Below are 56,982 nucleotides of genomic sequence, written 5' to 3'. Positions count from 1 at the left end.
GGGACACACCCTCACCCAGGGAGTGGTACATGGCGATGCGGCCCTGCATTGCCGCAACGGAAGCCAGCGGGAACAGATCGGAGCAATCACCGGCGGCATAGATGCCGGCGACGTTGGTGCGGGAGACACGGTCAACCTCAATGTGGCCGGACGGCGTGGTGGCCACACCAACGTGCTCCAAGCCGAGGTTTTTGGTGTTCGGGATGGAACCAATGGACATGATGACGTGGGAACCGTGGATCTCGCGGCCATCCTGAGTCTTGACCACGACGTTGCCGTCTTCTGTGCGGGAGACGGTCTCCACGCGGCAGTTCTTTTCCAGCTCCACGCCGCGCTCAGCCAGGACGGTCTCGAGGACGTCGGCAGCGTCGGCGTCGTCGTGCGGCAGAATGCGGTCGCGGGACGCCACCATGGTCACGCGCACGCCCATCTCCGCGAAGGCGGACACGAACTCCGCACCAGTCACACCGGAGCCGACCACGATGAGGTGCTCCGGCTCCTCCTTGAGGTCATAGACCTGCTGCCAGGTGAGGATGCGCTCGCCGTCCGGCTGCGCGCCCGGCAGAATGCGCGGGGTGGCACCGGTAGCAACGAGGACGAGGTCCGCGTCGAGGGTCTCAGTGGTGCCATCAGTGTGGGTGACATCGATCTTGTGCGCTGCCCCCTTCACACCGTGCTGATCCTCGGAGAAGGCAGCGCGCCCATCGATGACCTTGACGCCGATCTTCTCTAGGCCCGCACGGACGTCACGGGACTGGTTAGCAGCCAGCGCCTGCACACGGCCGTTGAGGGCCTCCAGGCTCAGCTGCAGCGAGCCGAGCTGGTGGTTCAGGCCCATATCATCCGCGCGGCGGAAGTCGGTGCGAATGTTGGCGCCAGCGATGAAAGACTTCGAGGGCACGCAGTCCAAGAGAACGGAGGAGCCACCCGGGCCCTGTTCCTCAACCAACGTAATGTGCGCGCCGTACTTGGCGCCGGCGGTCGCAGCCTCGTAGCCTGCGGGGCCACCGCCGATAATTACGATGCGGGGGGCTTCCTGTGACACTGTCGCTCCTTTTTAAAATTCTGCCTATAAGAACTCTGGGAAATCCTTGTCACAGTGTAGTGCTTAGGCGCTTAATCCTCCACGTTGGCGAACTGTTCTGCTACGGAACCAAAGAGTTTGACACCCACGCCGATGGCCCGCTCATCAGGCGCCAAATCCCCCATGTGGAGATCATGCTGCTCTCCTTCACCAGACCAGCAGCCCAAACGGGCCATGGAGCCGGGAACCTTCTCTAGGTACCAGGAGAAATCCTCGCCGCCCGAGGACTGCGGCGCCTGGACCACGGCTTGCGGGTCGATTGCCTGGGCAGCGCTGGCGAGGAGGGCGGTAGAGACGTCGTCGTTAAGCACGGGCGGAACCCCACGGTGATAGACCAACTCATGTTCCACGCCCAAGGGCGCTAGCACCTGCTCGACGAGCTCGGAGAAGAGCTGCTGCATGTCGCGCCAAATGCCAATGTCCGCCGTGCGCATCGTGCCGGATACAGAACCGGTCTCGGGTATCGCGTTCGGGGCATAACCCGAATTCACCTGGCCAAACACCAAAACGGTGCCGGTGCGCGGATCGACGCGGCGCGAGAGCAAGCCCGGCAGGTCCGTCAGCAGCTTGCCCAGGGCATAGACGACGTCTGCCGACAAGTGCGGGCGCGAGGTGTGCCCGCCCGGGCCGGAGACGTTGATTTCCACGACATCGGTGGCCGAGGTGATCGCCCCGGCGCGGACGCCGATGCGCCCGACGCGCAGCTTCGGTTCCACGTGGACGGCGAAGATGGAGTTCACACCTTCGAGCGCGCCCCACTCGATAACGTCGGTGGCACCGCCCACCCACACCTCTTCAGCGGGCTGGAAGATAACGCGAACACCGAAATCCAGCGGATGCTCGCGGTTGAGGTCCGCCAAGGCGCAGGCCGTAGCAAGGGCGATGGTGGTGTGCATGTCGTGCCCACACGCATGCATGACGCCGGGCACCTCGGAGGTGTATTCGAGGCCGGTGACCTCAGTGACGGGAAGCGCGTCGATGTCGGCGCGGAAGGCCAGGCGCCCGAGTTCCGTATCGGGACCAATGTCCACCATGAGGCCGGTTTCGGGGAAAAGCTGCGGCTCCAAGCCGTACTCGCGCAGGGTGCGGGACAAGAAGCGGGTGGTTTCCACCTCGTTATTGGAGGTCTCCGGGTGGCGGTGGATATGGCGGCGCCACGCGATGACCTCCGCGCGGTGGTTGCTGAACCACTCACTGACGTAGTCCGAGATCACTGCTTCCTCCTCCGTGGTTTCCTATTGGGAAGAGTCTACAACTAGACCATGCGGTTCAGTTAGTCGGGCAGGTCACACGCCAGATATACTGAGCGGTCTGCCCCGACCGATGGTTTCGCTACAGGTCGATATTGCGGGGACCGTAGAGGCGATCGCCGGCATCGCCAAGGCCCGGGACGATGTAGGCGTCCTCGTTGAGGGAGGGATCAATCGCTGCGGTGACCAAGCGAACTGGCAGCCCCGAGTTGGCCAGTGCATCAACGCCCGGCTGCGCGGAGACCATGCAGATTGCCGTGATGTCGGTAGCGCCGCGATCTGCCAGGAGCTTCAGGGAGTGCAGGAGGGAACCACCCGTGGCGAGCATCGGATCAACCACGAAGACACTCCGACCGCTGAGATCCTCCGGCAGAGCTTCCAGGTAAGGCACCGGCTCGTGGGTTTCTTCATCGCGTGCCATGCCAATGAAGCCCACTTGGGCATCCGGGATCATGGACAGTGCCGGATCAATCATGCCCAGGCCAGCGCGGATAATGGGCACGATGATCGGAGGGTCCTGCAGGCGAGTACCGTCGGCCGTGGCGACGGGTGTGACGCACTCAAAGTGCTCAACGGGCAGGTCGCGCGCCGCCTCATAAACAAGCATCGTGCCCAGATCTCGCAAGGCAGCGCGGAAGGCGGCATTGTCGCTGCGGGCATCGCGCATGAGGGTCAGCCGGGATGTGGCGAGGGGGTGGTCTACTACGTGGATATCCATGTCCTTCACTGTATAAGAATTGGTCGGGAACCGATCAGCGGGCGGTGAAGTCTAATAAGGCATGACTAGCTTCGATACTTTCACCATTGATACTGAACACACTCGCCGCTTAGCCCACGAACTTGCCGCTGTCTCTCAGGCCTCTCCCGCTCCTTCTCCCGAGCTACCGATAGAGCCGGTCGTGGACGGCTTTAGCAGTGCGTTCAACGCCGCCATGGAGAATCTCACAGCACGCCTTGCCCAGGTCAGGGCCGATGCCGGGGCGGTGGCAGAGTCCAGCTTCCGCATGGCGCGGGAAGCCGAGGAGACCGATAGTGCCCTCGCGAGCGCGTGTGGAGGTCTGTGATGTTGGAATCAGCGATAGCTCAGATTGCGCGGATGCAGCCGGCGCAGCTTCCCGACGTCTCCCTGCCCACTGTGCCCGATCTCACTGCCGCGGGACCCCTCGCGGAGATAGCGCACGGTGATCCGCGAACGCTGTTGGACACCGCCCGCCAAGCCACGGAGGATCTTTCCACGGCCCGCTCCGCTCTGAATTCCGCGCGCGGGCTGATTTCAGCGGCCGTCAGGGAACTCATCGGACTGGGCTTCGAGCTAATCCAGCGCGGGTTACCTATAGCTCTGGGGCTGCTCATTCCGAACCCGGCGGCACAGGCCGCCGCGCGCTCAGCTTTGCAGGCTCTCGCTATGGAGTACGTCGGCAAGGCACTGCAGCGCTTGAAGCACTTAGCCGGCGAGCTCCTGCAGGCGGCGGCTCCCCTCGTTCCCATCGGTCAGCGCGCGGTCCAACCTTCGGTGCGCGGCCCCCAAGAAGAAAACACGGCGCGCCACGCGCTCGTCGCCCCGGCGGCGGAGAACGGGGCAACCACGCAGGGACAGGCCGCAGCACAAGCAGCACTATCCCAAGTGGGGACTCCTTATGGCTGGGGCGGAACCGGCAACGGTAGTTTCGACTGCTCAGGACTCACCCAATGGGCCTGGAGACAGGCCGGCGTGGAACTGCCACGCACCGCTGAAAGCCAGACCGTGGGCCGACAGGTCAGCGCGGAGGAGCTGCAACCCGGTGACCTCATCGTGTGGGATGGGCACGTGGCTATGTACTCCGGCGACGGGCAGATGGTGGAGGCCGGAAGCCCCGTACAAACCAATCCATTGCGCACCAACAACATGGGGATGGCTTTCAAAGGCTTCTGGAGGCCCACAGGGTAGACTGTTTCCCCATGAACACCCGCGCTATTGTCCCTATCCAACTCTCCCTTTCCGAGGGCGATTTTTATACCCTATGGGCGCCAAAGTGGCGCCAGAACGGCTCCGAGTGGCAGGCCTTTCTTGGTGATGACGAGTCTGTCCTGCTCTTTAAAACGGAAGCCGAGATGCTGTGCTTCCTCGAGTCGAGGACGAAGCATGACTTGCTCGATCACCCCAAGTGGGAAGTGTTCAACTCCCAAGCGGCGGACCGCGTGGTTCCTGAAAAGAAGCACGTGTACGACCTCGTCGGCATGCCGAAGTACCTCGCCGGCCGCCCGAGCCACGAGAACGTCTCCACGGTCGCGCGTTGCTTGGAGATTGCGCACTCGCTGGCAGAGGTCAGCGGCGCCGAGCACACCGTCATCTTCTTCGCTTCGCACTCCATCCTGCGCAACCCTGCCCGCGGTGCCGATCACTACGCCGGCGACCAGGGCATGAGCGAGTGGTCCGGCGTGGGCCGCGTTATCCACAGCAACTGGCGCGCAGTGATCGAAGACCTCGACAAGGTGGTCAAGGTCGTTCCTTCTTCTGATTTCACCCAGGATGCAACCACGAGCGCCGCCACCCGCATTTCCTCCGCCACCGAAGCGGCGGAGGAAGCACGCAAAAAGGCCGAAGAAGAGCGCAAGGCCGCCGCACAATCGGCAGATCCTTATGACAGCTCCCCGTGGGCAGCCGCAGGCATCGACCCGGTAAAGATCACCGCCGACCAAAGGACTGTCTACACCCTGCGCACCTACCTCGACGGCAAGCCGGTGTTCCTGGGCAAGTGGGGCGAGATTTTTACCTTCCCCAGCTCCAAGGTGCTCGTGCGCTGGATCATGGAAAATGACGACCACGACTTGGCCAAGGTCTCCACTTGGGAGGAGGTCGTTGCCGCGGCGAACGCTGGTGAGCTGGAAGTCACGGTCCACCCGGATAACCAGTACAACTTCAACGGCATCGTGCGTGACATTGAAAAGGGCCCGGAGGCGGTCGATACGGATCAGATGGGTCGCTGCTACGAGGTCTGCGCTGATGCCGCCGACTGGTCCGGGGATGACTCCATCAACTCCTACATGCTGCAGAACCCGCGATTCCAGGACTACCTGGGCTACATGCTCGGCTCCACCGAGCACGCAGGCTACGTTCCCTCCAAGCCCTACACCGAGCACGCGGAGTCCTGGAAGGGCCTAGAGGAGATGCTGACGAAGCGCTTCTCCCGCTTTTAGTTTCTAGTCGGAGGACTCAGTCTCTTCTTCCGTTTCTTCTTCTGTCTCGGAAGCGTCCTCCGCGAATTCCGGATCCGCCAGTTCCTCATAGGCGGGCAGAATCTCCTGCTCGATGAGGCGCTGGCGGTCCTCTTCGCTGGCAAAAGAGTTCTCAATCGCCTTGATGGTGAGGTCGAAGAACTCCTCCAGCCCGTAGCCAAAGGTCTCGCTCAGGGCCAAGAAGACGTCGCTGAGCTTCTCCCCCGCCACCGTGCAGGTAAAGCCGAGCTGCTGCAGCAGCGGCAGAGGGTGATCCGCCAACTCCTCTGCGGGCAGCTCCTCCAGCGGCGCGAAGGTCAGCGCGATGCGGCGATCCCGCACCCACGCAGAGGCCTTGCCTGGGCGAACGCCGTCGAGATCCGCGCTGAAGTCATCGACGAGATCGGTGGCATGCACCAAGCGCGTCACACCCGCCTGCACTGCGGCCACGGCATCCTCATAAGAATCGACATCCCGCTCCCACGGAATGAAATCCGCGCGGAGTTTCTCAGCCGCAGACAGCTCGGTCAGCGCCACGCCTACCGCGGCCTCGCTGGCATCGCCCTCGACGATGATCCGGGCATCGATTCCAGGAACGTCCAGTCCTTCCTGCGCGGCGGCGAGCGCCTCGGCGGCACCAAAGGAGAAGGCGCTGGGGCGCAGGCGGAGCTCGGCGTAGACCACGTGGTCGTCGGCAAGCGCTTGTACAACAGCGTGCGTGGCCGCGCGGAGCTCGTCCGGGGTCGAAGCATCCGTGGGCAGCGGCGCGAAGAGCGTCACCTTGGGCAGGCCGGCGAAAATCTCGGCGCCGGAGTCTTTGTTTTCGGGACTAATCAGAGGTGCGTCATGCATGAGGTTCATCCTAGGACGGGGTCTAGGATTAAGCACGCTATGAAACATGTCCCCGCGATCCTGACTGCCCTCGCCTTAGCCGCGACGCCGCCGGCATTTGCAGAGGAGGAAGAGTCAACGTCGCCCACGCGCACCACCGCGCCGGATACCGACTCTTGCCCGCACTCCCTCGTTCCTGAGGAGCCAACGACCACGTCCGAGCGTCTCTCCCCCGGCCAAGTCGCGCCCACTCCCCTGCCCGCTGTTGAGGGTGCTGCCTGCGGCGTGACCGCTCCGCGCGGTTTTCGGGTCAATAAGGACGTGGTGGCGTCGGCGTGGATGGTCAGTGACCTGGACACCGGCGAAATCATCGCCATGAAGGACCCCAATGGGCGCTACCGCCCCGCCTCCATCATCAAGGCGCTGCTGGCGCTCGTGGTCATCGAGGAACTCCCCCTCGACCAGCGCATCACCGCCACGCTTGACGACGCCTCCATCGAGGGCTCCGCCGTCGGCCTCGGCCCCGATGGTATCTACACCGTGGAGCAGCTTCTGCAGGGCCTTCTCATGGCCTCCGGCAACGACGCCGCACACGCCCTCGCGCAGGCTGTTGGCGGGGACGATGAAGCATTGGCAAAGGTCAATGCGAAGGCACAGGAGATTGGCACGCGCTCGACAGTGGCGGCGAGCTACTCCGGGCTGGACGCGGCGGGTATGTCGACCTCCGCGGCGGATATCTCGCTGATTTACCGCGCGGCTTTTGCCAACGACACCTTTGCGCGCATCGTCGACACCGAGCACGTGGAGTTTCCCGGCTGGGGTGACATGCCTGGCTATGAGCTGTGGAACGACAATGGGCTGTTCCTCAACGACCCGGATGGCATCGGCGGCAAGACGGGCTATACCGAGGACGCACACCATACCTTCGTCGGCGCGATCAACCGCGATGGGCGCCGCCTCCAGGCGGTTCTCCTCGATACGACCGTCGAGCATGGGTTCCGCGCCTGGGAGCAGGCGCAGATGCTTCTCGACGAAGCCTCCGACGTCCGCTCTGGCGATGGCGTCGGGCACTTAGATGACTTCGCAGCCGGAAAGGAAGAGCCTGCGGAGTCTGCGGTTACGAGCCCGGCTCCCACCACCCCGGCTGCGCCCGCCAGCGCGGAGGCGGCTGCGGAGTCTTCGTCCTTCGAAGGCTCGCAGGGCTGGATTGGCTGGATGGTGGCGGGGCTCGTCGCGCTCCTCGTGGTAGTAGTTGCTACTTTTTCACTACTTCGGCGTTAGCCATGATGTCGTGCTGGCCGCGTAGATTGTTCTTGGCCCCAATCGTGGTCACCACGTAGAGGGCACCAAAAAAGGCGATCAGCGGCCCAATGAGCGGCACGAGGGAGGCCACGCGCCACCAATTGCGCCTGATGCTCTGCTGCCAGGTGAGCTTCTCGTGGGTCGTCATATCGCGCACGGTATACCCGGCAATCATCTTCGCAGGTGTTGCCCCGGCGAGGACCTCGAAACAGATGTAGTAAGCCACCGTGAAGATGCTGGAGATGCTGACGATCCACACCGAATTATCATCCGGGTTGGTAAAGCCAAAGCCGACGATGAAGGACACCACGAGGGCCGCGAGGAAGTAGTCAATGACGGCCATGAGCACGCGGTTGCCGGGAGAGGCGCGCCGCGCATCATCGCGGGGCGGAGTTGACGTTGGGGCGTGCGTGCTCTCATCCCACCGGCCGGTATTCGCGTACTCCTCCAGCTGCGCCCACGTGAGCTGGGCGCCGGACTCGACCTTTTGGTCATAGCTTGCGCGGGAAGCGGGCTCGCACAGAATGCGGGAGGCAACGGCAAGCTCCTCGCGCTCTGGGGCTTCGGGGAGGTAGCCGAGGCCTTCGAGGTGAGCGTCGGCAGCCGCCAACTGCACGCCCAGTTCTCGTGAGGTCGCGCGTGAATCGAGGCTGAAGTGCTCGTAAAGGTTCGGGGCAAAAGACGCTGGTAGCATCCCCACCCTACTTTCGGCGCAGCAGGGCCCAGGCACCAGCTGCGGCTGCGCCCAGGGCGGCACCGGCGCCCAGGGTTACGCCCGGGTTCGGGCCCTGGCGGATCTCGTTGCGGACGCGGATGACAGCCTGGTCTGGGACGGGCGGTACCAGCAGCTCGAGGGACTCTTCAGTGGTGGCCGTCCATGCGGAGACATACAGGACGACGCGCCAGACCAAGTACATGACCACCATGAGGACAATGACGGGACCGAACACGGCGCCTGCCGGGTTGCCCGCCGCGGAGGACATGATGACGGTGGACAGCTGCTTGATTACCTCAAAGAGCACCGCACCAATGGCCGCGCCCATCAGTCCCGACTTGGTGGGCACCTTGGTGCGCGGCAGGAAGGCCACCATCCACCAGAAGACGAGGAAGTTGGCGATAAGACCGATCACGATGCCGGCAACAACCAGCACTGCGCCCATGCCGGGGAAGGACTCGATGCCAACCCACTCGAAGATCTTCTGGGTCAGGCCCGAGGAACCCGCCGCCGTCACACCGAAGGCGATAACCATGGCCACGAGCAGGCCAATGAGGCCCAGCAGGTCGCTGAGCTTCTTGGTCACAAAGTTGCCCGGGGCGTCAGTCGGATCCTGCATCCACATCGCCGAAATGCCGATGCGCAGGTTGTTCATCCAGCCCAGCCCGGACCACAGGGTGGTCAGGCCACCGATGCCGTACATCGCGCCGCGCTGTTCAATCGCGGTATGCAGAATCTGCGTAATCGAATCCCCCAGATCGCCAGACACGGAGTTCGCGATCTGCTCCTCCAGTTGCTGCATGAGATCGGGGCGATTGGCCAACACGGTGGCGATGGCTGCCACCGTGAGCATGAAGATGGGGAAGATAGCCAGAACCGAGAAATACGTAATTCCGGCCGCGAACTGGTTTCCGCCCTGGCTGCCGTAGCGGTCCAGCATCTTCATAATGTGGTTGATAAAACCGGACTTCTCGCGGACTTTATCTACCGCGCCCGGCTCATCGGCATTAGCACGCTCGATGCCGTAGTCATCGGTCTTCTTCTCATCGGGTTGAGTCGTTGGCGCCACAGGCTTTCCCCTTTTTATGAATTACAGAAATAAGTTACAGAGTCCTCTACACAGTCTTCATCATGCTAACCAACTCAGCCGCGGCGCGCGGGGAGGAAGCCCACCGCCTCGTAAACCTTGTCCACGAGCGGGGAGGCGATCTCCGTGGCGCGCTCGGCACCCTGGGCCAAGATGCGCTCGAGCTCGCCGCGGTCTTCCATGAGCTCGTCGTAGCGTGCCTTCAGCGGAGTGGTGAAGGCCTCAAGCGCTTCTGCTGTGTCCACCTTCAGGTGGCCATAGCCCTGGCCCGCGTACTTGTCCACGAGGTTCGGGATGCTCTCACCGGTCAGCGCAGACTGGATAGCCAGCAGGTTGGACACGCCGGGCTGCTTCTCGCGGTCGAAGGCCACCACGCCGAGGTCATCGGTCACCGCGGACTTAATGCGCTTAGCGGAGGTCTTAGGAGCATCGAGCAGGTTCACGATGCCCTTCGGGTTTGCGCCCGACTTCGACATCTTGGACGTCGGCTCCTGCAGGTCATAAATCTTGGCTGAGCCCTCCGGAATGAAGGCCTCTGGCACGCGGAAGACCTCGCCGTATTTGTTGTTGAAGCGCTCCGCCAGGTTGCGAGTGAGCTCGAGGTGCTGGCGCTGGTCCTCCCCCACCGGCACATAGTGCGGGGAATACAGGAGGATATCCGCGGCCATCAGGACGGGGTAGGTAAACAGTCCCACGGACGTGCGGTCCTGGCCTTGCTTGAGGGACTTGTCCTTGAACTGGGTCATGCGGGAGGCCTCACCGAAGCCGGTCAGGCACTGCAAAACCCACGTCAGCTCCGCGTGCGCGGGGACGTGGGATTGTACGAAGAGGGTCGATTTCGCCGGATCGATGCCCAATGCGATGAGCTGCGCGGCGCCCGCCACGGTGCGGTGGCGCAGCTCCTCCGGGTTCTGCTCCACCGTGATGGCGTGCAGGTCCGGGATGAAGTAAAAGGCCTCGTGCGAGTCTTGCAGGTCAATCCACTGCTTGAGCGCACCGAGGTAGTTACCGAGGTGGTAGGAGTCCGCCGTGGGCTGAATACCAGAGAGGACTCGAGAAGCGGAGGTCGATGCAGAAGTGGAGTCAGTCATGGTTGACTACTCTACTCTGCCGCCTCCGCTGGGGCGGCGCTGCGTCGGTTAAATCTTGCGGGAGGTCGGGCTAATAACGTCCATCATGACGGCGAAACCGGCCACCATGAACGCGCCGCCAACACCCTGGAGGACGATCGGGCCAAGGAAGGCAAAGGACGGTCCGACGATGGTCCACCACCAGATACCCAGGGCAAGCAGAATAGCGCCGAGGACAAAGTAGATGATTGCGCGGGTCATGAGCATCTCCTGCGAAATAGAAAAGGACGTTAAGACGGGATTATCGTACCACTACTTGGATTCGGCTACTTGTACTCCACCAGAAGAGGAGAGTGATCGGACCAGCGCTCCTCCACCGTCGGCGCCTTCTCCACCCACGTGCGCTGCGCGCGCTCCAGCATAGACTTCGTGGCCGCTTGATAATCGATGCGCCACCCAGCGTCGTTATTGAAAGCCTGGCCGCGGTAGGTCCACCAGGTATAGGGCCCCTCAGCCTCCGGGTGCAGGCGCCTGGCGACGTCAAACCACTGCGGGTCCGCGGCCGCCTCCCAGGCGGTCTTGGTCTCATAATCCACCACGCCGAGCCAATCCCCGAGCCCCTTCTTCTCCTGCGGCTGCGCATCCGGGAAGGAGCCAAAGACGCGATCCATGAAAGCGCGCTCCTCCGGCAGGTGGCCGGACTTCTTCTCGTTGGGCTTGTTGTTCTTCAAGTCCTGGGCGCGGTGGCAAATATTCCAGTCGCCGCCAATGACGGCCTCCGGGTAGGCCGCAGCCATCTCATCCAAGACTGAAGAAAACTCGTCCAGGAAGAGGTACTTCTCATCCTGCTTCGGCGAATCCACGTCACCGGAGGGCAGATATAAAGAGGCCACGCGCACGCCTTCCACGGTGGCGGCGATGAAGCGGCCGGATTCGACGAAGGAGCCGAAGCCCACGGAGACGTCGCCAAGCGCATGCTTCGATAAGATGCCCACGCCCGCGCGGCCTTTGGCGGCAGATTCGGCCTGCACCAGGTTCCATCCGGCTTCCAATGCCGGGGCCAGGGCCTTCTGGGTCTGCTCGGGGTTGGCGCGCACCTCCTGCATGAGGACGACGTCGGCCGGCGTGGTCTCCAACCACGCGTTCATGCCCGGGTTGTTCTCATTGCGCTGTTTGCAGGCCGCGCGGATGCCGTTGACGTTGACGGAGGCGATGGTGAAACTCATGCCGGTCAGTCTAACTCTGTTCAATAATCTTCACGGAAGGGCCCCGGCGGCGCTTGTCCCACATAGTGACGACCCAGGTGATGCAGCCGGCCACCGCCAGGCCTGCACCTGCCAGCGCGGTGGAATTATAGGAATACCCAGCGCCCACGACCGCACCGCCGATGGCCGCGCCCGCCGCATTGGCGATATTAAGGGCCGACTGGTTCAAGGCCGCCGCGAGGCTCTGCGCATCCCCCGCAACGTTGACCAGGCGAAGCTGCAGGGAGGGCACGAGAATCGAGCCGAAGAAGGCCAAGACACCAAAGGCAATCGTGCCCGCCCATGCGTTGTGCGCCAGGAAGTAGAAGGCCACGGACACACCGACCATGCAGACGAGAGCAAAGATGATGCCGAATTCCAGGTTTCGGTCCGCCAGCGCACCGCCGGCGACGTTGCCGACAGTCATACCGATGCCATAGGCCATGAGCACAATCCACGTGTGGCTCGGGTCCATGCCGGCGACCTCCGTCATGGTCCACGTGATGTAGGTATAAACGGCGAACATGCCGCCGAAGCCAACGGTGCCGAGGAATACGGTGAGCAGGACCTGGCTGTTTTTCAGCGCTCCGAGCTCGGTGAACATATCCGTTTCCGGCATGCGCGTCATGTGCGGGAAGAGGAAAAAGAGCAGGACCATCGTGAGCCCCGCAATGGCCACGACCAAAAAGTACGCCGCATGCCAGCCCAATCCTTGGCCTAGGGCCTGGGCCGCGGGCACGCCGATCACGGTGGCGATGGACAGGCCCATGCCCACCATCGACATGGCAAAACCTTGGCGGCCAGGCGGCGCCATCGAGGCCGCCGCCAAATTAGCTACGGAGAAATATGCGCCATGCGGCAGACCGGCGATGAAGCGCGCCACCAGCAGGACGCCGTAATTCGGGGCCAGGGCTGTCAGCAGGTTACCCACGAGCAAGAAGGCGATGAGCAGGATGATGAGGCGGCGGCGTGGGAGCTTGCCTGTAAGTGCGGCGATGACTGGGGCGCCCACGACGACACCGAGCGCGTAGACGGAGATGACTACCGACGCCGTGTCTTCCGTAATGCCGAAATCATCCGCGATGAGCGGCAGCAGGCCCATGGAGGTGAACTCCGTGGTACCGATGGCGAAAGCACCCAGCGCCATGGCGATCATGACGATGATGCGGCGCGTCGCGGAGATTTCCGTCTGGCGTGGGACGGGGCGGCGTTGGATACGGGTATTCATCGGTTTCACGTGGGCAGACCTTAGTACTTCCCCTCCCGAGCTCGTAAGTCCAGCCGGAAAGGTTGTGCCAAGTACACAGACTTCCCCCGCTGGTGGTGCGAGTCACAGGGGGACCGGCACCGCGAGAAAATAAGACAGGTATCCTGTGAGGTTGAACAGTTTTCAACTTCTTTAGGAGAACCATGGCAAAGATTATCTGGACCCGTACCGACGAGGCGCCGTTGCTGGCGACCTACTCCTTCAAGCCCGTCGTGGAGGCCTTCGCGTCCACCGCTGGCATCGAGGTGGAAACCCGCGACATTTCCCTGGCCGGCCGCATCCTGGCCCAGTTCCCGGAGCGCCTTGGTGACAAGAAGGTCTCCGATGCCCTGGCTGAGCTCGGCGAGCTGGCCAAGACCCCGGAAGCTAACATCATTAAGCTGCCGAACATCTCCGCTTCCCTGGTGCAGCTGAAGAAGGCTATTGCTGAGCTGCAGGCAGACGGCTACGACCTTCCGGAGTACGAAGAGGCTCAGGAGAAGTACGACGCCGTCAAGGGCTCCGCTGTGAACCCGGTTCTGCGTGAGGGCAACTCCGACCGCCGTGCTCCGATTGCGGTCAAGAACTTCGCTAAGAAGAACCCGCACAAGATGGGTGCGTGGTCCGCTGATTCCAAGACCAACGTGGCCACCATGGACGCTAACGACTTCCGCCACAACGAGAAGTCCGTCATCATGCCGGAGGAGGACACCCTCTCCATCGTCCTGAAGACCGCCGAGGGCGAGCAGACCCTGCTGGAGAAGCTGCCGGTCCTCAAGGGCGAGGTCATCGACGGCACCTTCATGTCTGCCAAGGCACTCGACGAGTTCCTCGAGGCGCAGGTTGCCCGCGCTAAGGAAGAGGGCGTTCTCTTCTCCGCTCACCTCAAGGCCACCATGATGAAGGTTTCTGACCCCATCATCTTCGGCCACGTCGTGCGCGCTTTCTTCGCTGATGTCTTTGAGAAGTACGGCGAGGAGCTCGAGGCCGCTGGCCTCAATGGCGAGAACGGCCTGGGCGCTATCTACGAGGGCCTGGACAAGCTGGAGAATGGCGCTGAGATCAAGGCCGCTTTCGACGCCGCGCTGGCCGCGGGTCCGGACCTCGCCATGGTCAACTCCCACAAGGGCATTACCAACCTGCACGTTCCGTCCGACGTCATTATCGACGCCTCCATGCCGGCCATGATCCGCACCTCCGGCCACATGTGGAACAAGAACGACGAGGAGCAGGACACCCTCGCCGTCATCCCGGATTCCTCCTACGCCGGTGTCTACCAGGCCGTGATCGAGGACTGCAAGGCTAACGGCGCTTACGACCCGACCACCATGGGTACCGTCCCGAACGTCGGCCTCATGGCACAGAAGGCTGAGGAGTACGGCTCCCACAACAAGACCTTCAAGGTCCCGGCTGCGGGCACCGTCGAGGTCCGCAACTCCAAGGGCGAGGCTCTCATCTCCCACGACGTCGAGGCCGGCGACATCTGGCGCGCCTGCCAGACCAAGGACGCCCCGATCCAGGACTGGGTCAAGCTGGCTGTCAACCGTGCTCGCCTGTCCGGCATGAAGGCTATCTTCTGGCTCGACCCGGAGCGCGGCCACGACGCCAACCTCATCGAGCTGGTCAAGAAGTACCTGCAGGATCACGACACCGAGGGCCTCGACATCTCCATCGAGGACCCGGTCACCGCGACCAAGATCTCCGTCGAGCGCATCCGCAAGGGCGAGGACACCATCTCCGTCACCGGTAACGTGCTGCGTGACTACAACACCGACCTCTTCCCCATCCTCGAGCTGGGCACCTCCGCCAAGATGCTGTCCGTGGTTCCGCTCATGGCTGGCGGCGGCCTGTTCGAGACTGGTGCCGGCGGCTCCGCCCCGAAGCACGTCCAGCAGGTTCAAGAGGAGAACCACCTGCGTTGGGATTCCCTCGGTGAGTTCCTGGCTCTGGCTGAGTCCTTCCGCCACGAGCACAACACCAACGGCAACGCCAAGGCTGGCGTGCTGGCTGCTGCTCTGGACAAGGCCACCGAGACCCTGCTGGATGAGGGCAAGTCCCCGTCCCGCAAGGTCGGCGAGAACGACAACCGCGGCTCCCACTTCTTCCTGACCCTTAACTGGGCCAAGGAGCTGGCTGCACAGTCTGACGACGCCGAGCTGGCCGAGGCCTTCAAGCCGGTTGCTGAGGCCCTCGAGGCCAAGGCAGGCGAGATTGAGCAGGCGCTTCTCGACGTCCAGGGCTCCCCCGTCGACCTCGGCGGCTACTACGCCCCGAACGAGGAGAAGCTCAACGAGACCATGCGCCCGGTTGCTGCCTTCAACGACATCATTGATGGCCTGAAGAAGTAACTCTTTCTCCCGTCATGTTTCCGACCGCCGCGCGTATCCCCTCCGTAGTGGAGCGCGCGGCGCCGTCGTTTTCCTACGAAGACGTCCTTAACCACCAAGTCACCTTCGACGCCGCTGCGTGACGCGAGACATGGTCCCACCTCACGCTCTACCGGCGGTGTAACACCCCCTCCTCCTCCGATGCCATTGGGCAATTTCTCCGCTGCCTAAAATCAGGTGACTAGCGTCCCGTACAACCATGGGAGCATCAGCTACGGTCGATGCCATCCACTTTTTGAATCTGGCGCTTCTTAGAAATGAAATAGGCTGATACCCAGAGAATCGTCGTAAGTAGGGCCGTCCGGACTACCCACATCAAGTCAGCAGAGGAATACCCCACCATAAGTACCGCGCCTATCGACAAAATCCAACCAGCCAAAAATGATTTCATGCTCTCAACACCTCTACTTAGCGAGAATTGCATCCCAGTCGCAACTGGCGTAACCGTTTAGGCCACCCGCTACAACTCCGGTCGCAATTGCCTTAAGCATTCCTTGCACCGCCCGGCCCGCAGGAACACCAGCAACGGTCATCGCCACTAAGCATCTGTTCCATGCCTCCTGCTTCTCGGGAGATGCACCAGTTGCCACTCCTTCTGGCAATTTGCACGTAGCCGGATTGTTCGCACAGTCTTGGATGTAAGAGTCGGAGGGTTCAGTGGGAAACGGATTGTTGTAGTTTTGCGCATGCGCAGTTGGAATCTTCACAAAGCCTGCCAGCATTACGCCAGCAATGACTACCGCGGTAGTCTTATGTTGTCGTGCAGGGGGGGCAGATCTTCATAATGCTCATGTGCTCAGGCTATCAATATGAGATTAGCCTCGCTATCCCTATTGGCAGATCTCTGTAGCCGACCATCAATTGAAGTCCGACAACGGCTTATGCAAACCCCTAACCTCATCAAAGGTTGTAAAAGCTACACCGCACAGCAAAAGAGAGAGTTTTTCAATCCACGGGAACCAAGCAACCACCGCCTCCGACTAGTAGTGCAGTTGATATCAGCGCCTGTCCATCGCCCGTCTTGAGTGCCCGAAAGCATTCACCCTCAGGCACCCACTACGGGCCCTACCTGTACACACTGAAAAGAGCACTACATATGAGTCGGACGGCTCTGCGATCTTTCATTCAGCGCATTCACTTTTACGGCGGCATGTTCGTCGGCCCCTTCATCCTCGTTGCGGCCCTGACTGGCTGCCTCTATGCCATGGCGCCCTCCCTGGAGAAGGTGGTGTACCGCGACGTCATGTCCGTTCCGGCGGTCGAGCACCCCGTGAGCTTGGAGGAACAAATCCAGGCCGCGCAGCACAAACACCCTGACATGCCGGTCACGCAGGTCTGGCCAGCCACAACACCGACGGATTCCACGCGCGTGCTGGTTTCCGATGACAGCATCGACGAAAGCCTCCAGCGCACCGTCTTCATCAATCCTGCCAACGCCGAGGTCATCGGGGACTACCCCACCTACTCGGGCCTGGGTGAGATGCCGCTGCGCCGCTGGATTTCCTCCCTGCACGAAAGCTTCCGCTTGGGCAAGGTCGGTGAGCTCTACTCGGAGCTGGCCGCTTCCTGGTTGTGGGTCATGGCCTGCGGCGGACTTTATATGTGGTGGATTCGCCGCCGTCCGAAGAACAAGGCAACCTCGAACGCAGCGCAGCAGCAGCCCAAGCGCTCTGCCCGCTGGAAGGCCACCCGCCTGCATTCCACTGTTGGCGCCTGGATCTTCATCGGTCTGCTTGGCCTCTCTGCCACCGGCATCACCTGGTCCGGTCTGGCCGGCGACAACGTCGATTCCCTCGTCGAGCGCATGAACTGGAAGGCCACCCCCATCGAGACTGCCCTCCCCGGCACCACCGCTGAAACGCATGAGCACACCGGCCATGAAGGACATGAAGGTCATGGGGTTGGAGGGGCGTCGTCAAGCGCGAACGTGGCTGCCGAGGCCGAACGTGTCCTTGCCACCGGCCGCGCCGAGGGGCTGACCGGACCGCTGCGCCTGTACCCACCGGAGGACGCCAACTCCGCCTGGCAGGTCAGCGAACGCTGGGTGGAATGGCGCACCACCTCCGATGCAATTTCGGTAGATGGCACTACCGGCGACGTCATCGACCGCCAGCCTTTCTCCAGCCTGCCGCTGTTTAGCAAGCTCAGCAGCTGGGGCATATACCTGCACATGGGCATCATGTTCGGCCTTCCACTGCAGATTGCACTGCTCGCACTGGGTCTCGCCACCGCCGCTCTCGTAGTACTGGGGTACTACATGTGGTGGAAACGTCGCCCACGCTTCCTCCCGACTGCCCACTTCTCCTGGGCCACCACAGGGTTGGGCGCGCTTTTCGCCGCCACCGTGGGCGTCTTCCTGCCGCTCTTAGGAATCACTTTGGCAGCGTTCCTGATTCTCGATGTCATCCTTGTGAACCGTGCCACCGCCCCGCGCAGGGAACGCACGCCAATCCCGGTCGGATAATTTAGTGAAAGCCATCACATAGGGCGGAGCTTATTAGGTACGGTAGTTTCTTATGACTAACCCACTACTGACACCTTCCACGCTGCCCTACCAGCTCCCGCCGTTTGCGGAGATCAAGGTCGAGCACTACCGCCCCGCCTTCGACGAAGCACTCGCGCTTCACGACGCCGAAATCGCCTCCATCACCGACAACCCCACCACGCCTACGTGGGAAAACACCGTGGAGGCGCTCGAGCGCTCCGGCCAGGACCTCGACCGCGTCATGGCCGTCTTCGGCAACCTCTCCGGCACGGATGTCACCGATGAAATGGAGGAGATCGCCGCCGACATCTACCCGCGCCTGTCCGCGCACTATGACGCGATCTACCAGAACGAGGTGCTCTACGCGCGCATCAAGGAGGCCACGCCGCCTGCCGACGACGCGGAAGGCCAGCGCCTCCACGACCACCTCCTGCGCACCTTTGCCCGCAAGGGCGCGGACCTCGACGCTGCCGGCAAGGCCCGCCTGTCCGAGATCAACCAGCGCCTCTCCGCGCTCTCTGAAGAATTTGGCCGCAACCTCATGGCGTCTACCCGCGAGCGCGCGGTCTCCTTCACCGAGGAAGAACTCGAGGGCCTGCCCGCCGAGCGCATCGCCTCCGCCAAGGCCGATGCCGAAGCACTAGGCCGCGAGGGCTTCGTCATCCCGCTGGAGCTGCCGACCGTGCAGTCGGAGCTGAGCCGTCTGGCGCGGGAGGATGCGAGGGGGAGGCTGTATGCGGCGTCGGCAAGCAGGGGCTCCGAGAACAACATCCCGGGGCTCATCGAGGCCGTGCAGCTGCGCGCCGAGCGAGCCGAGCTGCTGGGCTTTGCCACGCATGCCGACTACGTCATCGCCGAGGAAACCGCCGCGACTGCCGACGCCGCCCGCACCATGCTCTTCGACCTCGCCCCCCGCCGCCGCGGCCAACGCCGAAGGCGAGCAGAAGCTCCTCACGGAGGAAGCAACGCTCAACGGCCAGGGTTTCAGCTCCGCGGACTGGCCTTATTGGGAATCCAAGGTCCGCGCCCGCGACTTCTCCCTCGATGAGGAGGAGCTGCGCAAGTACTTCCCACTCGACCAGGTCCTGGAGAAGGGCGTCTTTGCCGCCGCCGAGCGCCTCTACGGCATTTCCGTCATTCCGCGCGATGACCTCGAGGGTTACGCGGAGGGCGTTCGCGTGTGGGAGGTGATTGACGGAGACGTCAATCACGGAGATAAAGGAATCGGTCTTCTTCTTACCGACTACTTCGGGCGTCCCACCAAGCGCGGCGGCGCATGGATGAGCGAGTTCGTGGGCCAGTCCCGTCTGCTGGAGCGCAAGCCGGTCATCGTCAACGTCATGGGCATCACCAAGCCCGCCGACGGCTCCCAGCCGCTGCTGAGCATGGACGAGGTCCGCACCGTCTTCCACGAATTCGGCCACGCCCTGCACGGCCTGCTTTCCGACGTCCGCTACCCCACCTTCGCCGGCACCAACGTCCCGCGCGACTGGGTGGAGTTCCCCTCGCAGATCAACGAGAACTGGGCGCTCGATAAGAACTTGGTCAAGGAGTACGCCCGCCACGTCGAGACGGGCGAACCTATTCCGGACGAGCTTCTCGACGCTATCTCCGCCGCCTCCGAGTTCGGCCAGGGTTTCGCTACCTCGGAGTATCTGGGAGCGTCGATCATCGACCTCGCGTGGCATTCCCTAAGTGCTGCCGAGGCCGCCAAGTTGGAGGCTACCCCGGAGGCCGTCGCCGAATTTGAGGCCGAAGCCCTGCGCGCGGCCGGGCTGGATAACGAGCTCATCGCGCCTCGCTACCGCTCGACCTACTTCAACCACATCTTCGCCGGCGGCTACTCGGCGGGCTACTACTCCTACCTGTGGGCCGAAGCGCTCGACGCCGATGGTTTCGAGTGGTTCAAAGAGCAAACCGACCTGCGCGAGGCCGGTCAGAAGTTCCGCGATGTCATCCTGTCGAAGGGCGCGTCTCGCGACTTCACGGAGGCCTACCGCGAGTTCCGCGGCCGCGACAAGGACGTCACGCCGCTGCTTAAGCGCCGCGGCCTCGCCGGCGCCTAAAGCCGAGTGCCGACTAGCTATCCACAGATTTCATCGGATGGCTAGTTCGGGGCTTGGGGGTGGGGTGGAGTGCTTTTAGGCTGCGGGGTATGAGATTACAGACGTTCTTCGCCGCCCTCGGCCGCGCCATTGACCTGGTGGCCGAGTGCGCGGGCCTGTCTGAATCTGACTTGGTGGCCCTCGGCGCCACGCCTGCCGACGCCACCGTGTTCCTCTCCCTCCACCACACCTACTTCGGGTACACATCCTCGACGAAGAAGGCGCAGCGAAAAGCGCGCCGGCGCGGACGAGGCTGTCTGCGTCATCGAGCCTGTCCAGTCGGGACCACCACAGCGTGGGATTGCGTGTGGAGATGCCAGACCAGCGCGGAGCTGGTGAAAGGTAGCGCGCAAAGCGCCAGATCGCGCCTATGCCGAGCGCAACCACAGCGGCGGCTGTACGCTCACGATCACCGACTCGTGCGCACGCGTCTTCAGGCATCGACCAGGAACGCCCCGGCGAGAGTTTCTTGGAGAATCTGGACGGCGGTGGCGTCAAGACTGAGGTTGCCACCATGGCGGTCCTGCAGCTTGATGACTACGCCGAGCTGCTCAAGGGCAATACCGACAAGGACGGCGAAGAGTTCATCGTCCGCACCACCAGTGGCGCGACGATGACCGGATCGCAGCTGGTGGAGCGCGCTTTGCTGGACAAGGGGATCATCGTGGCGGTCAGCCGCGAGCATGGCCCGCTCGATGTGTTCCGCTTCCAGCGCTTCGCCACCGCCAAGCAGCGCCTCGCCTTGGCAGCAGAGAATCCTTGCTGCGCCTGGGAAGGCTGCAAGGTTCCCTTTGAGAAGTGCCAGATCCACCACATCAAGGCCTGGGCCCGCGGCGGGCCCACCAACATCCTCAACCTGGTGCCACTGTGCCCCTACCATAATGGCGTCAACGACGATGACCCCGATGCCCCGCCCTCACGCGGCCACATGGATCGCATCGGCGGGCGGGTGGCATGGATCCCGCCATACGACGCCGCGCCGGTCTTCACCAGCGCCTTCAACTAACGCTTCAACAAACCTCAAGGTCATCTTGCGCACCAGTGTGCCCCGCTCCGCCAGGGCACTCTTCCAGCACTGTTTGGTCGTACCCCGCAGGAAATCACTTCCTCGCGGGGCATTCGGCGTGCCGGCTTAACTCAGGGAACTGGTCATGCGCTCAAGCCTGTCCCGCAGGAATGTGGGCCGTGCGGGTTGAACGGACGTGGGGGTTGACGGGCCGAGCGGTTGGGCCGGATGTGCGGTGTGGCGGGCGGGCGGATTAGCCGGCGTTGCGCAGCGCGGTGGCCAACCCGTTCATCGTGACCTGGATGGTCTTGGACACCAGGAATTGGTCGTCGCCCTTACGGTAGCGACGCAGCAACTCTAACTGGATGGCGTTAAGCGGAAGCAGGTACGGGTAGCGACGCTTGAGCGACCGCGCCTGGCGTTGGTTCTCACTAACCAACTCCGCGTTGCCGGTGACCTTAAGGTAGACCTCGCGGGTGCGCTCAAACTCCTCGGAAATCAGGCCGTAGATACGGTCCGCGATTTCTTTGTCGTCGACCAAGTTGGCATACAGGCGCGCCAGCTGCATCTCCGCCTTAGCCATGACCTGCGCCATGTTCGCGAACACAGAACGGAAGAAGGGCCACGTGCGGTACAGCTCGCGCAGCTCCTCCCAGCGCTTCTCCTCGCTCCCCGAAACCTCCCCTCCGGAGGCTTGCTGCACCCACGCCGTCACCGCACTGCCCACGCCGAACCAGCCCGGGATGTTGGTGCGGGATTGTGACCACGACAGCACCCAAGGAATCGCACGCAAATCCGTAATCGCGGTGGTCTGCTTGCGCGAGGTCGGGCGCGAGCCCAAGTTGAGATCACCAATCTCGTGCAGCGGGGTGGACTGGGTGAAGTAGGTGATGAACCCGGGGTCGTCGACAAGCTGGCGGTAGGCCACGCCACTCAACGCCGCCAGCTCGCGCATGATCTCGTAGGCGCGCTCCGGATCCGTAATGGGCTCGGTATCCAACAACGATGCCTCCAGCGCTCCGGAAACAAACGCCTCCAAGTGGCGGCGCGCGGTCTCCGGAGCTCCATACTTCGCAGAAATCACCTCACCCTGCTCGGTAATGCGCACCGAACCCGACACCGCACCCTTCGGCTGCGCCAAAATCGCGTCATAGGTCGGACCACCGCCGCGGCCCACCGCGCCACCGCGGCCATGTGCCAAGCGCAGCTCTACGCCATGACGCGAACACAACTCAACCAGGGCCAGTTCGGCGTCGTACAGCGCCCAGTTTGCCTGCAGGTAGCCGCCATCCTTGTTGGAATCCGAGTACCCCAACATGACTTCTTGGATATCCCCGCGCGAGCGCAGATGCGCGCGATAAACGGGCACCTGCCACAGCTTCTCCAGGATGCCGGCGCCCGCCTTCAGATCCTCGATGGTCTCAAATAGCGGCACCACATCGACCTCGCTCAGTCCCACCTCCTTGAGTAGCACCATCGGCTCCAGAATGTCGGAGACGGTTCCCGTCATAGAAATAATGCAGTGCGACACCGACTCCGGCCCAAAGTCCCGCACAGCGCGCGCCGCCGCACGGAAGATGCCCAGCTCCTTCGCGGTATCCTCGGTGAATTCCTTCTCAGCACCGGGGAAAAGCAGCGGCCGATTGGTCTGCAGCTCGCGCACGAGCAGCGCGACCTTCTCCTCCTCCCCCAGCGCGCGGTAGTCCGGGGTGATGGTGGCCGCGGCGAAAATCTCGGTGAGAACGTTCTCAAAGGACTCCGAATTCTGGCGCATATCCAGCGTCGAAAGGTGGAAGCCAAACGTCGTCACCGCCGAGCGCAATCGGGCAAGGCGGTCATCGGCGATGATGTCATCGTTGAACTGGCGCAGCGAACGGTCGATCACGTCCAGGTCCCGCTTGAGTTCCTCCGGCGACGCATACGCGCTTGGCGACGCCTCCCCCTCCAACCTCGCCAGCACCTTCTTCCGGATGCCGAAGATGGCCCGGCGATAGGGCTCGTCGACGCGGGATTTTTCGTCGTTGTGGGCGGCGTCGGCAAGCGCGCCCAGTTCCTTGGAACTGGAGGAATATCGATCCGACAGGGAGAGCTCGCGCTCCAACTCGCCGAGCTCGTCGGCGTAGTACTGCAGCACCGTCGCCGCGGCCTTGCGGGTGGCGTAGGTCAAGGTGTGCTCGTTAACAAAGGGGTTGCCGTCATGGTCGCCACCAATCCAGGAGCCGGGGCGGACGACGGGGGAATCGGGAAGCTGCTGGCCAAAGGTCTCACGCATGGCGTGGCGAATGGCGCGGTTGAGGGCGGGAACCTGGTCGAGCAGTGAAAGCTTGTAGTAGCGCAAGCCGACGTCAATCTCGTCTTCGAGGGTAGGGCGGGCAATACGAATCAGCGCGGTCTGCCACAACAGAGTCATGCGCAGGTACATTTCCTTCTCGATCGCCGCCATGTCGCCGCCGCGGTGAGCTTCCTTGAGGAGATTCTTGATGCGGGTCTGGGTATCGAAGACGGTGCGGCGGCGGGTTTCGGTGGGGTGCGCGGTGAGAACGGGGGCGACGTGAGCGCCTCGGATGACGGAGGCGGCATCGGCGGGCGCGACGCCTTCTTCTTTGAGCTTGGCGAATGTCTTGCGCAGGGAAACCGGCGCCTCGACGGACTCGTCATCCAAGTCCTCCGCTAGATTCGCGATGAGCGCGAAATAGCTGAACGCTCGCGCCACGAGGTTGACTTTGGTGATGTCGAGGTCGCGGAAGATAGCGACGAGGTCTTCCGGCTTGGCATCGCCGTGGGCGATGTCGAAGGCCATGCGGCGGGTGGATTCGACGAGCTCAAAAACGTCCTCGCCTTCCTGCTGCGCGATGACCCGGCCGAGCACCCGGCCGAGGAAACGGATGTCTTCGCGGACTTGTTCTGGGGCGGGTGTGCTCACGGCGAGGAGCCTTTCTGAGAGTGATGTGTTCAGCTAGCACATCTCAATGTAGCCCAGAGCACTATCGGGCGATAGTTATTTAGCAAAAGAAGCGAGCCACGTGGCGTGGAGGCGCGAGTCACCGTTTTCTTCCGGATGGAAGCTCAGCGCTGTGACGCGTCCCTGCTGCACACCGACGATCACTTCGGCCCCATCATGTCTGGCGCAATCTGCGTGTGTCATACCACCTTTGCCGCCCACTCCCGCACTGATGGCCCCGCTGCTACTTATCGCGCCACCAGCCCTTGTCGCTCCACCAGCCACAGAACCAAGCGCAGGGGCAGGCAGGGTGGCGATGACCTCGACACCGTCGCCCACGCGGGTAACGATGGGCGCGCGGATGAAGCTCGCCTCAATATCGAGCGTGATGCTTCGGGGTCCTATGCCATGAGCCTCGGCGTCCCGGCGCCGTGCCCCGACCTCTGAGGCCTCTAGATCGGGCCGCTGACCTTGCAGCGCGACGGGAACGATGCGCTCCTCGGAGAAGCGTTGGTTGCCGAAGGCGTTGCGGCGCACGGTGACGTCGATAAGCCCCAGCGTCTGCTGGCCCGGCGCGGGGTTTTCCAGCTCGCGAGCGCTGTAGATGAGCCCCGCGCAGGTGGCCAGGACCGGCAGCCCTCCCTCGACAGCACGGCGCAGCGGCTCGGCGACGCCAAAAGAGCGCGCCAGCTTATCGATGGTGCTCGACTCTCCGCCGGGCAGAATGATTCCGTCCAGCCCGTCGAGATCCTGCGGCAGGCGCACCCGGCGCGTTTCAGCGCCGAGGCTTTCCAACACGGCGAGGTGTTCCTCCACGCCGCCCTGCAACGCGAGGACACCAACGTGTGGTCGCACCGCGGTTACCAACCGCGCTCTGCCAGGCGGTGCGGGGCGGGGATGTCGTTGACGTTGATGCCCACCATGGCCTCGCCTAGGCCGCGGCTGATCTTGGCCAGCTCGGCCGGCTGGTCGTAGAGGGTCGCCGCCTTCACGATGGCCTCCGCGCGCTTCGCAGGCTCGCCGGACTTGAAAATGCCGGAGCCGACGAAGACGCCTTCGGCGCCCATTTGGCGGACGAGGGCGGCGTCGGCAGGCGTAGCCACACCACCAGCGACGAACAGTACGACCGGCAGCTTGCCGGTCTCCGCGACCTCAGCAACCAGGTCATACGGTGCCTGCAACTCCTTGGCTGCGACGTAGAGCTCGTCGCGGTCGAGGTTCTGGAGGCGCGCGATTTCACCCTTGATGGTGCGCAGGTGCTTGACGGCCTCGGAGACGTCGCCAGTGCCGGCCTCACCCTTGGAGCGGATCATGGCCGCACCCTCGGTGATGCGGCGCAAGGCCTCGCCCAAGTTGGTTGCGCCACAGACGAAAGGCACGTCGAAATCCCACTTGTTGATGTGGTTGACGTAGTCGGCCGGGCTGAGCACCTCGGACTCGTCGATGAAATCTACGCCCAGCTCGCCGAGAATCTGCGCCTCCACGAAGTGGCCGATGCGGGCCTTCGCCATCACCGGAATGTCCACAGCGTTGACGATGCCCTCGATGAGGTCCGGGTCAGACATGCGGGCCACGCCGCCCTGGGCGCGGATATCGGCCGGCACGCGCTCGAGCGCCATGACGGCGGACGCACCTGCGTCCTCAGCAATTCGGGCCTGCTCCGGGGTGACTACATCCATGATGACGCCGCCCTTGAGCATGTCAGCCAGTCCACGCTTGACGCGCGTGGTGGCGCGTCCCTGTTCAATCTTCTGTTCAGTCATGGCTCACATAGTGGCCCAGAAAATTGGTCCAAGACAAGAGCCATTTTTAGAGTGTTGAATTAGACCACTTATGATGGGGTCGTGTCTTTCCGCCTCGATCCATCTGATACGCGCGCGCTGCCGGTGCAGATTGCCGAAGCCCTCCGCACCCAAGTCGCGGCGGGCATTTTGCTGCCCGGCGAGCAGGTGCCGTCGACGCGTTCACTGGCGCGCGATCTGGGCATTTCCCGAGGCAGCGTGGTTACCGCCTACGAGCAGCTCACCGCCGAGGGCTACCTCACCGCGTCGGTTGGCTCGGGCACAGTCATCAACCCGCACCTGCCCCATGGGCGCACCCCACAGCCTCACCCCGCGCCGCGGCCCAGCTCTGCCCCACCGCGCGTGGAGTTGACCCCCGGCTTGCCCGATACGGCCGGAATCATCACCCCCGAATGGAGGGCGGCGTGGCGCAAGGCCGCGGTGAATCCTTCCGGCGATCTTCCCCGCGAGGTGGCCGCGCACCTGCGCCACATGCGCGGGCTCACCGTCGACCCGGCTTACGTCGTCATCACCGCCGGCGCCCGCGACGGGCTCTCGGTGCTGCTGCGCGCGCTGGGCGGCCACTTGCGCGTGGGCGTGGAGTCCCCCGGCTCCCCCAGCCTGCGCCGCGTCCCCCAGGCTTTGGGCCACACGCTTGTCGACGTCCCCACCGACGCCCACGGCGTCACCGTCCCCACCGTTGACCTCGACGTTCTCATCGTCACCCCCTCCCACCAGCACCCCTATGGCGGTTCGCTGCCGGCGGCCCGGCGCGCGGAACTCGTCGAGTGGGCACGCAGCAACGACGTGCTCATCATCGAGGATGACTTCGATTCCGAGCTGCGCTACGTCGGCCAGCCTTTGCCCGCGCTGACCGCACTCGCCCCGGAGCACACGGTGTTGTTGGGCACGTTTTCCTCGGTGATTTCGCCATCGATTGCCTGCGGCTATCTGGTCGTGCCGCCGAACCTGCGCGCGGGCGTGGACCGCGTGCGGGAGGTCTTCGGCCAGCCTGTCGGCGCTATCCCCCAGGCGGCGTTGGCGAACTATCTGGCCAGCGGTGCGCTGCGGCGGCATACCGGGCGGATGCGCCGCGCCTACAAGCGCCGCCGCGACCTCGTCCAAGCCGCGCTGGAAGACGCCCCCGCTACCCTTCTGCCCATCCACGGCGGGCTCCATGCGGTGTTGCTGTGCGATAACGCCGTGGTCGACCGCGCGGCTTCCCTAGGGCTAACGCTCACCCCGCTGCGCGATTATTGGGGCGGCGCACCTGCCGAAGAAGGCGTGGTCTTGGGCTTTGGGCATTTGAGCGACGTCGAACTCGCCGCCGCGCTGGAGCTGGTCAAGCAGGCTTTAGCGGACTGAGCCCTAGCCGGCGCTGGCCAAAGTAACGGTGGCGAGGGTACGGCCCGTCGGTTGCATGCTGCCGCCTGCAGGTTCCTCGGTGACCATGACTTTGACCGCGGCACCGTCGAAGGGCATCCACACCCCATCGTGTGGGTCCTGACCGATAACCCCGGCTGAGGCCATCTCACCATCTGCACTGACTGCCCACACCTGGGCGCCCATGCCGTCGGCCAGTTGCGGCTGGCCATCGACCATCGCGCCGGATTTCGCCATCGAGGCGGAGGAAACGATATCCAGTTGCGCTCCCGAGGCATCCGCATTGCCCTGCATAAGGTCCTCTGCGCCCATGATGTCGTGCATGGATTTTTCGCCCGGCGATTCAGCCTCTACTTGCGCGCTATCCGGTGCATCTTGCTGCCCCAACTGCAAGAGCTGCGGCGCGGCTACCACGCCTGCGACGAGCACTGCGGCGGCAGCCGGCACCGCTACGAAGGCCCGCCAGCGGCGGCGTGGAAGCTCGATGACCTCAGCAGCTTCGCCACCGTCAATTTCCGCAACGACAGCATCTTTCATTCGCGCTGGCGGATGCACGTCTGGGAGGGAATCGAGGAAGTCGTCGAAAGTCTCATCAGAAAACTCATGCGTATTGCTCATCTTCCCTCCTTTCCGAGAATCGCTTTTAGCTTCTTAACGCCGTCGCGCACGCGCGTCTTCGCCGTACCCAGCGGTACTCCCGTTGATTCTGCCAGTTCAGCATGCGTCAAGCCATTGAAAAATGCGAGGGCTACCGCGGTGGAATGCGGCTCCCCAATCTCGTCGATGGCCCAGCGCAGGCGCTGCGCTTCGACATGTCCTAGGGCCTCATCTTCAAGAGGCTCGGTGTAGGTAGCCTGGTCCAACAGCGCGTCGCGGTCATCACGTTGCACTGCAGCAACGTGGCTACGCAGCTTATCGACGGCCCTCCCATGCGCCAACCTGCCCACCCACGACCGCGCGTTTCCCCGCTGCGGGTCAAATTTCGCAGCGGAAGTCCACACCTCAACGAAGACATCTTGGGCAACCTCTTCGGCTAAGGCAGGATTGCGCAGAACGCTCAGGCACACGCTGTACACGGTGGGCGCGAGGGCGTCGTATAGCGCGCTGAAGGCATGCTTGTCTGCCGCAGCGGTCTGAACGAGCAGGTCGTTCAGCCGCGCATGTTCATCAGGTGACATCGCAGACACGGGTGTAGAGCTTACCTCCAGCAGCGGGGCGGACATGGCACTTTTACTTAGTCATTTCTTCACTCGGCGCCATCATCTCATCGCTCTTCATTTCCTCAGTCATCATGGAATCCGACTCCATCGCATCAGAACTCGGGGCCATCATCTCAGAGCTGGGCTTCATGTCCACCTCTTCCTTCTTGTCGTTGCAGGCAACCAGCCCACTGGCGGCTACGGCAAGTGCAGCGGCGGCGGTAACAAGCTTCTTCATTTCGGTACTCCTTCTTCAGGTCTTCGGGTCCGGCCTTTCCGGACCCTGTATCTGACCATTCGGAGCCACCCTGCGATGCGGATTGGACGGATTTAAAAGCAATCCGCTTTTCACTCGTGTTCCGAACTAGTTGCATACGCACACCGCATCACAAGCGAAGGAGCACAGGATGTTATCTACGCTATTCATCGGGTTTACCGGTGGCCTTATCACCGGCATCTCGCCCTGCATCTTGCCGGTCTTGCCGCTGGTCCTCGCAGTCAGCGGCGGCTCACGGTGGCGGCCATGGCAGGTCGTCGGCGGACTCGTCACAAGTTTCAGCCTCGTCACGCTGTTTGCCACAACGCTGCTCAATGCCTTGGGCCTCCCGGCCGACGTCCTGTGGAAAGTGGGAATCGCGCTGCTCGTTCTCGTGGGCCTGGGAATGGTGTTCCCTCGCGTTCAGGAAGCCCTCGAGTGGCCTTTCCAGAAGCTCCCGAAAGCTGGCGGCTTGCAAGCCACAGCCCGCGACAAGGGCGGCTTCGTCGTTGGCCTAGCCATGGGGGCTGTCTTCGTTCCCTGCGCGGGCCCAGCACTGGCCGCAATCTCCGTGGCGGGCGCCACCGGGACTGTCGACGCCCCCATCCTCCTCCTCTGTCTCTCCTTCGCCCTCGGCGTGGCGATCCCGCTGCTGGCTTTCGCCTTAGGCGGCAACGAGGTGGGCAAACGCGTCGATGCTTTCCGCTCCCACCAACGCGAGGTACGCGTCACCGCGGGAATTGTGGTGATCGCCATGGCCGGCGCCATCTCACTCGGCGCGCCCGCGTGGCTGCAGCAGAAGCTCCCCAGTATCAACACCGACGCCACGCCCGTTGAACAGGCCACCCTCACAGCCGAAGGAACCCCCGTGCCCGCGTTCGCGGGGCTGACCGGCTGGTTCAACACGGATGCGCCCGTCGATCCGCGGACCTCCGGCAAGGTCACGCTCATCGATTTTTGGGCCTATGCCTGCATCAACTGCCAGCGCAACAACACGCACCTGACCAAGCTCTATGCGCATTACAAGGACTACGGCTTCGACATCATCGGCATCCACGCACCGGAGTACGCCTTCGAGCACGAGGTCGACAACGTGCGCCGTGCGGCCCGCGAGCAGGGAATCGAGTATCCAGTGGCACAGGATAATGACTTCGCCACGTGGAAGAACTTTGGGAATCGGTACTGGCCGGCGCACTATCTCGTCGACAAGCACGGCATGTTGCGCCAATCCCACCACGGCGAGGGCGACTACGCCGAGACCGAGCGCCTCATTCGTGAGCTTCTCCTCGAGCGCGACCCCAGCATAGAACTGCCTGAGCCCATTGAAGCCGCCGATGCTCACAGCGCTCCGCGCTCGCCGGAGACCTACCTCGGCACCGCACGCGCACAGTATTTCACCAACCCCGATTACCACGACGGCACGCACCAGTTCACCACGAGCGAGCCGCCGTTAGGTCAGTATTCGCTGGGCGGGACGTGGACTTTGGCCGACCAGCCCATCACCGCCGGACCTAACGCGCGGCTGCGACTGAATTATCGCGCCGCCTGGGTACAGCTCGTGGCATCAGGGCAAGGAACGGTTCGCGTGCACCGCGCGAATGGTTCGGTCCGCACCTTCGACATCACCGAGGACGGCACGGTGGATCTCGTCAGGGAACCGGACAATCACACCGAAACAATCGAGCTGGAAGTAAGCGAAGGCCTCTCGCTGTATTCCTTTACTTTTGGCTAGCGTGGGGATCATGAAGGTTTCTCTGCATGGGCAATCCGCCGTGGCTGTCGAGGCTCCCCAGGGGCGCATCATCATCGACCCCGGTCCCCTTTCAGACCTCAATTGCCTCGAAGGCGCCGAAGCGGTGCTGCTCACTCACGCGCACGGCGATCACCTCGACGTCGACGCCGTGCGCGCGAGCGGCCTGCCAGTGTGGGGAACGCGCGAGGCCGTCGACGCCATCGGCTCCGGCACCGCAGTCCACACAGGCGAGGAGTTCGAAGTCCTGGGCCTGAAAATCCGCGCGGTGGGCGGGCTCCACGAGGAAATCCACCCCAACATTCCGCGCCCGGAGAACCTGGGCTATTTCTTCAATGGAGTGCTGCACCCCGGCGACCAGTGGGTCACCTCGGAAGGACGCACGGTAGACGTCCTCCTGCTCCCCATCGCCGGGCCGTGGGTGCGCGGGGCGGATGCCGCGGATTACGCCATGCGCATCGGTGCGCGCGTGACAGTACCCATCCATGACGCCGTGCTGTCCGACGCCGGCAAGCAGATCACCGACGGCATGCTCCAACGCGCCGGCGTAACCGGCTACCAGCGCCTGCACGTTGGGAAAAGCATCGACATCCAACAGCGGCCTTGAGCCTTCGCGCTGCAGGGAGGTCTACAGCACACACGGGCCTCCAAACCAACCGCTCGGTCTATTTTTATTCTCGGGCTTGCCTGCGGTTTCTAGAAAACCACTAACGGCACTGAACCGCTTGGTCTAGCCTTTCCTGACATGAGCACCAAATACGATAATTCCGCAGTAGGCGAGTGGTCCTTTGCCACCCGCGCCCTCCACGCCGGCCAGAACCTGGACGGCTCCACCAACGCACGCAACGTGCCGATTTACCAAACCACCTCCTACGTCTTCAACGACGCCGAGCACGCCGCCAACCGCTTCAACCTCTCGGATGCCGGCCCGATTTATACCCGCCTGACCAACCCCACCCAGGACGCACTCGAGGAGCGCCTCGCTTCCCTCGAGGGCGGCGTCGCCGCCGTAGCTTTCGCCTCCGGCCAGGCCGCCGAAACCGCGGCCATCCTGAACCTGGCCTCCGCCGGCGACCATATCGTGACCTCCCCGCGCCTCTACGGCGGCACCTCCACGCTCTTTACCGTGACCTTGAAGCGCCTCGGCATTGACGTCACCCTCGTCGAGAACCCGGATGACCCGGCCTCCTGGCAGGACGCCGTCCAGCCAAACACGAAGGCTTTTTACGGCGAGACCTTCGGCAACCCAGTCGCCGATGTTCTCGACATCCCTGCCATCGCCGAGGTAGCTCACAAGAACCAGGTCCCGCTCATCGTGGATAACACCATCGCCACCGGCGCGCTCGCCCGCCCGCTGGAGCTGGGCGCGGACATCGTCGTGGTTTCCACCACCAAGTTCTATACCGGCAATGGCTCCGCCATCGGTGGTGCCATCATCGACGGCGGCTCCTTCGACTGGACCATCGAGCGTGACGGCGAGCCCGTCTTCCCCTACTTCGTCACCCCGGACGAGGCTTACCATGGCCTCAAGTACGCCGACCTGGGCGCACCGGCCTTCGCCATCAAGGCGCGTGCGGGCCTGCTGCGCGATACCGGTGCCGCCATCTCCCCCTTCAACGCCTGGCTGACGCTGAATGGCATCGAGACGTTGCAGTTGCGCGTCGAGAAGCACAATGCCAACGCCCAGGCCGTGGCAGAGTACCTGGAGTCCCACGCCAAGGTCACCACCGTCAATTACGCCGGCTTGGACTCCTCGCCGTACAAGGCCACCAAGGAGAAGCTCGGTTACGCCTACACCGGCTCCGTGCTCTCCTTCGACATCGACGGCGGCCGCGAGGAGGCGTGGGCCTTTATCGATGCGCTGAAGCTGCACTCGAACCTGGCCAACATCGGCGATACCCGCTCCCTGGTGGTGCACCCGGCGACCACGACACACTCGCAGTCCGATGAGGCCGCGCTTAAGGCCGCGGGCATTACGCAGGCCACGGTGCGCCTGTCGGTGGGCATCGAGGATGTCAACGACATCATCGCCGACCTCGAGCGCGGGTTCGCGGCCATTGGTTAGCGCCATCCCGGAACTCGCGCCCGAAGGCGAGCTCGCCGTCGTCCCCATCGGTGATTTCACCACGGAAGCAGGCGCCGTGCTTGCCGACGCCCACGTGGCCTACCAACGCTGGGGCGCTTTTGCCGGCGACCCAGACGGCGTCAACAACGTCCTCGTGGTTGAGCATGCGCTGACCGGTGATTCCAATGTGGCGGACTGGTGGTCCGACCTGGTGGGGCCTGGCAAGGCTCTGGACACCACGCGCTGGTGCGTTATCGCGACTAATGCGCTGGGCGGCTGCAATGGCTCGACGGGGCCGAAGTCGCTGCACCCGGATGGAAAGCCGTGGGGCGGGCGCTTCCCGGCGCTGTCGATTCGGGACTTGGTGGAGGCCGAGCACGACTGCTTGAAGGAACTGGGCATTTCGCGTGTGCACGCGGTGCTCGGCGGTTCGATGGGCGGCGCGCGAACTTTGGAGTGGAGCTTGCTGCACCCGGAAAGCGTGTCCGCGGTGTGTGTGATTGCGGTGTCTGCCCGGGCTTCGGGCTGGCAGATTGGCATCCAATCCGCGCAGATTTCTGCCATCGAGCGCGACCCGTTTTGGCATGGCGGAAATTACTACCTCACGGACAAGACTCCGCGGGATGGTCTGGCAGCGGCGCGCCGCATCGCGCATTTGACGTATCGCGGCGAGCAGGAGATCGACGAGCGCTTCGGCGCTACCGCACAGCAAGGCGAGAATCCCTTGGGTCCGCACCGCCAGCTGAACCAGCGTTTCGCGGTGAACTCCTACCTGGATTACCAGGGGGCGAAACTCACCGAGCGCTTCGATGCGGGTTCCTATGTGGTGCTCACGGAGGCGTTGAACCGGCATGACGTCGGCCGCGGGCGCGGCGGGCTCATCAAAGCACTGGCCGCCTCCCAGGTGCCGACGATGGTCGTGGGCGTGGACACGGATATCCTCTACCCCTATCACCAGCAGGAGCACATCTCCCGCAACGTCAACCACCTGCTGGCGATGGCCAAGATTGTCTCCCCCGTGGGCCACGACGCCTTCCTGACGGAGACCCGGCAGATGAACCGCATCCTGCGCAACTTCCTGCTGCTCTCCGCGCCGAATGGCCTCGATGTGGGCCCTGCGTACGTGGGCGATGAATATTACATCTAAGAGCCCAGCGCGTCGATGGAGAAGGCCATGAACACCATCGCCGCGCCCAAGATGCCTGTAAAGCAGGCATCGAAGCGCCGGGAGCGCACCGCGAGCACGCCGACCCGCGAGGAGTCGCAGGTCAAGCGGACCACCGTGAGCCACACCAGCGCCCCGCCCAGCAGCAGCGTGGCGCGGCGCCAGTGCTCGAACACGGCATAGAAACCCGACACCACAACCGCCACGACGAACAGGCCGATGGCCAGCCACTGGAGAGCCGGCGGCAGCGCCGAGGGCTTCAGGTGCGCATCGTGCGGGTTCGACAGGGACACCGGTGGCGTGGTTTTCCCGCGGGCTTGGCTTTCAGTCTGGCTTCCATTCTGGCTTCGAGGCTGGCCTTGAACAGGGCCCTGAGCTGGGCGCCGGGGCATTCGTTGTGCTCGGTGCTGCGGGCTTCCTTCTGATTGTGGGGACATGCTCATTACTTGGGCGTTCGTGTTGCGCCGTTAGTGAGCGGCAAGCTTTTCGGCGCGCTCGACAATGTTGCTCACCAGGAACGCGCGCGTCAGCGGGCCCACGCCGCCCGGGTTCGGGGAGACGTAGCCGGCCTTCTCCCAGACGTCCTCGGCCACGTCGCCGGCGAGTTTGCCGTCAACGCGGGACACGCCGACGTCGAGAACCGCAGCACCTTCCTTGACCATGTCGGCGGTGAGCATGTGTGCCTTGCCGGCTGCCGCGATAATGACATCGGCCTCACGGGTCTCCGCAGCGAGGTCCTTGGTGCCAGTGTGGCACAGCGTCACCGTGGAGTTTTCGCTGCGGCGGGTGAGCATCAGACCAATCGGGCGGCCCACGGTCACGCCGCGGCCAATAACCACGACCTTGGCGCCATCGAGCTCTACCCCAAAGCGGCGCAGCAGGTGGATGCAGCCATTCGGAGTGCAGGGCAGCGGGGCTTCCTCGTTGAGCACCAGCTTGCCCAGGTTGATCGGGTGCAGGCCATCAGCGTCCTTGGCCGGATCGATGAGCTCGAGCACGCGGTTTTCATCCAGGTGCTTCGGCAGCGGCAGCTGCACGATGTAGCCAGTGCAGGCGTCATCATTGTTGAGTTCCTCGATGACGCGCTCCAGCTCCTCCTGGGAGATATCTCCCGGCAGGTCCTTGCGAATCGAGTTGATACCGAGCTTCTCGCAATCACGGTGCTTCATCTTCACGTAGGAATGCGAACCCGGATCATCGCCCACCAAGACCGTAGCCAGGCCCGGGGTAATCCCCTTCTCCTTGAGGGCGGCCACGCGCTGGGCCAGGTCCTCAAAAATCTCGTCGCGGTACAAGTTGCCATCTAGTTTGGTAGCGCTCATGCACACCATCCTAGACTGATGCCTATGAGCAGCTTGCACATCGTCTTCGACAACCCCGTGATCCCTACCAACACCGGCAACGCCATCCGCACCGCCGCCGTCACGGGCGCGAGCCTGCACCTCATCGAGCCGCTCGGCTTCAACTTCGAGGACAAACACCTCAAGCGCGCAGGCTTGGACTACCACGACTTAGCGGACCTCACGATCCACAAGGATTTCGACGCCTGCATGGACAGCTTGCCCGGCGCGCGCGTTTTCGCTTTCACCACCCACACGGACAAGTGGTTCACCGACGTGGAATACCAGGAGGGCGATGTCCTGCTTTTCGGCACCGAACCCACGGGCCTGCCGGAGGAACACGCCTTTCACCCGCGGGTAACGGAGCGCGTACGCATCCCCATGATGCCGGCGCGACGCTCGATGAATTTATCTAACGCGGCGTCGACAGCCGTGTATGAGGCCTGGCGGCAGCTCGGCTTCCGTGGCGCGGTCTAACAAGTCGCGGCACAATATGGGTGAACTTTCACACCGAAGGAGACACCTTGCCTAGCCTGCGCCCACTGCTTGATTCCCTCATCACCCGCGTCGAAGCTTCGTCTGCCGCCCACGCCACGCAGATCGCGCGCGTGGATCCCATCCACCGCCCCGGCGCGGTCAACCTCGTGCGCTACATGGAATTGCGCTCCCAGGACGCCGTCGAACTCCAGGAAGGCCTCACTGCGTTGGGCGCCACGAGCCTCAGCCACCCGGAGCCCGCGGTGCTGGAGCGCCTCCACGCCGCGCGCAACGTGCTCGACGCCTTCGATGGCCACGCGCCAACCTACTCCGTGCAGCCCATCGCCACGGCTTATGCGGACGCGGACGATATCCTCGACGCCAACACCGAAGCCCTCCTCGGCCCTACCCAGGAGGACACGCACGCGCGCATCATGGTGACTCTTCCTGCTGAGGCTGCGGAGGATTATGAACTGGTCCTCGGTTTCGCCCGCGCGGGCATGGAGTTAGCCCGCATCAACTGTGCGCACGATGACCAGGCGGCGTGGACAAAGATGGTGGAGCACGTCCACCGCGCCGCTGAAGAGGTGGGGCGCGAGATTCTGATTTCCTGCGATATTGCTGGCCCCAAGGTCCGCACCGGCAGCATCGAGCCGGGTCCGCAGGTCATTCGCGTGCGCGGCGAGCGCACCGCTGCGGGCGAGCTGCTGAGCCCAGCAACGCTCGTGCTTCACGACGCCCCCTCCTCTACCCGCGCCCACGGGGTGGCGGGGGAGGCGTCGCCAAGCGCGGCCCGCCCGGCGGTAGCGCTGGAGGTGGATGACGAGTGGTTGGCCCGCCTGCACCCCGGCAGCGAGGTGCGCTTCACGGAAGCGCGCGGGCGCTCGCGTGTGTTCACCGTGGAGAGCGCGGAAGCAGGCGTGGCGGTGCTGCACGGTGATCGCAACTGCTACCTCGCCGAGGGAACGGTGTTGAGCCACGGCGGGGACACCACGCAGGTGCATGGGGTTCCGGCACTGGAGCAGAAGATTCGCCTGCACCGCGGCGAGGAGTTGGTGCTGAGCACTTCGCAGGAGCCGGCGCGCATCGTCGAGGGCGAGGTGACCACGATTGGGTGCACGCTGCCGGAGGTGGTTGGCGCGCTCAAAGTGGGGCACCGGGTGATTTTCGATGATGGCGCCATCGCCGGCCGCGTCCGCGAGGTGCGGGAGAATGGTGCGGCGCACGAGGCCGTCGTCACCGTGGAGCATGCGGGACCGACCGGCACCAACCTGGCCGCCTATAAGGGAATCAACCTGCCGGATACCGACGTCCCGCTGCCCAGCCTCACCGAGGAAGACATCGAAGCACTTCGTTTTGTGGCCACGCACTGCGATATCGCGGCGGTTTCTTTCATCCGCACGCCGGCTGATGTGGCCTTCCTCTATGACACGCTTGAGGCGATTGCCGCCGAGCAGGAATCGGAGGAGATGGCGCAGCGCGTGCGTGACCTAGGCATCGTGCTCAAGATTGAGACGGTTCCGGCTTATGAGCAGCTGGGAAGTGTGTTGCTGGAGGGGATGCGGCACGCCAAGTTCGGCATCATGATTGCGCGCGGTGACTTGGCCGTGGAGTTGGGATTCGAGGAGATGGTCCAGGTGCCGGGGCGCATCATGAAGGTCGCGGAGGCGGCCCACATCCCGGTCATCATGGCCACGCAGGTTCTGGAGACCCTAGCCAAGACCGGGCTTCCCTCCCGCGCGGAAATCACGGACGCTGGCTATGCGCTGCGCGCGGAGTGCGTGATGCTCAACAAGGGGCCGCACATCACGGAGGCCATCCAGATTCTGGACCGCATGTCCCGCAAGCTAGGCCAATCGCGGCTGAAGAATCGCCAGAGGCTGCGCCAGGTGAGCAGCTGGACCAATCCACTTGCTTAGTACGCGGCGTACCTGCGCCGCGTGGTGAGGATCACCTAAGAGATAGCCCTCAAAACCTAGACGGACCTATGTTTACTAAGGCTAACCTATAAAGGTAATGCTTATTTAAGGAAGAGGGCTCACCGTGAAGTTATCTGAGCGCCCACGACAAACCGCCGACGCTATCCCCACGGGGTGCACCATCACCCTGAGAGACGAGTGCATCTCCTGCACCTGCGACGCCGCACTGGCGGTGCGCCTCGGCGAGCTGGGAATCCGCCCCGGCGCCACGCTAATCATGGGCCCGCGCGTGGCCGGTGGCGCGCGTGTTGTCTCGGTGGGCAGCTGCCGCTACGCCATCGATAAGGCGACACTGCAGGCCATCGAGGTCTAAGCCATGTCCACCACGAAACCCAGCTGTCACGGCGATCCGGGCGGCGCGGTAGCCCCTGCTGGCGCGCCCATCATCGCGCTCGTTGGCTCCCCCAACTCTGGCAAGTCCACTCTCTTTAACGCCCTGACCGGCGCGAAGGCGCAGACCGGCAACTGGCCGGGAACCACGGTTGAGGTCAGCCGCGGTGCGTGGAAGATCGGTGACGCAACCGCCGATCTCATCGATTTTCCCGGCACCTACTCACTCGACCCGCTCAGCCCCGATGAGGCGCTGACCCGCGCCATGCTCATCGATTGCCCAGATGATGAGCGCCCCGACGCCGTCGTCGTGGTCGTCGATGCCAGCGCCGTGGCGCGCGGCCTCAACGTCGCGCTCCAGTTAGCGGAGCAGCCCTACCGCCTCATCATCGCGCTGACGAAGACCGACGTGGCCCTCAACCAGGGCCAAACAGTGGATCCCGTTGCGCTCGCTGAATCCACCTCCATCCCGGTGGTGGTGGTTGATGGGCGTAAGCGGGAGGGCGTCGAGAAGCTGCGAGAGGTTGTTGTTGATTCTCTGGCGGCTGAGCCCGTGCAGCTGCGCGAGGACGCAGGTTTGGAGGCCCGCTTCGCGGAGTTGGATGCGGCGGCGAAGGCCTCGGTGAGCGAGGTCGAGCACGCCACGCCCCTCTCCCACCGCCTCGATGCGGTGGCCCTTCACCCGGTAGTGGGGCCGCTGCTGTTTCTGGCCGTGATGTGGGTGGTCTTCCAGATCACCACCACGGTGGCCGCTCCCCTCCAGGATGGCCTGGAGGCACTGGTCTCGGGCCCCTTGAGTGACTGGGCGCGGGCGGGGCTAGAAGCCATCGGCTTAGGCCACCCTCTCATCACGGGCCTGCTTGTCGACGGCCTCATCGGCGGCGTCGGCATGGTCCTCACCTTCGCCCCGCTCATGGCGCTGATGTTCTTGTGCTTGGCGGTGTTGGAGGATTCCGGCTACATGGCGCGTGCCGCGGTGGTCACGGACCGTCTCATGCGGGCCATCGGTCTGCCGGGCAAGGCTTTCATCCCCATTGTCGTGGGCTTTGGCTGCAACGTGCCGGCGATCTCGGCCACGCGCGTGCTGGGCAGCCCGCGGCATCGCATCATGACCGCGCTGCTCATTCCGTTTACCTCGTGCTCGGCGCGCTTGGTGGTCTTCGTCATGCTTTCGGCCACGTTTTTCCCAGATCATGCCGGCAGCGTGGTGTTCATCATGTACGTCATTTCCATCGCGCTGCTCGTGCTCGTGGGTTTGGTGCTGCGCAAGACTCTGTGGCGCGCGGTTCCGGAAGAGGCACTGGTTATTGATTTGCCGACGTACCAGCTGCCCACCGTGCGCCTAGCACTGAGCGTGATGTGGACGCGCTTGAAGGGCTTCTTGCAGACGGCCGGTGGCATCATCGTGAGCACCGTGGTCGTGGTGTGGCTGCTCATGGCCATCCCGGTGGGTGCGGCGGTCCAGGACTCCTCCTGGGGAGAACCGCCGGCGCCGGAGGATTCGGCCTACGGGGCGGTCGCGCACGCCATCGCTCCAGCCTTTGCCCCGGCCGGCTTCGACTCGTGGTCCTTGGCGGGTCCGCTAGTCACTGGTTTCGTGGCCAAGGAGGCGCTGATTTCGACGTGGGCGCAGACCTACGCGGTCGAGGATGTCACCGACGCCTCCGCGGAGGAACAATCCCATAGCGCGCTCAGCGATCACGTGCGCGCGGACTTCGAGCAGGCTTCTGACGGTCATCCCCTCGCCGCGGTGTGGGCCTACATGCTCTTCCTGCTGGCCTACACGCCCTGCGTGGCCACGATTGCCGCGCAGCGGCGAGAGATTGGCTGGCGCTGGACGCTCTTCGGCTTCGGCGTCCAGCTGGCCACAGCGTGGGTGCTGGCTGTAGCGGCCTTCCAGATTCTGAAGGTGTTTATCTAATGCCCGCCTCCCCCATCCAGGCCGTGCAGGAAGCCATCGAATCCGGCGTGCGCTCGCGGGCGGCCATCGCGGCACAGACCGGGCTGGAGCCCGGCACGGTGGACCTCATCCTGGATCACCTCACCGCCAGCGGGGTACTCGATATGGAGCCACTCGGCTCCTGCCCCGCGGGCGGATGCGGGTCCTGTTCGGCGGCCTCGGCGTGTGCCGGCCCCAGCAGCACGCGTGGGCCGGTTCTGCTTAAGCTTCGTCGCTGCCCCTAACCGCGCTGTCACGGGAGTCTTCACGTGGGTTCTGCCGCGGCTCAACCTGTGGGAGGGTGGCGGATGAGGCCAGGGGGCTGAGCGCGGACTCCATGGCAGGCAGGGGGCGGGAGCGCAGGCGGGTGAGGAGCTCGGAGGCGTCGGCAGGCGTGAGGTCTTGACCAGCCATCTTCACGGGGCCAGCCACGAGGTCGAAGCGCACGGTCCGCACGCCCGCAAGGTGCCCCAACGGCCCCACTTTCAGCGTGAGCTCCTGGATGTGCGGGGTTCCAATCACCATGACGCGGCGGTTAATGCGGCCGCGGTGCACGATGGTCACGGGAAGCGGGGAATCCACGAGCGTCACCGACTGCTGCTTGCGGTCGAGGGGGCTGATCCACGTCGCCCGGCGCGGGGAGGTATAAGTGGGCTGGGTGTGCCCTTCGGGGCGCGCGAAATCCTCAATCTGCGCACGATCCAGATCGGAGATGAGCTCTAAAAGCTCCAGCGCCTGCTCGCGGGTACCCACCGGCAGGATGCGAGTGGAACCGGACTGCTTACCGCTGCCCTTCGCGCCATAACCAGCTACAGAGACGTGCACCTCGTACCAGCCGAAGCGCCGCCATAAGAAGGGCTGGCTTACCCGCACGCCGTGGATGCGGCTAATGCGGATGGTTTGGCGGCGGCGGTCGGCAAGACCGTAAGAGACGTTGAGGGCGTTGGTGGGGGCGTCGTGAAGCGCGGTGAATTTCCAGGAAGAGTCCACCAAGCCCCAGACGCTTCCAACAAAGCCCACGATGATGGGCAGCAGCGCGGTCCACATACCCGGGATGAAGAGCAAGCCCCCAATAACGAGGGCCGCGAGGAGCGTGGACAGGCGCAGCGCCTCAGCGGCAATCGTGCGCAGTATGGGAATCTCCGGGATCAGCGCGGCGGCTTCCTCCGCTTCCGGCGCCGGCTCACTGGCAGGGTTCTTATTCGTGCGCCGCAGCAACTCCGCGCGCAGCTCTTCTGCTTTCGCTTTGGGCAGGTACTCAATCTTGATCACCGACGAGGTACCGCCGGCGGTCTCCACCCGAACCGTGGCCAAACCCAACAAGCGCGCGATGATGGATTCCACGACGTCCACCGCCTGGATGCGCTCATAGCGCGCGGAGCGGAAGGACGTGGAGATGACGCCGTGGCGCAGCGCGATTTCATCCTCGGTGAGCTTGTAGCCCAGCTTGCGCCACCAGATTCCGGAGACCAGCCAAATCACTGCGCACACCAGCACGAAGGCGCCGATACCCAGCAGGGTACCGCGGCCGACCTCGCCGAGGTTGCCGCTCTGCAGGTAAGACACCACGTCCGAAATCATGGCGGCGTTGATGTTCACCGCAAAAATGGCCACCAGCGCTAAAATCAGCGACCAAAAGCGCAGCAGCGGGGTGAGGCGGTGGACGCGAATGTAGCCGTCGGCGGGGATAGGCGCGGGGGCCTGCACAGCCGGCTCATCCTCTCGCGAGCCTGGAGGGCGGGGAGATCGCGCAGGGCGTCGGCGTCGGCAGCAAGGAGGCCGGGGATGGTGGCGTCGCTGCTGGGCGACGCCGTGTGCAGCTTCACCTTCTTGAGCCCCATCGCCCGCTCGACGGGGCCGGCGGTGACGTCGACGAATTGGATGCGGCCATAGGGCACGACGGTGAAGGTGTGCCAGATTTTCCCGCGGGTGACGAGCAATTCGTCGGCGGTTTCCTGCCAACCTAGGTTTTTGACCTGCGCGGGGATGAGCCAGAGCTGATAGAGCGCCCACGCAACGAGCGCTCCGGCGACCCAATAGAGCCAATCCCACCAGAAATACGCCGCCGCGGCCGCCAGGGCGGCGAGGATGACGTCCCAGCTCAAGCGCGAAATGTAGCGGGCTTTAGTGAGTGACGGGGATACGGGGTTCATGCCAACACACTAACATGAACCCTTGACAAGTCGTTGGGTTTATACAACACTGTGGTGCATGTCCCCAAAGAAAAAGCCAACCCGCCCACTATTTAACCGGGTCCGCGTGCTCCGCGTTGAACGGGACATGACGCGCGCACAGCTTGCCGACGCCATCGGGGTCAACCCCCAAACCATCGGCGCTCTCGAGCGCGGCGACCACTCCCCCAGCTTGGACCTCGCCTTCAACATCTGCGAAGTTTTCAATCTACCCGTGGAAGCCGTGTTCTCCCGGACCGAATTCACCCCCATGTCCTCCGAAATCTACCGAAAGGACTAAACCACACATGTCCGCCTCTATTCCCGATTCCGTTAAGACCCGCAAGCGCTACATCACCCTGACCGACCTGTCCACCGCCCTCATCATTGCATCCATCCCCCTGCAGTTCTGGAGCGCCTTTACCTCACTCATGGTGGCCGCCCTTGGAACTTTGCTGTGCGCGTTGATGACCGCTCGCCTCCGCACAACGATTGGTGCCGCAGACCTGCCCAGGACAGAACTGGATGAGTATCAGATGCAGCAGCACCTTGAAGCCCGCGACGACGGCCTCAAATTCTCCCTCGCAGCACTCGTCATCCTGCTTCCGGTGACTGGCCTTATCGCCTGGGGTGCCCGAACCATGCCCATCATGGACGGCGTATTCGTCTCCCAGCTCTACCTCAAAATCATCCTGCTACTCATGGTGTGGGTGCCCTTCTCCGTGGCACGTTCCCTGGCCGGAAAGATGAACCGCGACGAGCTCATCTCTAAGGAATAAGCCGCTTAGCGGAAATCCCGCGAGCCGCGCGAGAGCACCTCACCGAAGGCCAGCGGCTCCAGCTGGTCCGCGGCAACGGTGACCGCGCCGGAGGCGTTCTGCACGATGCCGCGCACGATGAGCGCGGGCGCTGTTCGCGCGGTGACTTTATCCCGGGCCCACAGGCCTGGCGTGACCATCACGTTCATCAACCCGGTCTCATCCTCCAAACCAAAAAAGACCACCCCGCCCGCTGTCTGCGGGCGCTGGCGGTGCGTGACCACCCCGGCGATGCGCACGCGGGTGCCATCCTCCACTGCCGGCAAATCCGCCGCGGATAGGATGCCGCGGGCCTGCAATTCCCCGCGGACCTGCTCCATCGGCTGCTGGTTGTGAGTCACGCCGGTGCTCGCCACATCCGCCGCCATGAGCTCAAAGGCGCTCATCCCCGGCAAAGACGGCGCTTCAATCGCCGAAAGCCCTGGCAACACCCCCGCCCGTTCTGTTGCGGCCACGCCCGCCTGCCACAGCGCCTGGCGGCGATCCACCCCAAAGACGTCCAAGGCCCCCGCCACGGCGAGGGCCTCCACGTGATCGACGGTGAGGTCGGCGCGGCGGGAGAGATCGGGGACGTCGCCAAACGGCGCGGCCGCTTCAATGCGATCGGCGGCCTTATCACCCAACCCCTTGATGAGGTTAAGCCCCAAGCGGATACGCGCCTGACCGTCCGAGCCCACCACCACGCGCGCCTCGCGGCCCGACTCGTTGACGCTGACCGGCAGCACCTCCACCCCGTGGCGGCGGGCATCCTGAATAAGCGACTGCGGCGAGTAGAAACCCATCGGCTGCGCGCGCAGCAGGCCCACGCAAAACTGCGCCGGGTAATAGCGCTTAAACCACGCCGAAAAGTACACCAAGGAAGCAAAAGACTGCGAGTGGGACTCCGGGAAGCCATAAGCAGCGAAGGCCACAATCTTGGCCCACAACTTATCCGCCACCTCCCCGACGATCCCGTTGGTTTCCTCCAAGCCCTCATAAAAGCGCTGCTTGAGCGCTGCCATCTTGGCCGGCGAGCGCTTCGAGCCCATCGCGCGCCGCAGGTCATCCGCCTCCGCGCCGCTGAACCCGGCGGCATCAACCGCAATCTGCATGAGCTGCTCCTGAAAGAGCGGAATCCCCAGTGTCTTGCCCAGGGACTTCTCCAGCACCGGGTGGTCATAGGTCACCGGCTCCTTGCCATCGCGGCGGCGCAGGTAGGGGTGCACCGAGCCGCCCTGGATGGGGCCCGGCCGGATGAGCGCGACCTCCACCACGAGATCGAAGAAGACCCGCGGCTTGAGCCTCGGCAGCGTGCTCAGCTGCGCGCGTGATTCCACCTGGAACACGCCCACTGCATCCGCGCGGCAGAGCATGTCATAGACTTCCGGGTCAGCCAGGTCCAGCTCCCACAGGTTGACCACCCGGCCGGTGCTCTCCTCCACCAAGTCCATCATGTGGTGCAGCGCTTCGAGCATGCCCAGGCCCAGCAGGTCGAACTTCACCAGCCCGGCCGCGGCGCAATCATCCTTATCCCATTGCAGCACCGAACGATTCTCCATGCGCGCCCACTCCACGGGCACAACATCCGCAATCGGCCGGTCGCACAGCACCATGCCGCCGGAGTGAATGCCCAGGTGGCGCGGCTGACCCAGAAACTGCTCGGCCAAGCATTCAACGTCCGAAGGCGCGAGCGCAATGCCCTTCGACCAGGCATCGGCCGAGCCCTGCGGGTAGCCCAACGCGCGGGCGGCATCCCGCAACGCCCCTTTGCGGCGGTACGTAATCACGTTGGCCACCTGCGCCGCCTTCTCGCGGCCGTGCTTGGCGTAGACGTACTGGATGACTTCCTCGCGCCGGCCGGATTCAATATCGATGTCGATATCCGGCGGGCCATCACGGTCCGGGGAGAGGAAGCGCTCAAAGAGCAGTCCCGCGGAAATCGGCTCCGCGTTCGTAATCCCTAGCGCGAAGCACACCGCCGAATTCGCCGCCGAGCCGCGCCCCTGGCACAGGATGTTCTCCCGTTTACAAAAGTCCACGAGATCACACACGATAAGGAAGTAGCCGGGAAAGCCCAGCTGCTTGACGACACCCAGCTCATACCGCATCTGCTCCCACGCCCGCTCCCGAATCTCCTCTGGGCGCGTGGCATAACGTTCGGCAGCGCGCTCAAAGGTAAGGTGCTCCAGCCAGGACATCTCGGTATAGCCTTCCGGCACGTCGAAATCAGGCAGGTTCGGGGCCAGCGCCTCCCACGTGAAGCTGCAGTCCTCGAGGACGCGGACGGTTTCGGCAATGAGCTCGGGGCGCTCAGGCAGCAGGCGCGCCATTTGTTCCCCGGAGCGCAGCCAGGACGAGCCCATGGGGTGGGAGCTGGGGGAGGCGTCGGCAAGCGCGAGGCGTCTGGACAGGGCTTGTTTGGCTCCAGCCAACCGCGCGTGTTCACGCGTGGCGGCAGCCGGGCGCGCAGTGGCAATGGCGCGCGAAACCGGCAAGGAATCCAACAGTAGGTGGTGGTCCGCGTCCTCCGGGAGCTGGGTACATGCATACTCCAGAACCATGCTGTCTATTTTTATTCCCTCGACCAAAAGATCGAAATGCTCCACCCATTCCCAGCCCACCAGGAAGAGGCACTCATCCTGCAACTGCGCACCAATCTCCACCAAAGAAGGATAGGACACGACCCCCTTCTCCCCCGCCTCCATGTGAGCGCGGGAGATAAGCCGAGATAGACGCCGATAGCCCTCCGGGGTGCGCGCCAGGACGGTCAGCGGAGCTGGGTCGAGACTGAGCTCCGCCCCGAAGACCGCAGGCAGGCCAACTTTGGCGGCGGCCTCCGCAAACTTCATAAGACCATAGAATCCATCCCGATCTACCAGCGCAATCCCCCGCAGGCCCAGTTCGACGGCGCGCGCCACGAGCCCCTCCGGCTCGGAAGCGCCACACAGAAAGCTATAGGAGCTCACCGCATGCAGCTCGGCGAAAGGCACGGCGGAATGCCCCAACTTCGGCGCGTCCGTGGCCTGCGGTAGGTGGTCCACCGAGACCGGGACGGGCCCCGGGCGACCAGAGAGAATCCTCTCCACCCGGGACCACGGCAGCGCCTCACCCCCATTGAATCTCATAGCCCCACACACTATATTCGAACACAGGTTCCAGTCAAGGTTTTCGTTGAACAATTCTCCGAATAGACAAAGCGGTTCAATCGTTGCTAGTTTTTCGTGCAGCGCACAAATCCTGCGGTGACACGACTTGCCGCACAAACCAAGAAGGGACACTAGGAACCCACCATGAGCATCCGTCGCGTACTTGCTGCCACCTCGGCAGCCGTCATCGCCGCAACCGGCCTGGTTGCTTGCTCCTCGGACTCCGCTGAGTCCAAGGATTCCGGCGAGGCCATCACCAAGGACTCCACCATCACCATCGGCACCACTGACGCCAACATGGAAGAGTGGGCCGTCTTCCAGGACCTGGCCAAGGAAGCCGGCTACGACGTCAAGCTGGAGAACTTCGCCGACTACAACACTCCGAACCAGGCTCTGGACCAGGGCCAGCTGAGCACCAACAAGTTCCAGCACCTGAAGTTCCTGGCTGAGTACAACAAGGGCAACGGCACCGATCTGGTCCCGCTGGCCTCCACCGAGATCTACCCGCTGGCCATCTACTGGAAGGACCACAAGGATCTCGCTGGCATCGAGGGCCAGGAAGTCGCCATCCCGAACGACTCCACTAACCAGGGCCGCGCCATCGGCCTGCTGGTTCAGGAAGGCCTGGTCACTCTCAAGGAGAACAGCCCGCTGACCCCCACCCCGCTAGACATCGATGAGGACAAGTCCAAGGTTAAGGTCACCCCGGTAGATGCTGCCCAGACCCCGGCCGCCTACGGCGAGGGCAAGCCGGCTGTCATCAACAACTCCTTCCTCGAGCGCGCCGGCATTGACCCGAAGTCCGCCGTCGCTCAGGACGACCCAGACTCCGCCGAGGCTGAGCCCTACATCAACGTCTGGGCCGTGCGCGCCGACGACGCCGACAACGAGGCCCTTCACGAGCTGGCCAAGCTGTGGAAGGACCCGAAGGTCACCGAGGCCGTCCTGAAGTCCTCCGGCGACACCGCCGTGGCCGTCGACCGCTCCCAGGAAGAGCTCCAGGAAATCCTGGACCGCCTCGAAGAGCAGGTCTAAGCCCCGCGTAATCCACATGTCCCCCGCGCTCACGCTTGATTGCGTGACCCGGGGGATTTTGCCCGTTACTCCCTCCTCACTCACTACACGGACACGTACAAAGGAAACCCACGTGACTGAACAACAAGGCGCCCACCGGGGCACCCGGATTGAATTCCGCAACATCACCAAAGTCTTTAAAAACAAGAAAACCACCACCACCGCACTCGATAATGTCTCCCTGACCGTCGAGCCCGGCGAAATCATCGGCATCATCGGTTTCTCCGGCGCGGGTAAGTCCACGCTGGTGCGCATGATCAACGGTCTGGATAAGCCGACCTCGGGGCAGCTGCTTCTCGACGGCACCGATGTCGTCCCCCTCCCCGAATCCAAGCTGCGCGGCATCCGCCGCAACATCGGCATGATCTTCCAGCAGTTCAACCTCATGTCCTCGCGCACCGCGGCGGGCAATATTGAGTACCCGCTGAAGCTGCAGGGCGTCGAGAAGCAGGAGCGTAAAAAGCGCGTCCAGGAACTGCTGGAATTCGTCGGCCTGGCGGACAAGGGCGATAACTACCCGGAGCAGCTCTCCGGCGGCCAGAAGCAGCGCGTCGGCATCGCCCGCGCCCTGGCTAATAACCCTTCCCTGCTGCTGGCGGATGAGGCCACCTCGGCGCTCGACCCCACCACCACCCACGAGGTGCTCGACCTGCTGCGCAAGGTCAACCGCGACCTCGGAATCACCATCGTGGTCATCACTCACGAGATGGACGTCGTGCGCTCCATCGCCGACAAGGTGGCCGTTATGGAAAACGGCCGCGTCATTGAGGCCGGCAGCGTCTACGAGGTCTTTTCCAATCCGCAGACCAAGGTGGCGGAGAAGTTCGTGGCCACCTCGCTGCGCAACACCCCGGACGTCGTGGAGGCCGATGACCTGCTGGCCCACGAGGGCCGTCTGTTCACCATCAACCTGACGGAAAAGTCGGGCTTCTTCGGCGCCGCCGGCAAGCTCGCGGACGAGGGAGTGTCCATCGCCGTGGTCCACGGCGGCATCACCACCCTGCAGAAGCATTCCTTCGGCAAGATCACCGTGCGTCTCAACGGCCCGGATGCCGCCATCGAAGACTTCTACGCACATATGCAACGCACCACCGACATTGAGGAGATCCAACGATGAACGTCACCTACCTCGCGCAGGCCAATTGGGATCGACTGGGCGGCACGCTTGTCGACGCCGTCAAGGACACCCTCATCATGGTCGCCACCACCCTGGTGATCGCCGGCATCATCGGCTTGGTTCTCGGCATCCTGCTCTACACCACCCGCCCGGGCGGCATCCTGCAGAACAAGCCCATCTACTTCATCATCAACATCCTGGTGAACTTTGTTCGCCCGATTCCCTTCATCATCTTGCTGGCCTTTGTGCAGCCGCTAACGGTGGCGGTGCTGGGCAGCTCTATCGGCCGTGAACCGGCCACGTTCGTCATGGTGATTGCGGCTACCTTCGCGGTGGCGCGCATCGTGGAGCAGAATCTCGTGGCGCTGGACCCAGGCGTGATTGAAGCAGCCCGCGCGATGGGCGCTTCGCCGTGGAAGATCATCACCACGGTCATCATTCCGGAGGCGCTGGGCCCGCTGGTGCTGGGCTACACCTTCCTGTTCATCGGCATCGTCGACATGTCCGCGATGGCCGGCTACGTCGGTGGCGGTGGCTTGGGTGACTTCGCCATCGTCTACGGCTACCGCGCCTTCGAGTGGGAGGTCACCGTGGTGGCTACCCTCATCATCATTGTGCTGGTGCAGGCAGCGCAGTTCTTTGGCAACTGGCTCTCGGCCAAGATTATGCGCCGCTAACCGCGCGCCGCGTCCTGCGACGCGGCGCGTAGGATACGGACGCGGCGCGCGGCATAGAAACGAGAGGTCTTCGGTTCGTCTCCGCAGGAGGAGACGACGCCGGAGGCCTCTTTTTCTTCGAGTTCTACGTCCCATGCACGGCCATCACGGTGGCGCACAACGACGCCATTTCGCGCGGCGGGGTTTTCCGTTGCGGTGTTTTCCGCTGCGTCGACGGTGAGGTCGCCGTAGTGGAGGGGCTCGGAGGCGTCGAGAAGCTGGCGTGCCACCGCAAGCTCCGCCACTTGCCCTTGGGGCGTGGTGAGGCCGGAACCGCGGTTGGCGGGGTAGAAATACTCGCCGTGCAGCGCCTTGCCCACGAGCTCGCGGCCAGCTTCCACGTTGAGGCGGCCAAAGGAATAGCCCCACGGCATCAGCAGCACCGACGGCGCGAAGCGGTGCCCCTTGGTGTGGGAGGTTTCCCACACGGTCTCCTCAAATTCGCATGCCAGGGAGGCAGCAAGCGGGCGGCCCTTGATTGCGCAGCAGGCATCGCGCTTGGCGTGGGTGCACACGAGCACCAGCGGCAGGCACGTGCCGGTGGGGTGCTCCAGATCCAGATCGAGGATGCCCTCCGGGCCGTTCAGGACGTAATCCTGCACTAACCCCTCGCGTGCCCACACGACGAAACAACGGAAGTGCCCCGTCCCCCGCTCGTGCCCGGCGCGCCCGGGGCGGCGAATGAGCTGCAGGCCCGCCACGCCTTTGAGCTTGGCCTTGAGCTTCTCGGTGAGGCCTGGGCCAAAAGTACGACCATCCAGCACGTCGCGAGACCAGGCCGTAGGCCACTCAAAAAGGACATAAACAGATTCTTGTTTAGCGGTACCAGCCAGGGGCTCGACCTGGACATCGGAGCAGAAGGTCATGGCGCCATCTTAACTGGTATCACTCCTTTCACAACAATGTGGTTACGATGTTTACTTCAATGCATAGAATGTCTCGCGGTACCGCTACCCTCGGAGTTATGCCGAAACACAATCTTGCGCACAGCCGCCCTCGTGCTGCTCGTGCTCGAGGCTCCTCTTTCGGACGGCGACTCGACGCCACCTTGTCGGCGCTCAATCCACTCCCCTCCCCCCTCACCGTGCTGACGGCTACGCCGGCATGAGATAACATCTCCCGCCTCGGAGCTGTGTGCCGCGAGATATTGATATGACCGAGGTTGCGAACGTTCCGGGCTGCGATTGATCACGATGCCCCGCACGCAGGGCCCGGCGTCCTTCAGGTTCACCGCGCTCGACGTCAGCATCGACGGCACTGCCTATCCCTTCAGCTGATGGAAGACGATATCGGCACGAAACCCGCGCTCGTGACGGTGTCAGCGGCGGCGGCGGCCCGATCGGTAATGAGACCGTACTCGGTTAGTGCTCACGGGCCGACGCGCCGTCATGACATCTGAACTAGCCGCCGCCAGTCAGCGCGCTCACGACACGAACCAGGCGCGCTGCCTTCGTTTTCCGACGACTGCAGCGCGCGCAGTCGCCTCCCTCGCCGGTACGTCTAGCGGCGCATCCAGACAGCCCGCTCCCCAGGAGGGCCTCGGCGGTGACGATGACGTCCTTCGAGGAGACGTCGATAAGCCGAATCCGCGCGGCCGGGTGCGCCAGGCTCGCCGGGAGCGGCGCCGGGATGCGCCCCGGCCAGGTGCCCTCCGGCTGCGGATCGCGCTGCTCGCCATAGGGGACGTACTCGATGCGCTCGGCCACCCCACGCCCGCCCGCCGGGCGAGGCTGCAGCACGCGGTCCACCCCCAGCTGGGATTGCACCCGCGCGATAACACGCTTGGCCTGCTCGGTAGATTCGCCTGCGCCCCACAGGAGCCCATCCCCCGGCGGGGCGACCTCCACCGGCTCCAACGCCAGCTTGACGACGCCCCCTCCCTCACCCGGCGCACTCCCCGCCCGCGCAGCACTCAGCCAGCCATCGAGCTGCCAGCGCACGCGGTCCGCCGTGGCGGCCTCGCTGAGCGCTTCCTGGGTACGCCAGATCCGCTCCACACGCTCGCCGCCCTCGAACTCCGCAGCAACGCGCAGCCGCAGACACACCACGCCGGCCTCATCGAGCACCACATGCAGGCGCGCCGCGAGCTGGCGCGCGGCGAAGGCCGCAGCGTCCACGCGCTCTAAGGGTTCTTCGAAGTCCTGCTCCACGCCTAAGTCAGGGCACGCAAGCTCCGGCGCCACGCGCCTATCCGGTGCGGCCGTGGCCACCGCGTGGCACCGCCGTCCGGCCTCGCCGAAACGGGTGGTGACTTGGCGCAACGGCAGGCCCGCCAGCTCCCCTAACGTGCGCACGCCCAGCTGCTCCAAGGCGTGCACCACATCCGCCGCGCACCCCAGCGCCACCTCGGCGGCTAATACTCCAACCGGCTGCTGAGCCAGAAAGTCGCGCGAGCCGCCTGCCGGGACTACCGCGCCCAGGTTGTGGTGGCGCGCGGCAATCAGCGCGGTGGCGATCTCATCGGCGACGCCGACGGTGGCGTCGAGGTGGGATCTGGCGGTGGCGTCGACAAGCATCTCCACCGCCTTCGCCTCGCTGCCGTGGAAACGCCCGGCCGCGCCCGCGTCCACGATGACCAGGCCCGGACGCAGCACCTCCACCGAGGAGGCCACCGCATCCAGCCCCGCGGCAATCTCCGCGAACACCACCCCGTCCCGGTCCGGGTTGACCTCCTCCACGCGCAGCTCCGGCAGGACGGCTTGGGCTTGGCGCACCCGCATCCCGCGGCGCACCCCTGCCCGGCGCGCTGCTGCGTTGCAGACCGCCACGCGGTGCTGAGCAGCAATAACGCACGCTGCCCTGTCAGCGTCCTGCAGCGCCTGGATAGGCCAATCCGGGAACCACAGCGCCGCGACCCTCACACGACCTCCAAGTGCGGGCGCGCGTCCGGCCGCTGCCCGCACGTGAGCACTCCACGGCGCGGGCGCATGCTTGCCGACGCCACCCGCACCCCTATATCAACTCCCCAAATACGCCCGCTGCCCCGGCCCAAGCCATGCACCGCGACGACCTCCGCACCTATCTCCATCGCCGTTCCTGGCAGCCGGGTTCCCACGGTGAGCAGGGCCGCCTGCCCTGCCCGCACTTTCGCCAGCACGGGGCGCGCCCGCGTGGGGCTCAGCTCGCCTGTGCCTTTGTGCACCACCAGGTCCAGCCCCTCACACAGCACGCTAGTTACCGCCCAGGGTTCCGCGCCCGGTTCGGGCACCGCGATGACCCGGGAGATATCTCCATCCTCAACCACCTGTGCGAGTGAGAGATCGGGCCAGCCCACCACCGCAACGTGTCCGCCCGCCGCGCTAACATGGGATATCAGCTCCACCACGAGAGCGGCACATTCCGCACAGACGGTTGCCCGCTTGCGGGGAAGGCCACCGCCCGGGAGCAGCTCAGATAGCCCTTCGGGGACGCCGAGAAGCTCCACCTCCGGCTGCACCTGCGCGGCAACATCCGGGGTTTCCAGGCGTTGAATCTGGGCGCGCAGGATCGCAATTTGCTCGGCCTGCGGTCCTCCCACCACACGAACACCTGTTTGATTCATGGCTCCTATTATGAACCTCTCTCCGGACGCGCGCAATTGCGCTGGTAGCGTTAGGCGCCATGAATCCCCTCCGCACGCACACCACCCCAATCCCCACTCCGCTGTGGGTGCGACTCGGTTCCTCACTGTTGGCTGGTGCCGCCGTGGCGGTGGGTACCAGCCGCATCCACTTCGGTCTCGCGCTGGGGCTCAGCCTGCTCTTCCTCCTCGCGGCCTGCGCGCTCGTACTCCTACACCCCTACCGCGCGGACCTGCGTGATTATGCCCAGCGCCACAACGTCACCATGCTGCCCAACGCGGCACAGCTCATCCCGCTTATGGTGCTGTGGTTGATGGTCATGTTCTCCCCACTCCTCGCGCTGCCTGCCTGGGGCAGCGCGCTGGTGTGGGTGCTCGTTTCAGGCGCGGCCTTCCTGCTCTTTCCCCACGTCGACGGCTCCCGCAAGCTCGCCTACGCACCCCCTGCCTAAACCCAACCCGCCTAGGCCAGGCTGTTTAAGCCAGGTCGCGCGAGGTGGCCCAGCGCGTGAGCTGATGGCGGTTGGACTGCTGGGTCTTGCGCAAAATATTGGAGGCGTGTGTTTCCACCGTCTTCACCGAAATAAACAGCTGCTTGCCAATCTCGCGGTACGTATAGCCGCGCGCAAGCAACCGCAAGACCTCTAGCTCGCGCCGCGTGAGCGCATCCACCGCCGGGTCTTGTCCCTCCTCCGGCTCCGGCGCGGGCGAACCGGAAGCAAAAGCGTCGAGGACAAAACCCGCCAGGCGCGGCGAGAAATACGCATCCCCGCTGTGCACCTGCACCACCGCCTCGGCCAGATCCGGGCCGGAAATATTCTTCGTCACATACCCGCGCGCGCCCGCCCGAATCAGCGCAATCACGTCCTCCGCCGCATCCGACACGCTCAGCGCCAAAAACACCGGCCGCGCCGGCTGATTAGCCGTCGCGTTAATAACGGCGAGGCCACCGCCGTCGGGCATGTGGACGTCGAGAAGCACCACGTCCGGGGAGGTACGCGCAATGCCCTCCAGCGCCTCCGCAACGGTCCCGGCATCGCCCACGATCTCAATCTCCGAGGACGCCGCCAGCTCCGCGCGAACGCCCGCGCGAAAGACGGAGTGATCATCAACCAAAAAGACCTTCACCATGCTCATAACGCTACCGCGAGCTCCACCTCGGTGCCCTCCCCCGGGGTCGAGGAAATCCGCACGCGCCCACCAGATCCTTCTACGCGCGCGCGAATACTGTCACGAATCCCGTGCCTATCAGCGGGAATATCCTCCACGTCGAAACCCACCCCGCGGTCGCGCACAAAGATACTCAGCTCGCCCGCCAACAACTCCGCATAAACATCCACCGCGTCCACACCCGCATGCTTGCCGGCATTCACCATGGCCTCACGCGCGGCCTGGATAAGCAGCTTCGCGGACTCCGTCAGCTCCATGTCCTCACCCACCGTCACAGCAGATACCCGCATGTCGAAGAGATCTTCCACCTCCCCGCACGCCGATTCGAGGGCACCGAAACAGGTGGTGGGGGCGGCGGAGGGGGCATCGAAAAGCCAGGCGCGCAGCTCGCGTTCTTGGGCGCGCGCCAAACGCGTCACCTCGCGCGAATCCCCCGCCCGCTTCTGAATCAGCGCCAGCGTCTGCAGCACCGAATCGTGCAGGCGGGCGGCAATCTCGGCGCGCTCCTCCGAAACCGCCTTCGCCGCCTGTTCCTGAGATAGCGAGCGCCAGAGCTTCAGCACCAGCGGCACCACCAGCGCCAAAGCCCACCAGCGTCAGCGCCGTGGCAGATCGCCGAACCCGATCCGCTCTCCACGTCACCGCCGCCACCACGACGCCACCGATGACCAGACGGCACCGGCCGCCACAGCAACCAGGCCCACCGGCGTGTTCGCCCGCGGTCATACGCCAACCACGCCAGCACCGCGCCGATGGCACCACCGCCAATGGCACCGCCACGCTAGCGACGCCCCGAACCCCCAACACACCCACCGCACTACCCGCCAGCGCCAGGAACACCAGCACGAGGAGAGGGGCTGCGGCGGGGAGGAGGGCGTCGTCAAGCGCGGGCGTGAAAATCCACAGCCCGGCATAGGCCATCGCCCCCACCCACCCAGCAGGGTCAACGCGGTCAAGGCGATGCGCACGGAGAGCGCCGAAACCCCCAGATTCTGCGCCAGCCCCGCCGCCACGCCGGCGACCACGCGGCCAGATTGGGGGCGCGACATCACGGATAGGGCGCCGCGTTCTCGGCGGGGACATAGGGCGAAGTCATACTAGCCATAGTCCCACGCGCCACCCCTCGGGCACATCAGGGACAACCCTGAGGTCAAAAAATCAGGGCGATTACCGATACCGCCGCGAGGCCCCGCGCGGCACCATAAAAGCATGACGAAGAACAGCACACTCAACCAGATGTGGACGACCCGCCCCGTCCGCCTTCCCAAGAAACAGGGCGGTGACGCGCACATCGCTGGTGTCTGCGAAGGCATCGCGGTGCGCTACCAGCTTGACCCCACGATTGTGCGCGTGGCCTTCGTGGTCGCAGCACTCGCCTTCGGTGGTGGCATCGCCGCCTACCTCGCCGCGTGGGCGCTCATGCCGCGCTTCGGTTCGCCCTACTGCCCGCTCGATGCGGCCATGGGCAAGGATGGCGTCAAGGAGGAACAAGAGCTCGGCTGGGTGCTGATTATCGGCGTCCTTCTGACGTTTGGCTCCGGCCCGCTGTTCCTCAGCGGACAATTCCTCGCCGGCCTTCCGCCCGCTGCGCTGACCTTCGGCCTGTTGGCGCTGGCGTGGTACGCCCTTCACCAACGCGAACCGCTACCGCCCAGCGGGCTGTTGGCTGCCGAACAGCCGGTGCGCGAGGAACCGGTCAACCTCAACCCTTATACCCCAGCAGACGGCCACCCCTTCCCACCGGGGCGTACGACCCCGCCGTCCTGGGATCCACTCGGCGTGGTGCCCGATGCCTGGGACCTGCCGGAGCCGGGCCCGCGGGAAGAACCGAAAAAGAAGCGCGGTTCGCAGTGGGCTGAGGCCGCGATTGCTCTCGGCGCTGTGGGGGCTGCCCTGGCGATTGCCTTCTTTGGAGTCACCTTCGTCATCGAGGCCGACGAAGAATCCGGCTTCAGCGCCCGCTTCAATGTCGGTTCTCAGCACATCGCGCCCACCCATGAAGATGAGCTCCAGGAATACTATGACCTAGGTATTGGCACCTCAACGGTGGATTTGAGCCAAATCGAAGACCTCAAGGAAAAGCACGATGTCACCATCGACGTCGGCATCGGCAGCGTCGAGGTCATCCTCCCGAAGGACGTCCCTGTATCACTCACCTGTGACAGCGGCTTGGGGGAAAGCAACTGCACCAACCGCCATGACGATGATGCGCTGCTAGATATCCGCATCGACCAAGGCATCGGCGAGCTCACCGTCACCGGCTAAACTGGCCCACCATGATTCACTTCGGCAACGATTACCACCGTTTAGCCCACCCCCGCGTCCTTGATGCCATCGCGGGGGCGGGCGGGGCTTATGCCGGCTATGGCGCCGACGAGCTGTGTGCCACGGCCGCTGAGCGCATCCGCACTGCCTGCCAGGCGTCGAACGCTGAGGTGCATTTCATGGTCGGTGGCACGCAGGCTAACGCGACCATCATCGCCCACCGGCTGCGCCCCTGGGAGGGTGTCATCGCGGCGGATAGCGGGCACATCGCCACCCATGAGACGGGCGCCATCGAGCACACCGGGCACAAGGTCATCACGCTGCCAAACCAGCTGGGAAAAATCACCGCCGCGCAGGTGCGTGCGTGCATGGATGAGTACCGTTCCTCCGGGGTGGAGGAGCACATGCCGGAGCCCGCGCTGGTCTACATCACGCAGCCCACCGAGTTCGGCACCGCCTACTCCCGCGCCGAACTCGTGGCCCTGCGCGAGGTCTGCGGCGAGTACGATTTGGGCCTGTTTGTCGACGGCGCCCGCCTCGGCTATGGCCTCTCCGCTTCGGATATCACCCTGCCGGACCTTGCCGCGCTTGTCGACGTCTTCACCATCGGCGGCACCAAATGCGGCGCCCTCTTCGGCGAGGCCATCGTCTTCCCCGAGGGTGCGCCGCGCTTTCGCAATGCGATGAAGCAAAACGGTGGCCTGCTAGCTAAGGGCTGGCTGCTCGGCGCGCAATTTGCCTCCCTCTTCAGCGCACCAGGCGATGAGGTAACCAGGACGGCAGCAACGACCCTCTACGAGCAGATCTGCGCCCGCGCCAATGCTCAAGCACAGCGCATCGCCGAGGCATTCCGCGCCGCAGGCATCGACATGCTCTTTGACTCCCCCACCAACCAGCAATTCGCGCTGTTGACCCGCGAGCAGGAAGAGAAGCTCTCGCAAGACTTCGTGTGCCAGTTCTTCGAAGAACACGAAGGCCTGCGCGTGGTGCGATTCTGTACGGCGTGGTCGACGGAAGAGAGGGACGTCGATAAGCTCTGCGCTGCGATTTCTGCGCTCAAGTAGCGAGGTTCCCCGGCCTGGTTTAGGCTGTGGGCTATGCAACTGGGGGGTTACATTCAAGCACTAGCGCGCGGGCTCGACGTGGTCGAGCAATGCGCCGGTGTCACACGCGCTCAGCTGGTTGAGATGGGTGCGCGGCCGGATTTCGCGGAGAAGCTCCTAGGGCTGCACGCGGTGTATTTCGGGGACACGATGTTCCGCTCCCGGCAGTGCAAGGCCCGCCGCACGGGCCACGACGTGTTCACGCTCCTCGATATCGAGCGCTATTGTTCCAAGCTCAAAGCCCGCAGGGCC

Annotated in this window: 51 protein-coding genes and 3 pseudogenes (1 of these 54 only partly in view); 26 read left to right on the top strand and 28 right to left on the bottom strand. The window is 64.0% G+C overall.

Annotated elements, in window-relative coordinates; translation table 11 throughout:
* The 3 genes from HWX44_RS09820 to upp all read right to left on the bottom strand — a co-directional run.
* Window positions 1-1,045: the 5' portion of an NAD(P)H-quinone dehydrogenase gene (locus HWX44_RS09820; RefSeq protein WP_175974420.1), read on the bottom strand. Its footprint begins 380 nt before the window's first position; the window shows 1,045 of its 1,425 coding nt (coding positions 1-1,045); its start codon is at window positions 1,043-1,045; its stop codon lies off the left edge, out of view.
* A 71-nt stretch (window positions 1,046-1,116) separates the two neighbouring features.
* Window positions 1,117-2,298: a M20 family metallopeptidase gene (locus tag HWX44_RS09815; protein ID WP_070754603.1), complete on the bottom strand. Its 1,182-nt coding sequence runs from the start codon at window positions 2,296-2,298 to the stop codon at window positions 1,117-1,119.
* Window positions 2,299-2,416: 118 nt separating this feature from the next.
* Complete coding sequence (gene upp / locus HWX44_RS09810) at window positions 2,417-3,052, bottom strand: uracil phosphoribosyltransferase (protein WP_046648363.1); 636 nt, start codon at window positions 3,050-3,052, stop codon at window positions 2,417-2,419.
* 61 nt (window positions 3,053-3,113) lie between these two features.
* Between upp and HWX44_RS09805 the strand changes: the two genes are divergently transcribed.
* Genes HWX44_RS09805 through HWX44_RS09795 form a run of 3 tightly spaced genes read left to right on the top strand, consistent with a single transcriptional unit; the run spans window position 3,114 to window position 5,511 of the window.
* On the top strand, window positions 3,114-3,398 hold the full coding sequence (locus tag HWX44_RS09805) for a hypothetical protein (protein WP_046648364.1): 285 nt from the start codon (window positions 3,114-3,116) through the stop codon (window positions 3,396-3,398).
* Entirely contained in the window at window positions 3,398-4,261 is an 864-nt protein-coding gene (locus HWX44_RS09800; protein ID WP_175974418.1) for a C40 family peptidase, read from the top strand. The genes HWX44_RS09805 and HWX44_RS09800 overlap by 1 nt, the downstream gene beginning before the upstream one ends.
* 11 nt (window positions 4,262-4,272) lie before the next feature.
* Window positions 4,273-5,511 (top strand): hypothetical protein, encoded by a 1,239-nt coding sequence (locus tag HWX44_RS09795; RefSeq protein ID WP_070680443.1) that lies wholly within the window; start codon window positions 4,273-4,275, stop codon window positions 5,509-5,511.
* Between the two features lie 3 nt (window positions 5,512-5,514).
* Here the strand turns inward: HWX44_RS09795 and HWX44_RS09790 are convergent, their stop codons facing one another.
* The gene (locus tag HWX44_RS09790) at window positions 5,515-6,381 is read right to left on the bottom strand and encodes an adenosine deaminase (protein WP_175974416.1); all 867 of its coding nucleotides are present in this window, start codon (window positions 6,379-6,381) and stop codon (window positions 5,515-5,517) included.
* A gap of 39 nt (window positions 6,382-6,420) precedes the next feature.
* Between HWX44_RS09790 and HWX44_RS09785 the strand changes: the two genes are divergently transcribed.
* Window positions 6,421-7,641, top strand: coding sequence for a D-alanyl-D-alanine carboxypeptidase family protein (locus tag HWX44_RS09785; RefSeq protein WP_046648367.1), 1,221 nt, complete (start codon window positions 6,421-6,423; stop codon window positions 7,639-7,641).
* Here the strand turns inward: HWX44_RS09785 and HWX44_RS09780 are convergent.
* From HWX44_RS09780 to HWX44_RS09755, 6 genes are all read right to left on the bottom strand, one after another.
* On the bottom strand, window positions 7,616-8,356 hold the full coding sequence (locus tag HWX44_RS09780; protein ID WP_175974414.1) for an RDD family protein: 741 nt from the start codon (window positions 8,354-8,356) through the stop codon (window positions 7,616-7,618). The two genes, HWX44_RS09785 and HWX44_RS09780, sit on opposite strands and share 26 nt — an antisense overlap.
* Window positions 8,357-8,363: 7 nt before the next feature.
* On the bottom strand, window positions 8,364-9,446 hold the full coding sequence (locus HWX44_RS09775; protein WP_175974412.1) for a YhjD/YihY/BrkB family envelope integrity protein: 1,083 nt from the start codon (window positions 9,444-9,446) through the stop codon (window positions 8,364-8,366).
* A gap of 74 nt (window positions 9,447-9,520) precedes the next feature.
* Window positions 9,521-10,555, bottom strand: coding sequence for a tryptophan--tRNA ligase (gene trpS, locus HWX44_RS09770; protein WP_070511442.1), 1,035 nt, complete (start codon window positions 10,553-10,555; stop codon window positions 9,521-9,523).
* 48 nt (window positions 10,556-10,603) lie between these two features.
* On the bottom strand, window positions 10,604-10,795 hold the full coding sequence (locus HWX44_RS09765) for a hypothetical protein (protein WP_049157254.1): 192 nt from the start codon (window positions 10,793-10,795) through the stop codon (window positions 10,604-10,606).
* Window positions 10,796-10,860: 65 nt separating this feature from the next.
* Window positions 10,861-11,760 (bottom strand): exodeoxyribonuclease III, encoded by a 900-nt coding sequence (locus HWX44_RS09760; protein ID WP_175974410.1) that lies wholly within the window; start codon window positions 11,758-11,760, stop codon window positions 10,861-10,863.
* A 10-nt stretch (window positions 11,761-11,770) separates the two neighbouring features.
* Window positions 11,771-13,006, bottom strand: coding sequence for an MFS transporter (locus HWX44_RS09755; protein ID WP_175974497.1), 1,236 nt, complete (start codon window positions 13,004-13,006; stop codon window positions 11,771-11,773).
* Between the two features lie 182 nt (window positions 13,007-13,188).
* Between HWX44_RS09755 and HWX44_RS09750 the strand changes: the two genes are divergently transcribed.
* Window positions 13,189-15,372, top strand: a complete 2,184-nt coding sequence (locus tag HWX44_RS09750; protein WP_175974409.1) for an NADP-dependent isocitrate dehydrogenase — start codon at window positions 13,189-13,191, stop codon at window positions 15,370-15,372.
* Window positions 15,373-15,619: 247 nt separating this feature from the next.
* On the opposite strand, the gene HWX44_RS09745 is transcribed toward HWX44_RS09750, so the two are convergent.
* The gene (locus HWX44_RS09745) at window positions 15,620-15,802 is read right to left on the bottom strand and encodes a hypothetical protein (RefSeq protein ID WP_046648373.1); all 183 of its coding nucleotides are present in this window, start codon (window positions 15,800-15,802) and stop codon (window positions 15,620-15,622) included.
* 705 nt (window positions 15,803-16,507) lie between these two features.
* Here HWX44_RS09745 and HWX44_RS09740 point away from each other — a divergent pair.
* From HWX44_RS09740 to HWX44_RS09730, 3 genes and pseudogenes are all read left to right on the top strand, one after another.
* Window positions 16,508-17,875 carry a PepSY-associated TM helix domain-containing protein gene (locus tag HWX44_RS09740; protein WP_175974407.1) on the top strand — a complete coding sequence of 456 codons (1,368 nt, stop codon included), beginning with the start codon at window positions 16,508-16,510 and terminating at the stop codon, window positions 17,873-17,875.
* A gap of 52 nt (window positions 17,876-17,927) precedes the next feature.
* Window positions 17,928-19,962, top strand: a pseudogene (locus tag HWX44_RS09735) (M3 family metallopeptidase).
* A gap of 409 nt (window positions 19,963-20,371) precedes the next feature.
* Entirely contained in the window at window positions 20,372-21,007 is a 636-nt protein-coding gene (locus tag HWX44_RS09730; RefSeq protein ID WP_254868172.1) for an HNH endonuclease signature motif containing protein, read from the top strand.
* A gap of 253 nt (window positions 21,008-21,260) precedes the next feature.
* On the opposite strand, the gene ppc is transcribed toward HWX44_RS09730, so the two are convergent.
* From ppc to pdxS, 3 genes are all read right to left on the bottom strand, one after another.
* Window positions 21,261-23,930: a phosphoenolpyruvate carboxylase gene (ppc, locus tag HWX44_RS09725; RefSeq protein WP_070517485.1), complete on the bottom strand. Its 2,670-nt coding sequence runs from the start codon at window positions 23,928-23,930 to the stop codon at window positions 21,261-21,263.
* Between the two features lie 75 nt (window positions 23,931-24,005).
* Window positions 24,006-24,803, bottom strand: a complete 798-nt coding sequence (pdxT, locus tag HWX44_RS09720) for a pyridoxal 5'-phosphate synthase glutaminase subunit PdxT (protein WP_175974405.1) — start codon at window positions 24,801-24,803, stop codon at window positions 24,006-24,008.
* A 5-nt stretch (window positions 24,804-24,808) separates the two neighbouring features.
* Window positions 24,809-25,711, bottom strand: coding sequence for a pyridoxal 5'-phosphate synthase lyase subunit PdxS (gene pdxS, locus HWX44_RS09715; protein WP_049157099.1), 903 nt, complete (start codon window positions 25,709-25,711; stop codon window positions 24,809-24,811).
* Window positions 25,712-25,792: 81 nt separating this feature from the next.
* On the opposite strand from pdxS, the gene pdxR reads away from it, so the two are divergent.
* Window positions 25,793-27,094, top strand: a complete 1,302-nt coding sequence (gene pdxR / locus HWX44_RS09710) for a MocR-like pyridoxine biosynthesis transcription factor PdxR (RefSeq protein WP_175974403.1) — start codon at window positions 25,793-25,795, stop codon at window positions 27,092-27,094.
* A gap of 3 nt (window positions 27,095-27,097) precedes the next feature.
* Here the strand turns inward: pdxR and HWX44_RS09705 are convergent, their stop codons facing one another.
* Genes HWX44_RS09705 through HWX44_RS09695 form a run of 3 tightly spaced genes read right to left on the bottom strand, consistent with a single transcriptional unit; the run spans window position 27,098 to window position 28,549 of the window.
* The gene (locus HWX44_RS09705) at window positions 27,098-27,730 is read right to left on the bottom strand and encodes an anti-sigma factor (protein WP_175974401.1); all 633 of its coding nucleotides are present in this window, start codon (window positions 27,728-27,730) and stop codon (window positions 27,098-27,100) included.
* The gene (locus HWX44_RS09700) at window positions 27,727-28,335 is read right to left on the bottom strand and encodes a sigma-70 family RNA polymerase sigma factor (protein ID WP_046648380.1); all 609 of its coding nucleotides are present in this window, start codon (window positions 28,333-28,335) and stop codon (window positions 27,727-27,729) included. The genes HWX44_RS09705 and HWX44_RS09700 overlap by 4 nt, the downstream gene beginning before the upstream one ends.
* Before the next feature lie 7 nt (window positions 28,336-28,342).
* Window positions 28,343-28,549: a hypothetical protein gene (locus tag HWX44_RS09695; protein WP_049157090.1), complete on the bottom strand. Its 207-nt coding sequence runs from the start codon at window positions 28,547-28,549 to the stop codon at window positions 28,343-28,345.
* Between the two features lie 169 nt (window positions 28,550-28,718).
* Between HWX44_RS09695 and HWX44_RS09690 the strand changes: the two genes are divergently transcribed.
* The 4 genes from HWX44_RS09690 (at window position 28,719) to metX (ending at window position 33,529) form a co-directional block, all read left to right on the top strand.
* Window positions 28,719-30,299: a redoxin domain-containing protein gene (locus HWX44_RS09690; protein WP_175974399.1), complete on the top strand. Its 1,581-nt coding sequence runs from the start codon at window positions 28,719-28,721 to the stop codon at window positions 30,297-30,299.
* Between the two features lie 10 nt (window positions 30,300-30,309).
* Window positions 30,310-30,924: an MBL fold metallo-hydrolase gene (locus HWX44_RS09685; RefSeq protein WP_175974397.1), complete on the top strand. Its 615-nt coding sequence runs from the start codon at window positions 30,310-30,312 to the stop codon at window positions 30,922-30,924.
* A 138-nt stretch (window positions 30,925-31,062) separates the two neighbouring features.
* Window positions 31,063-32,382 (top strand): O-acetylhomoserine/O-acetylserine sulfhydrylase, encoded by a 1,320-nt coding sequence (locus HWX44_RS09680; RefSeq protein WP_175974395.1) that lies wholly within the window; start codon window positions 31,063-31,065, stop codon window positions 32,380-32,382.
* Window positions 32,330-33,529 carry a homoserine O-acetyltransferase MetX gene (gene metX / locus HWX44_RS09675; RefSeq protein ID WP_254868171.1) on the top strand — a complete coding sequence of 400 codons (1,200 nt, stop codon included), beginning with the start codon at window positions 32,330-32,332 and terminating at the stop codon, window positions 33,527-33,529. The genes HWX44_RS09680 and metX overlap by 53 nt, the downstream gene beginning before the upstream one ends.
* Here metX and HWX44_RS09670 read toward each other — a convergent pair.
* A complete protein-coding gene (locus HWX44_RS09670) occupies window positions 33,526-33,840 on the bottom strand; it encodes a DUF3017 domain-containing protein (protein ID WP_049157087.1) in 315 nt (104 codons plus the stop codon). The genes metX and HWX44_RS09670 overlap by 4 nt on opposite strands.
* A gap of 174 nt (window positions 33,841-34,014) precedes the next feature.
* On the bottom strand, window positions 34,015-34,869 hold the full coding sequence (locus HWX44_RS09665) for a bifunctional methylenetetrahydrofolate dehydrogenase/methenyltetrahydrofolate cyclohydrolase (protein WP_049157086.1): 855 nt from the start codon (window positions 34,867-34,869) through the stop codon (window positions 34,015-34,017).
* A gap of 24 nt (window positions 34,870-34,893) precedes the next feature.
* On the opposite strand from HWX44_RS09665, the gene HWX44_RS09660 reads away from it, so the two are divergent.
* The 4 genes from HWX44_RS09660 to feoB all read left to right on the top strand — a co-directional run bounded on the left by HWX44_RS09660 (window position 34,894) and on the right by feoB (window position 39,594).
* Window positions 34,894-35,364 (top strand): tRNA (cytidine(34)-2'-O)-methyltransferase, encoded by a 471-nt coding sequence (locus HWX44_RS09660; protein ID WP_049157085.1) that lies wholly within the window; start codon window positions 34,894-34,896, stop codon window positions 35,362-35,364.
* 47 nt (window positions 35,365-35,411) lie between these two features.
* Window positions 35,412-37,283, top strand: a complete 1,872-nt coding sequence (locus HWX44_RS09655; protein ID WP_070702144.1) for a pyruvate kinase — start codon at window positions 35,412-35,414, stop codon at window positions 37,281-37,283.
* A gap of 124 nt (window positions 37,284-37,407) precedes the next feature.
* Window positions 37,408-37,656: a FeoA family protein gene (locus HWX44_RS09650; RefSeq protein ID WP_046648388.1), complete on the top strand. Its 249-nt coding sequence runs from the start codon at window positions 37,408-37,410 to the stop codon at window positions 37,654-37,656.
* Between the two features lie 3 nt (window positions 37,657-37,659).
* On the top strand, window positions 37,660-39,594 hold the full coding sequence (gene feoB, locus HWX44_RS09645; RefSeq protein ID WP_049157082.1) for a ferrous iron transport protein B: 1,935 nt from the start codon (window positions 37,660-37,662) through the stop codon (window positions 39,592-39,594).
* Window positions 39,595-39,834: 240 nt separating this feature from the next.
* Here feoB and HWX44_RS09640 read toward each other — a convergent pair whose 3' ends face one another.
* Together HWX44_RS09640 and HWX44_RS09635 are read right to left on the bottom strand one after the other, a co-directional pair.
* On the bottom strand, window positions 39,835-41,319 hold the full coding sequence (locus HWX44_RS09640) for a PH domain-containing protein (RefSeq protein WP_254868170.1): 1,485 nt from the start codon (window positions 41,317-41,319) through the stop codon (window positions 39,835-39,837).
* Window positions 41,319-41,765, bottom strand: a pseudogene (locus HWX44_RS09635) (PH domain-containing protein); the annotation flags it as partial. The pseudogene HWX44_RS09635 and the gene HWX44_RS09640, both read right to left, overlap by 1 nt.
* Before the next feature lie 58 nt (window positions 41,766-41,823).
* Between HWX44_RS09635 and HWX44_RS09630 the strand changes: the two are divergent.
* The gene (locus tag HWX44_RS09630; protein WP_039673876.1) at window positions 41,824-42,084 is read left to right on the top strand and encodes a helix-turn-helix transcriptional regulator; all 261 of its coding nucleotides are present in this window, start codon (window positions 41,824-41,826) and stop codon (window positions 42,082-42,084) included.
* Between the two features lie 7 nt (window positions 42,085-42,091).
* Window positions 42,092-42,562 carry a hypothetical protein gene (locus tag HWX44_RS09625; RefSeq protein ID WP_049157075.1) on the top strand — a complete coding sequence of 157 codons (471 nt, stop codon included), beginning with the start codon at window positions 42,092-42,094 and terminating at the stop codon, window positions 42,560-42,562.
* 5 nt (window positions 42,563-42,567) lie between these two features.
* Here the strand turns inward: HWX44_RS09625 and HWX44_RS09620 are convergent, their stop codons facing one another.
* Window positions 42,568-45,705, bottom strand: a complete 3,138-nt coding sequence (locus tag HWX44_RS09620) for an error-prone DNA polymerase (RefSeq protein ID WP_175974393.1) — start codon at window positions 45,703-45,705, stop codon at window positions 42,568-42,570.
* 165 nt (window positions 45,706-45,870) lie between these two features.
* On the opposite strand from HWX44_RS09620, the gene HWX44_RS09615 reads away from it, so the two are divergent.
* The 3 genes from HWX44_RS09615 to HWX44_RS09605 are packed head-to-tail and all read left to right on the top strand — an operon-like array spanning window position 45,871 to window position 48,594.
* Entirely contained in the window at window positions 45,871-46,761 is an 891-nt protein-coding gene (locus HWX44_RS09615; protein WP_049157071.1) for a MetQ/NlpA family ABC transporter substrate-binding protein, read from the top strand.
* Window positions 46,762-46,777: 16 nt separating this feature from the next.
* Window positions 46,778-47,917, top strand: a complete 1,140-nt coding sequence (locus HWX44_RS09610; RefSeq protein WP_369816107.1) for a methionine ABC transporter ATP-binding protein — start codon at window positions 46,778-46,780, stop codon at window positions 47,915-47,917.
* Window positions 47,914-48,594 (top strand): methionine ABC transporter permease, encoded by a 681-nt coding sequence (locus HWX44_RS09605; protein ID WP_046648398.1) that lies wholly within the window; start codon window positions 47,914-47,916, stop codon window positions 48,592-48,594. Before HWX44_RS09610 ends, HWX44_RS09605 begins: the two co-directional genes overlap by 4 nt.
* Here the strand turns inward: HWX44_RS09605 and HWX44_RS09600 are convergent.
* From HWX44_RS09600 to HWX44_RS09590, 3 genes are all read right to left on the bottom strand, one after another.
* Window positions 48,591-49,499 (bottom strand): sucrase ferredoxin, encoded by a 909-nt coding sequence (locus HWX44_RS09600; protein WP_175974391.1) that lies wholly within the window; start codon window positions 49,497-49,499, stop codon window positions 48,591-48,593. The two genes, HWX44_RS09605 and HWX44_RS09600, sit on opposite strands and share 4 nt — an antisense overlap.
* Before the next feature lie 534 nt (window positions 49,500-50,033).
* Window positions 50,034-51,494, bottom strand: a complete 1,461-nt coding sequence (locus HWX44_RS09595; RefSeq protein ID WP_254868169.1) for a Y-family DNA polymerase — start codon at window positions 51,492-51,494, stop codon at window positions 50,034-50,036.
* Window positions 51,491-52,174 carry a hypothetical protein gene (locus HWX44_RS09590; RefSeq protein ID WP_246818671.1) on the bottom strand — a complete coding sequence of 228 codons (684 nt, stop codon included), beginning with the start codon at window positions 52,172-52,174 and terminating at the stop codon, window positions 51,491-51,493. Before HWX44_RS09590 ends, HWX44_RS09595 begins: the two co-directional genes overlap by 4 nt.
* 59 nt (window positions 52,175-52,233) lie before the next feature.
* Between HWX44_RS09590 and HWX44_RS09585 the strand changes: the two genes are divergently transcribed.
* Window positions 52,234-52,644 carry a hypothetical protein gene (locus HWX44_RS09585; protein WP_070680519.1) on the top strand — a complete coding sequence of 137 codons (411 nt, stop codon included), beginning with the start codon at window positions 52,234-52,236 and terminating at the stop codon, window positions 52,642-52,644.
* Window positions 52,645-52,669: 25 nt separating this feature from the next.
* On the opposite strand, the gene HWX44_RS09580 is transcribed toward HWX44_RS09585, so the two are convergent.
* The 3 genes from HWX44_RS09580 to HWX44_RS13345 all read right to left on the bottom strand — a co-directional run bounded on the left by HWX44_RS09580 (window position 52,670) and on the right by HWX44_RS13345 (window position 54,411).
* Window positions 52,670-53,323: a response regulator gene (locus HWX44_RS09580; protein ID WP_070680521.1), complete on the bottom strand. Its 654-nt coding sequence runs from the start codon at window positions 53,321-53,323 to the stop codon at window positions 52,670-52,672.
* A gap of 2 nt (window positions 53,324-53,325) precedes the next feature.
* Entirely contained in the window at window positions 53,326-53,925 is a 600-nt protein-coding gene (locus HWX44_RS13350; protein WP_254868168.1) for a sensor histidine kinase, read from the bottom strand.
* A gap of 159 nt (window positions 53,926-54,084) precedes the next feature.
* The gene (locus HWX44_RS13345; RefSeq protein WP_254868167.1) at window positions 54,085-54,411 is read right to left on the bottom strand and encodes a PspC domain-containing protein; all 327 of its coding nucleotides are present in this window, start codon (window positions 54,409-54,411) and stop codon (window positions 54,085-54,087) included.
* Between the two features lie 160 nt (window positions 54,412-54,571).
* Between HWX44_RS13345 and HWX44_RS09570 the strand changes: the two genes are divergently transcribed.
* The 3 genes and pseudogenes from HWX44_RS09570 to HWX44_RS09560 form a co-directional block, all read left to right on the top strand.
* Entirely contained in the window at window positions 54,572-55,627 is a 1,056-nt protein-coding gene (locus HWX44_RS09570; RefSeq protein ID WP_070517459.1) for a PspC domain-containing protein, read from the top strand.
* A gap of 11 nt (window positions 55,628-55,638) precedes the next feature.
* A complete protein-coding gene (locus HWX44_RS09565; RefSeq protein WP_175974388.1) occupies window positions 55,639-56,691 on the top strand; it encodes a threonine aldolase family protein in 1,053 nt (350 codons plus the stop codon).
* Window positions 56,692-56,724: 33 nt separating this feature from the next.
* Window positions 56,725-56,982 (top strand): annotated as a pseudogene (locus tag HWX44_RS09560) (HNH endonuclease signature motif containing protein); the annotation flags it as partial.

It is taken from the genome of Corynebacterium sp. Marseille-Q2823, from assembly GCF_903645345.1.
Lineage (GTDB): Bacteria > Actinomycetota > Actinomycetes > Mycobacteriales > Mycobacteriaceae > Corynebacterium > Corynebacterium hiratae.
The sequence above is the reverse complement of the archived record's forward strand: the minus strand, read 5'-3'. Positions and strand labels throughout refer to the sequence as shown.

Coding starts and splice junctions, on each gene's coding strand:
- HWX44_RS09790 (WP_175974416.1), bottom strand. CDS start 6,381: ATGCATGACGCACCTCTGATTAGTCCCGAAAACAAAGACTCCGGCGCC.
- HWX44_RS09760 (WP_175974410.1), bottom strand. CDS start 11,760: ATGAGTTTCACCATCGCCTCCGTCAACGTCAACGGCATCCGCGCGGCC.
- HWX44_RS09625 (WP_049157075.1), top strand. CDS start 42,092: ATGTCCGCCTCTATTCCCGATTCCGTTAAGACCCGCAAGCGCTACATC.
- HWX44_RS09750 (WP_175974409.1), top strand. CDS start 13,189: ATGGCAAAGATTATCTGGACCCGTACCGACGAGGCGCCGTTGCTGGCG.
- HWX44_RS09795 (WP_070680443.1), top strand. CDS start 4,273: ATGAACACCCGCGCTATTGTCCCTATCCAACTCTCCCTTTCCGAGGGC.
- HWX44_RS09590 (WP_246818671.1), bottom strand. CDS start 52,174: ATGAATCAAACAGGTGTTCGTGTGGTGGGAGGACCGCAGGCCGAGCAA.
- HWX44_RS09780 (WP_175974414.1), bottom strand. CDS start 8,356: ATGCTACCAGCGTCTTTTGCCCCGAACCTTTACGAGCACTTCAGCCTC.
- HWX44_RS09585 (WP_070680519.1), top strand. CDS start 52,234: ATGAATCCCCTCCGCACGCACACCACCCCAATCCCCACTCCGCTGTGG.
- HWX44_RS09615 (WP_049157071.1), top strand. CDS start 45,871: ATGAGCATCCGTCGCGTACTTGCTGCCACCTCGGCAGCCGTCATCGCC.
- HWX44_RS09765 (WP_049157254.1), bottom strand. CDS start 10,795: ATGACCCGCGCAATCATCTACTTTGTCCTCGGCGCTATTCTGCTTGCC.
- HWX44_RS09745 (WP_046648373.1), bottom strand. CDS start 15,802: ATGAAATCATTTTTGGCTGGTTGGATTTTGTCGATAGGCGCGGTACTT.
- HWX44_RS09565 (WP_175974388.1), top strand. CDS start 55,639: ATGATTCACTTCGGCAACGATTACCACCGTTTAGCCCACCCCCGCGTC.
- HWX44_RS09570 (WP_070517459.1), top strand. CDS start 54,572: ATGACGAAGAACAGCACACTCAACCAGATGTGGACGACCCGCCCCGTC.
- HWX44_RS09755 (WP_175974497.1), bottom strand. CDS start 13,006: ATGAATACCCGTATCCAACGCCGCCCCGTCCCACGCCAGACGGAAATC.
- trpS (WP_070511442.1), bottom strand. CDS start 10,555: ATGACTGACTCCACTTCTGCATCGACCTCCGCTTCTCGAGTCCTCTCT.
- HWX44_RS09685 (WP_175974397.1), top strand. CDS start 30,310: ATGAAGGTTTCTCTGCATGGGCAATCCGCCGTGGCTGTCGAGGCTCCC.
- HWX44_RS09785 (WP_046648367.1), top strand. CDS start 6,421: ATGAAACATGTCCCCGCGATCCTGACTGCCCTCGCCTTAGCCGCGACG.
- HWX44_RS09580 (WP_070680521.1), bottom strand. CDS start 53,323: ATGGTGAAGGTCTTTTTGGTTGATGATCACTCCGTCTTTCGCGCGGGC.
- HWX44_RS09740 (WP_175974407.1), top strand. CDS start 16,508: ATGAGTCGGACGGCTCTGCGATCTTTCATTCAGCGCATTCACTTTTAC.
- HWX44_RS09620 (WP_175974393.1), bottom strand. CDS start 45,705: ATGAGATTCAATGGGGGTGAGGCGCTGCCGTGGTCCCGGGTGGAGAGG.
- feoB (WP_049157082.1), top strand. CDS start 37,660: ATGTCCACCACGAAACCCAGCTGTCACGGCGATCCGGGCGGCGCGGTA.
- HWX44_RS09730 (WP_254868172.1), top strand. CDS start 20,372: ATGCCGAGCGCAACCACAGCGGCGGCTGTACGCTCACGATCACCGACT.
- HWX44_RS13345 (WP_254868167.1), bottom strand. CDS start 54,411: ATGTCGCGCCCCCAATCTGGCCGCGTGGTCGCCGGCGTGGCGGCGGGG.
- HWX44_RS09700 (WP_046648380.1), bottom strand. CDS start 28,335: ATGTCCGCCCCGCTGCTGGAGGTAAGCTCTACACCCGTGTCTGCGATG.
- HWX44_RS09605 (WP_046648398.1), top strand. CDS start 47,914: ATGAACGTCACCTACCTCGCGCAGGCCAATTGGGATCGACTGGGCGGC.
- upp (WP_046648363.1), bottom strand. CDS start 3,052: ATGGATATCCACGTAGTAGACCACCCCCTCGCCACATCCCGGCTGACC.
- pdxS (WP_049157099.1), bottom strand. CDS start 25,711: ATGACTGAACAGAAGATTGAACAGGGACGCGCCACCACGCGCGTCAAG.
- HWX44_RS09695 (WP_049157090.1), bottom strand. CDS start 28,549: ATGAAGAAGCTTGTTACCGCCGCCGCTGCACTTGCCGTAGCCGCCAGT.
- metX (WP_254868171.1), top strand. CDS start 32,330: ATGTCAACGACATCATCGCCGACCTCGAGCGCGGGTTCGCGGCCATTG.
- HWX44_RS09610 (WP_369816107.1), top strand. CDS start 46,778: ATGTCCCCCGCGCTCACGCTTGATTGCGTGACCCGGGGGATTTTGCCC.
- HWX44_RS09665 (WP_049157086.1), bottom strand. CDS start 34,869: ATGAGCGCTACCAAACTAGATGGCAACTTGTACCGCGACGAGATTTTT.
- HWX44_RS09805 (WP_046648364.1), top strand. CDS start 3,114: ATGACTAGCTTCGATACTTTCACCATTGATACTGAACACACTCGCCGC.
- HWX44_RS09630 (WP_039673876.1), top strand. CDS start 41,824: ATGTCCCCAAAGAAAAAGCCAACCCGCCCACTATTTAACCGGGTCCGC.
- HWX44_RS09660 (WP_049157085.1), top strand. CDS start 34,894: ATGAGCAGCTTGCACATCGTCTTCGACAACCCCGTGATCCCTACCAAC.
- HWX44_RS09705 (WP_175974401.1), bottom strand. CDS start 27,730: ATGAGCAATACGCATGAGTTTTCTGATGAGACTTTCGACGACTTCCTC.
- HWX44_RS09680 (WP_175974395.1), top strand. CDS start 31,063: ATGAGCACCAAATACGATAATTCCGCAGTAGGCGAGTGGTCCTTTGCC.
- HWX44_RS09690 (WP_175974399.1), top strand. CDS start 28,719: ATGTTATCTACGCTATTCATCGGGTTTACCGGTGGCCTTATCACCGGC.
- HWX44_RS09600 (WP_175974391.1), bottom strand. CDS start 49,499: ATGACCTTCTGCTCCGATGTCCAGGTCGAGCCCCTGGCTGGTACCGCT.
- HWX44_RS09800 (WP_175974418.1), top strand. CDS start 3,398: ATGTTGGAATCAGCGATAGCTCAGATTGCGCGGATGCAGCCGGCGCAG.